We start from the raw sequence: 57671 nt of genomic DNA, 5'->3' as shown, positions 1-57671 counted from the left end.
TGTCACGTGCGATATATAGCGAAATGAAAGCAGGACGGACAGTGTTCTTAGATGCTAGAATGCTAGGCGCTCGTTTTGCTGCTCGTTTTCCTAGAATTTATAAAAAATGTATGCAACATGGTATTGATCCAGAGCGAGTTTGCATCCCGGTTACACCAGCGGCTCACTTCATTATGGGGGGCGTACAAACAGATATTTACGGACAAACATCGATTGCACGCTTATTTGCATGTGGTGAGGTGGCCTGTACCGGCGTACATGGTGCGAACCGACTAGCAAGCAACTCCCTATTAGAAGGAGCTGTTTTTGCGCAACGCACAGCGATGCAACTCGCGTCACTACCTGATCAAAACTTAGAATTTGATGATGCTTTGTCTCCAAGTTTGTGCATTAATAATCAATCTACTGAAAAATGGAAGCAGCAAATTCGAAAAATCATGTGGGATTACGTGGGAATTGTCCGTTCATCCGATAATTTATCTATAGGGCTTGCAGAGTTGAAAAAATTGGATCAAGAAGTGAGCGAAGGATATTTAGAATGTCGTAATATGTTAATTACTGCACAAGTGATTATAAAAGCGGCTTTACTGCGGGAAGAGAGTCGCGGCGGACATTATCGATATGATTTTCCCGAACTATCTCCTGATTGGTCAAACAAGCACAATGTGATATAGGAGTGAAAGAAAATGAATCCTATTTATTTACAGCAGTTTATACGTGAAGTATTGAACGAAGATATTGGCATGGGAGATATTACGACAGAATCGATTGTGCCGGAAAAACATCGAAGTAGTTATGTTTTTCGAGTGAAACACCCTGGGGTTGTAGCAGGGCTCTCGATTGCGGAGCGTGTGTTTCAAGAGTTAGATGCTAGCTTAACATGGATGTCACTTGTACAAGATGGAGAAAGAGTAGAACCGGGAACGATTATTGCACGCATTACAGGTCCCACTCGCGCAATCTTAACAGGAGAACGGGTTGCCTTAAATTTAATGCAACGCTTATCTGGAATTGCAACTTTAACACGCAGTCTGGTAGATCAGATTCATGATTTACCTTGTCGCGTATTAGATACACGAAAAACAACGCCTGGACTTCGTCAATTAGAGAAGTATGCAGTGCGGATGGGCGGAGGAACCAATCATCGGATGGGATTAAGTCATGGCGTCATGATTAAAGATAATCATATTGCCATGGCAGGTAGTTTAGCTAAAGCGATTGAATTGGTTCGTGCTCGCACAGGGCATATGGTGCAGATTGAAGTGGAAGCTGATACACTTACGCAAGTAGAAGAGATATTAGCGTTTGATATTGATGTGATATTACTGGATAATATGGATCCTGATACGTTACGACGTGCCGTGAAAATGATTGATGGTAAAGTGGTAACAGAGGCATCGGGCGGTGTTACGCCAGAAACGATTCGTGCAGTTGCAGAAACGGGTGTTGACGCGGTATCACTCGGCTTTATCACCCATTCAGCAATCGCCTTAGATATTGGTTTAGACTTTGAAAAAGAGGAGCGTGGAACATAATGGCAATCGATATGTTGGCACATGCAAATCATACGCTTCCTGATGCGTATCGAAATTTTACGAGTGAAGAGCTGGATCAAAAAATAACTGCTGCTAAAAAGACGTTAGGTAAAGATCTGGTGATCTTAGGTCATCATTACCAGCGGGATGATGTGATCCAATTTGCCGATTTTCGCGGAGATTCGTTGAAATTAGCACGAATTGGAGCAGAACAAAAAGAGGCAAAGTATATTGTTTTCTGTGGCGTACATTTTATGGCAGAAACGGCAGATACATTAGCTACTGAAGAGCAAACTGTGGTACTGCCAGATTTACGTGCAGGTTGTTCGATGGCAGATATGGCAGACATTGCTGAGGTAGAAGAAGCCTGGGAAGAAATCCAGAAGCAATTTGGAGATACGGTTATTCCTGTCACTTATGTAAACTCGACAGCTGCCATCAAAGCATTTGTTGGAAAACATGGCGGAACAACATGTACTTCTTCTAATGCTGTGCAAGTATTAGAATGGGCGTTCGCACAGAAAAAACGCATCTTGTTCTTACCTGATCAGCATTTAGGACGGAATACAGCTTATCAAATGGGCATTCCGCTTGAAAATATGGTCATCTGGGCACCTAATGAAGGGGAATTCCAAGATGTAAAAGGAAACTTGGAAGACGCACAAATGATTTTATGGAAAGGTCACTGCTCGGTTCACCAAAAGTTTACGGTAGATCAAATCAAGGGTATTCGCGAACGTGATCCGGACATGAAAATCATCGTCCATCCAGAATGTAATTTTGACGTGGTGCAAGCTGCTGATCAAGCAGGTTCAACGGACTATATTATTAAAGCGATTGAAGCTGCACCGCCAGGTACACGCTGGGCGATTGGCACCGAGGTGAACCTTGTACAACGTCTAGCACAAGAGCACCCAGACCAACATATTGTCTTGCTCAGCACGACCATGTGTCCTTGTCTTACCATGAATCGAATTGATCGTCCACACCTCGCTTGGGTGCTCGATCAAATCGTAGCAGGCAACCCTATCAACCAAATTAAAGTAGATGAAGAGACGGCGCACTGGTCTAAAGTTGCACTTGACCAAATGCTAGCCATTTCATAAATGCAGAAGCAGAAAAGTGATCTACACTTTTCTGCTTTATTTAGCTAAATGGAAAAACATATCTCATAACGTTATTCTCCTACCTATCCATCATCTACAGGCGACCCAGAAGATTTTTTGGCATGGTCTACGTGTGTGGGCTAACTCAGTAAAAAAGGTATTCCCGTGATCGTATAACGGGAATACCTGTCAGGATTGACTAGCGCACGATGCTTTTATGAATATAAGCGATCTTACCACTTCTTAACCGGATTTGATAAAATTGACCAGAAGTGCCGACTTTATTTAATACCATGCCTCTAGGTACGCGCTGTAAGATCGTAGCTGAAAGGGAGGGTGCAGATCGTATATTAGCCAGTGACACGTTTACCTGAATGGTTCCATTACTAGATGTAGTGGATTTTTTCCTAGCAACAGAATGATGGAGATATGCCGTCTTACGATTGTTTAGCTTGATGCGATACCAACTGCCATTGTCCCCTGTTAAGGTGTACGTATTACCGCTACGGCCTTTTCCAATAATGGATGAAGATAAGCTGGGACCACTCCGTATGTTAGCGACGCGAACAGATATGGCCACCGTACCACTCGTGCTTCGAAATGAATCACCTCCGCTAACTACACGTGCATAGTCTCCGTGTACATATGCAGTACGTCCATTCGAAAGTTTAATGCGGTGCCAAATACCTGCTTTACCTGTACGGGTAAATTTTTGTCCTTTCTTTGCTTGCGTGATGATAAATGCCCCTAAAGAAGGGCCAGAGCGTATATTTACACGACTTCCTGTGATTTGAACGGTTCCAGAAGCGGCTTTGACACCACTTGACGTATTTCCACGCCAGCGGTTATTACTGGTGCCACTGTGTATCCAGACCGGCGTGCCTTCTTTTACACGTTTACGCAATTCGTTTACATGACTATTATGCATCCGTACACAACCACTTGAAGCGTGCTTGCCGATAGAACTGGGATTATTGGTACCATGTATACCATATGTGCGACCCTTATCGCCATTTACGCTTAATCCGAGCCACCAATCTCCGAGTGGGTTGTCTGCTCGTCCGCCTGGAATGCCTTTCCATCCTGGTTTGCTGATTTTAACAACAATTGAAAAAGTTCCTTCAGGTGTTAACGAGTTGCTCCTACCTGTAGCTACAGGATAAACTTTCTGTACTTTTCCGTTATAATAAAGGTAAAGTTTGTTTGTGTTTTTGTTGATTTCAATTTGGTAGGTAGAAGATGCAGCTTCTATTGTAGGCGGAGAAGCGAAGATCGTCATAAATGAAAGAAGGAATGCTAAGAAAGCGATAGAAATATTTCTCATCATGTAGGGAATAAAAAACGCCTCCTTTGTTAATTGTAAATTATCATACTTTTATGATAATATATATTCACTTATTTGTGAATGCCCTAATTACAATATTTTGTTTGCATGGTTGCTTGGGCTTGTATAAAATAAGCCCAAAAAGAGGAGAGAACTTGGATGTATAAGTTGATCTTATTTGATGTGGATGGTGTATTTTTGAGTGAAGAGCGGTGTTTTGATGCCTCAGCATTATCGGTATGGGAATTGTTATATGCACCAAGTAATCTAGGTTTAACTAGCGATCACTTTGAAACAAAGGTGGATGAGGAGAAGATCCAAGAAATTCGTATGACTATTTTTCAGAATGATTCGATCCTATCGTATATGAAGACACGAGGTGTAAATGCAAACTGGGACATGATTTACCTCTCTATATCCGCACAAATTTTACTATTGCTTCGTAGGATAAATAGGCATGATCCGCATTTTGTCCAAACTTTTTTAAGTCAGCCTATCGTGGAAGAATCTTTGTCTCAGCTACGGGCTCAGTTAAATAAGCATAAAATTACCCATGTTGATTTTGCGGAAACGACTACGGTTTTTGCAAACACGAAAGCCAAAACGCCTAGCGAAATGTTTCGTGATTTGAATCAGCAGGTTAAATCATGGTTCTCTATTTCTGGAACGCTCTTTGGGCGAAAAACGCCTTTATGGATGCTTGGCTATCACACCTTTCAGTCGTGGTATTTAGGAGACGATTTATATCGAGAAACAGAAGCACGCGAAGCAAAAATACCAGGCAAACGAGGTTTTTTAGCAGATGAAGTACCGATTATCTCATCAGCGGATATTTCACAACTATTAACTAGGCTAGAGCAAAATGGGATTGTAGCAGGAATTGGGACGGGAAGAAGTCGGCTAGAAACTGAGACTCCTTTTAAACAACTGGATATTTGGGATTGTTTTGATGAGAATCGCATTGTGACGGCAAGCGATGTCATACAAGCTGAACATACCTTTCCTGAGCATGCGCCTCTTGCGAAGCCAAATCCGTATTCATATGTGCGTGCTTTTTTAGGACAATCTACATCGATTTCCGATTGCTTGGAACAATCCTTACCACTAGAGAATGGTGAAGAAATACTCATAGTAGGTGATTCGGTAGCAGATTATTTGGCTGCTCGTGAAATGGGGAGTCGATTCGCTGCTACTTTAACCGGACTTACGGGAAAAGATGCTCGTACTACATTTGAAAACTTAGGTGCTGATTATATACTAGATGATGTGAGTCAGCTTGCACAGGCACTGGGCCTTCCTGAAACGAGTTGACAGACGGACAACTTTCTATACATTTATGTTGACTAAAATGACACGTTTTTAGCATAATAGAAACGGGTAGGATAAAAGTAAGCGATTTATTTCATTCGAATACATAGGGGGACTTAAGAATGACAACGAAAACATTTGAATTATCCGCACTACCATATGATTTTAAAGCACTTGAACCTCATATTGATGCACTTACCATGGAGATACATCACGATCGTCACCATGCGACATATGTAGATAAATTAAATGGTGCAATTGCAGGACTTGACATCAAGGCGAATTCAATTGAGGAGCTCATTTCCAACTTGGATGCATTGCCAGAAAACGTACGTACAGCTGTACGCAATAACGGTGGTGGTCATGCCAACCATACGTTATTCTGGGAAATTTTAAGCCCAAATGGTGGTGGATCTCCTACTGGAGAAATTGGTGAAGCAATTAATGGAGCGTTTGGTAGCTTTGAAACGTTTAAGAAATTATTTACCGATGCTGCAGTTACACGCTTCGGAAGTGGTTGGGCATGGTTGATCGTAAAGGATGGTAAATTAGAAGTAACCAGCACACCTAACCAAGATAGCCCACTTATGGAAGGTAATACTCCAGTGTTAGGCTTAGATGTGTGGGAGCATGCCTATTACCTAAACTATCAAAACAAGCGTCCAGCTTATATTGAAGCATTCTGGAACGTGGTAAATTGGGATGAAGTAAATAAGCGTTATCTAGCAGCACGCGGATAAGAGAGAGATTTAAAAAGAGTCCATCTTACCCTTTAAAAGGGAGATGGGCTCTTTTGTGTGTGGAGCAAAAAGATTAAGTTTTGCTAAGATCAGTGACAATGTGTAAAATAAAGAGACGACTAGGAGACTCAGATTATTAAATGATCCATTTATGGGGATGATAGGTAAAGTTGTATAAGCCTATTTGATGGAGAGATCTCTCATTAATTGGATAAATATAGCATATAAAATTGATGATAGGACAAGGTGGGGTGTCTGCTTCGATCATAATATGCTAGTATGGGTAAATCATGCTAATCGACACGTATGATATTAAACACCGTAAGTATTCCGGATAGAATTTCAGCTGGTTAGAATGGGAGGAGGAGTTTAAAATCGAACGAATCTTAATATTAACTATGGGATTTGGAACCGGACATAATGCTGCAGCGCATGCGATTCAATCCCATTTACACACGAGTACCCAAGTAGAGGCAGTAACACAAGATATACTTGAGTTGATACCGGGTACATTACATCCTCTTCTACAATCTGGCTATCACGGTATGCTTAGCAAATTTCCATCTATCTATCACGTTTTGTATGACTGGACGCATCAATCACGTGTGGTGCGATATGTTTCTAGTGAATTAATTGAGAAGATAGGCTGGACAGTGCGTAAAAAAATGATGGAAATCTTTACTAAAGTTAACCCTACACGCATTATTACCACGCATCCATTTGGATTAATGGTTTGCCCCAGTGCTTATCAATGTTTGCCTACGGTGGCTGTTGTGACAGATTATGAATTGCATCCGATTTGGTTGACGAAAACGCCCAATGTGCTGTGTACACCTAAAAAGTTAATTTCGCCTATGCAAACAGATCAGATACAATGGCAAACAGGCATTACACTTCATGAAACGGGAATTCCGATTCGTGCTACTTTTTATCAACCTATAGATAAAAAAAGCGCACGTGAAAAGTTGGGTCTTAAACCGAATCCACCAGTTGTTTTAATTATGGGTGGTGGGACTGGCATGGGTCCGCTAGAACAATTGGTTTCAGAATTAAGGCCACTTATAGATGTCCAATTTATCGTGCTGACAGGGAATAATATCAATTTATATCATCGTTTAAAATCAAAATATACGTATGATCATATTCAAATTGAAGGATTTCGCAGTGACATGGAATATTGGATGGCTGCTGCGGATTTATTGGTAACGAAGCCTGGTGGTATCACGGTAAGTGAGGCGATTGCAAAGCAATTGCCTATGTTTTTATTCGAAGCTTTTCCAGGTCAAGAAGAAGCCAATCAACAATATTTAATCAAAAATCGGGTCGCATTTCTGACACGTCCAGCAACCATTCGGGTTCAAATTGAAAAGTTTTTTTCTTACACCAGAAAAAATGGAAAATTTGAAGATCGCTTTCAAGCCCTACTGTCTCAAGATGCGACAACGCAAATTGTAGAACAAACTTTGCAACTCCCCATACCAAAAGAAACCACAATTCAAGTTTAATGGACTTGCGAGTTTCGCTGATAATCGAATATCTTGGAAGAAGGGAGGTGTTTCAACATGCAGTTAGTCACATATGTAGTGAAAGCTGATGAATTGAATATCCAGACTACTGGTGAGTTGGGAGGAAGGCTGGGGTGGATTAGAGGTGACTATGTGGTAGATGCTGTATTTGCACAAAAGTGGCTACAACAAGAAAAAGAAATGATTTTTTCGTATCACATGCCACATGACTTACTCGACTTTATGAAAAAAGAGTCTGTAGATATCATGCATTTACGCCAAATTGATCAATGGCTAGATGATACCACGTTTGAACGAGAATCCGTAGAAGGTGAACCGATTGCGATTCACATCGAAGAAGCCCAGTACTTATCTCCGATTCCAATTCCCAATAGTGTGCGGGATTTTTATGCGTTCGAAGACCATGTTAAAACCGCGCGCCATCGTCGTGGATTAGATATGATACCAGAGTGGTATCAGCTTCCTGTTTTTTATTTTTCAAACCATCGATCTGTGGTAGGACATGAAGTACCCATTCGAAAGCCGGCTTATACGAATTGCTTAGATTATGAATTAGAAGTAGCATGTATCATCGGAAAGCGAGGAAAGGATATCTCACGGCTGGATGCCCATCAGTATATTGCAGGTCTTTCGATCCTGAATGACTGGAGTGCACGTGATGTACAGAGAAGAGAAATGACTGTCGGATTAGGACCTGCCAAAGGAAAAGATTTTGCCACTTCAATCGGTCCGTGTATGGTGACGCTGGATGATTTAGAGGATAGGCGCTCTGGGGAACATTGGGATCTTGAGATGACGGCCAAAATAAACGGTCAAACGCTTTCTCGTGGAAATCTGAAAGATCTACACTGGAGCTTTGCACAAATGATTGAGCGTGCTTCGGAAGGCGTAGAATTATTTCCAGGTGATATTATTGGGTCAGGCACAGTAGGAACAGGGTGTATTTTAGAATTAGGAACAGAGGTGCATCGTTATCTTGAACCTGGTGATCAAGTCGAGTTAGAAGTCGAAAGATTAGGTGTATTAAAAAATGTGATTACCAAATAGTTATAGGTGTGAAAAGAGCAGAACACTTCAGGTTCTGCTCTTTTTAATTGAGCTTCCACACATAAGCCATTTCTTTAAACTGCCGATTACCGATTTGAAGCGTCTCAGTTGCTACTGCTTTTCCTCCAAGCGCTTCATAAAATGGGCGCGCAGGATTTTGCTCCAACACCCATATCAACATGGTATGGTATTGTGCAGCGACCAAATCCTGACGAACTTCTGTGATGAGCGCTCTGCCTAAGCCTTGACGCTGATAGGGTTCTAAAATATAGATCGCGTACACTTCTCCATCTGCATCATATTTTTGTGATCTTTCCTGGCCGCCACAAGCAAATCCGACAACTTCACCGTTTATATTTTCTGCTACATAAATGATATAGGGAGGATTAGCTAGCGCTGTTTCCCAAAGCAGGAGTCGCTCTTCTACTTTCATATTTTCAAGGTACGAATCCTCTACGATTCCTTGATAGGTAGATCGCCAGCTCGAGACATGAACCTGACTAATACCTCGTGCATCATGCAATGTTGCTTTTCTGATCCGCATTTTTAATGTCCCTCCCTTATCCATGATCCTATTCCGATTTGCTGGTTTGATGTACCCATGCTGGGATTTCTTGTTGATACTTCTGGGCGATTTCAATTAATTCAGAGGCTATTCTCTGTGTCAAATCGGGCCTAACCATTCGGATATAACCGGCATAACCGATAATATAACCCCAGAAATAGGGATGTTGATCTCGATTCTCTTCTACTAAACCAGAGCGCTTCACGTTATGAAGTAATGCTCTGAAGGATCTTAGTTCCTGACGGCTAATATTCAGCTTTTTGTTGACAACAATACCGGTAACTTTTTGTCTCTGAGTAGCGCGTAGAATGCGTGTTTTCTCTTCATTGATATGAAATCCTTCAAATGTGATAATGGATCGTGATTTACTTAATAGTGTGCGAATGTGATGGTTTTTGACTTTTGTTCCGGAAAAAGTAAGATCATCGGCATAGCGGGTGTATGTCATATTAAGAGAATCTGCTAACCCATTCATACGGGAATCTAAACGTCTACAAATGATATTGGTTAGAGATGGGCTTGTACAAGCTCCTTGTGGCAACTGCCGCTCTCCTAATGCAACATGATACACTTTACCAGCAAATGATACTTTTTTTCGTGGCGGCTCTGTACAGACGAGTGCGAGTAAGGTGCTAATGGCTTCACTATATCCAAAAGATTGAAATAAGCCACGTACGCGCCAAAATGTAATCGTAGGAAAAAAATCTTTTAAGTCCATTTTCGCGATCAAATCCTTCTTTACATGTGGACGTGCATTATCCATAATATTTTTTTGCGGTAAGAAACCTAATGCGTGTGGACTCACATCGATATGATCCAGAATAGCTTCTTTAATCCACGATTGTGCAATACGTAGCAGTGGCTTAGGAGATGAAATAACCCGTTTTTCTCCATTTTTTTTAGGAATCGTAAAATGATGGTAATGGGAAATAGTGGCGGTATTACGATGATAGGTGAGCCACTTTAATTCACTTAGTGATAGCCCGATTTGAGTGGCTATCTGCTTACTTGAAGTGAGCACCGGCAGACCGAGTTTGTTTAATTGTGTTTCATCGGTTTCTTGCTGTTGGAGCCCAGCAGATACACCTCGTCCAAGATGGATAATGTGATCGGCTTTATATTGCTGCCAATGAGCTTGCTGTTCTTCTTTCTCTTTCAATCGTACCGCTTTGCGTTCGACGCGCTTTTGTCTACTGGCAGCTATTCGCTTTTGGCGTGCTTCTGCAAGTAGGTCGTTGATTTTGGGGAGTTTTCCTGCTTCAAGTTGGACTTGCTGAAGTTCTTGTAATAATTGCTGGTATGCTTCGTCCTCTTGTTTCCACTGTTCTTTTTTTTGTGGGGATACCTCTGGTTCCTGATAAAATCCTAAACGGAGCATATCACTTCGAATTGTTTCATATTTTCCTTCTTGTTTAATACGTTCATACCATTCGGCACGTGTCAAAGGTTTTGAATCTTCACTCATGATGGTACCTCCTCTCCTTGATGTAATAGCAATAAGGCTAAAATGTGTTCACAAGGACCACGCATAAGGTGGTTTTGGTTATGAAAGTAGCAAGAGCAAGTCGCTTCTAGTATTCTGCCATTCTGATCACGCTTTACTTGAGGATGTAATTCATTAACGTTTCCTTGTAAAATCAGATGTCCTTGATCTGTATAGGTAGATCTATGAAGCGTAGCCTTCTGTTGTTGTATCCACTTCTCTGCTTTGGTTTCGCGTGGGTTTTTTGGAAGTGGTTCTTTAAAGGTGATCGGCTCTTGTGTAAGTTCTCGCAAGCGATACTTGCCGACCTCAATATCAAACATTACTTTTCCGGATTCGCATAATTGTCGCAAGCTACTTTGAACAACGAGCTCTGATAGCTGAGTTTGATGTGCTAACAAACTAGGGGTGGCGGTTTTTATCTTTTTTAAAGCTTTAAATACAGCCATGCGATCTGTCGAAGTGACTGGACTTGCTTTACCAATCATGAGATCAAAGTGGCCCGCATCCGCCCAATCATTACGTGTCCAACCGGATAAACCAAGCGTAAAACTTAGACTACCAAGATCTAAAACATAAAAGCTAGGCATCCCATTACCAAGCAAATGGACCGTGATGGTTTGTGTAAGCGGCAATAATTTCTCCATTAAATGAAGGCGTCTTCGGCCCCATACACGAATTTCTTTGCTTTCCGTCCCTGTATAGACAGAATCTCTAAAGGAAAGTACTTCATCCCATGGTTCAATCACAACATGTACAGGTTGTCCTGGTGATAGTACGTACTTGAGTGAGCGTGGCCCTTTTTTTTCGCGATTGCGACGTAAGAAGGTGCATAAGTTATACATATCAATCGGTTGTATCGTAAATGTATCCATGGGGAGATTCATTGCAGATTGGACTTGTAAGAAACCACGCACCCAACTTTCAGGAACATCGATTTTTTTCTCCTTATACACCTCCCGCTTTTCTGTTGCCACTTCAAATCCGCTTGGATCGATTTGAAATACAGTAGGTCGATAGCTTCGCATACGTTGTAACTCGTCAAGTAGATGATCAGAAAAATCGATGTTGGTTGTTCCATACTGAAATGCTGTAACTTCTGTAAACTGAGATTCATGTACCGCTAACCGCCCATAGGATGATTCATCAAGTGAAAAGGCTTCAAAGAAAACTTGATCAGGTGCTACTGTAATCACAGGATCTAAAACCATCCATGCGTCTGGATCGTGGTGGTATAACCAATCGAAATACCTTCTTTGTGCTTTGTAATAACCATCGTCACGCTTTCTTTTTTTCTGACGCATGATCTTAAGTTGTGCCTGTAACTTGTTGATTTGTTGTGCATAAGCTGCCTGTTTCGCATCGCGTGCGTGGAGGATATCGGCAATATCAGTCAAATATTGTTCTTGTACCCACTCTTGATAAGCGCTATGATCTTTGGGCTTGTAATTGAGATCAGATACGACCACATCTCGTAGGGCAATCATGGCGTCTCGATAACGGATAATGTCAATTATTTTTCCTTTGAAAAATGTGGGCTCACGACCTAAATCAGGCGCAAAATCAATTTGTGTTCGGTTTCCGTCATATCGAACGCCACTCGATTTGGCATACATCTGTGTAAACTGCATCTACATGTCCTCCATATCTAACGAGAATTGATCTGCTAATTCTGGAAACTGTACAGATAGCTGGATAAGTGAATGTAAGACTGTTTCAAACTCATGTTGACTGTTACTGTGGGACATTTCCATTAGTAAATGGCATACGGTTTGGGCCATCTCTTCACTTTGTTTTCCAATCTGTAGAAGCAACTGATAGGTTTTTTGCTTTGCTTTCCGTCCCTGATTTACTTTTAACAATAAGGTGCGGAAAAAGTGAAGACATCGATTTAGTTTTGCTTCATTCCAAGTGATCTGAACTGCTAACTGAAGAGCGTAAGCTTGTACATGAAGATAGGGGCTTTCACTTGTTCGTAGCATAAGTTGTTCCATGTCCAATTGATCTCGATGTTGCTCAATTAATCGAAAGGCAAAAGATTGGATATCTTGACGGGATGTATCAAGTAATCCGTATAGGATATTGTTGGAGATATGCTGGTATTGTTCAATATACGAGAGTGCCCAGTCGTGTGTATCGTCCCAATCCGTTTCTGCCAAGTTTACCCACCAACTATCTTCAAGGTCTTGGCTTCGCTTTTGAATCCAATGGTAGGATTGTTGACGTAATGCCATGATAGGATTATGTGCTATGCGTAAGAGTTCATCGGGTGTAAATGAAGTAGCATCCAGTTCAAGTTGTAGCAGGACTTTTCCTGCAAAAGTTTGATTTTCTACATCATCACTTTCCAGCAATGTAACGATTTTGCATAAAGGAATACGATTTAGTTCATGTATGAGCAGATCACCTAGGATTTGATCGCGGATAAATTGGCGTGTACTTTTTTCAATATCAGAGCGTAGCATTCGAACCCATAGGAGGGACAACAGATGTTCAGCTAAAGGAATTAGCCACAAAATTTTATCTTGTAGAAATTGAATAGCAAAAGTTTGTTCTTCGATATCACTCGTGGTTACTAGATCGGCCAAAAAGCGCTCATCCAACTGTAGTGCCGCAAATTGGGTTTGTAAGAGCTGACGCGTTGCATAGCGTAATGGATCATTTTCGGCACGTAAAAAGGGAAGTAGTTGATCTCCTGCTATGTGTTCACGTTGTGGGTTAAGATGGGGAATCAACAGTGTGACAATGTCCAAAAAATATCTCTTATCCCAATGGCGTGAGCAAGCTTGATACAGACTGAACCATTTCGTCACCAAGTCAAAGTCTACAGACAAAGGAAGTATTTCAAAGAGTGGACCTGCAAGAATTTGATGAATGATCTCTACAACATCTCGATTTGTGTTTTCAAAGGGACGATGTAGCAATTTTTGTGCGAATTGTGTACGTGTTATCGTACTCCATTGATTTGAGCGCAGTTGGAGATATAAATAAATATTGCGATGTTGATCGGGATTACCAGACAGAAAAATATAGTGCTCGATTTGATTGAAGTATATAGCAGATTCCTGTTCTAGCCGATCTAATTGTAAAAACAGGCCTAAACGATTGGGGATTTTATCATTACTTTGTACAAGCTGTGTGATTGTCTCATCCGAAAGGTCTTTTAAAAACACTTGCTGATGGTGCCACAAGTTTTTGGCTGCAAATTCTTGAATGACTGAAACATCACTTTCTGTTAATAAGCGAAATAATAAATCTGGTCTTTTCTTCCACAATGAGGGAAAAGCTTCTTCCTGTGTGAAATCTCCGAAAGGCGCTGTAAAAGGCCTTGGTTTTTGGATTCGTTTCCAAGTTTGACCTAGCTTGTAGGTAATGTGCTCACTATGATGGTAAAGGATATGATTCAGTACCCATAAATGGAGTCCAGCACAGTAACGCATGTATTCATTTGTATCTGGATCGCGATCATATACCCATCTAAAGTCATTTGATCGGTAGTGTAGAAGTAAGTCAGTGGCGTATTCGACGTATTCAGGTGACGCAGACTTCCCCAATTGACGTAGTGTTCGCCATGAACGACGTTGTAAATAATGCTTCGTTTGATGCGAATAGGTAGAAGAACTGTACTCATCATTTTTCTCACTATCAAAATGATAGGTGAGCTGTGCCCACACTGCCCGATCTTTAATCAATTCAGATCGTTTATAAATGGCCTTTATATAGCGGAAAAATTTTTGTGAGAAAGGAATGAAGAGATAGGATTGACTATCTTTTCTGAGTTTGTCTATGTGAGATTTTGTGAGCGATACATAACGGCGCCTTACCTGATCTGAATATTCGTATGTAGCCATGATTTCTTGGAACCAATCATTTATCGGTAATTCATCATGGCTGTAGCTTTTCAATAGTGCTAAGATTGCCTGTTTGGCAAGAGGGTCTTCCATGAGATATAGCGTCCATAACCATGATCCATCTTCTTTTGTATAATCAGAGTAGAATGTATATGGATCATAGGAGTTGGTTTGCTCGTTAAAAATTTCATATGTTGTGATGGACGCATAAGCGAGTTGTAAGCAATCTGTAATCGCGTCAGGATGGTATTGCTTTATTTTTTTCACAATTTGAGCGGGGAGTGCTCTTTTTGCTTTGTTTTCTTTCCACCAAGGGATGAAATGGTTCTTTTCCGTTTTTGCTTCCTCAATGTAGTGATCCGCATGATCTTGTGTCATATGATAACCTCCTTAAAAATAAAATAAAGCCTGACCGAATGGGTCAGGCAAAGAGCATCATTGATTTACTAAAACACTTTGGAGTCGTTTTCGCCACTGGACAGGATCCCCTACTAGAGGGTGCATTCTTGCCGAGGCTACGCCTCATTAGTCAGGATAGAATGCACCCTCTAGTAGGGGATCCTGACTAATCAAGCGGAGACGGGTGACGGATTGTATACGTCACATCAAGCATGGCGTATCGCCATGCAAAAAGCTAAATCAATGATGCTCAAAAGAATGATATTATTATTATAACGAATTCTCTATTCATAGTCTATCTATTTTCTTCAGTTTATTTTTAAATATAATAAAAGTGTATCGAGAATAAAAAATGAGATAAATCAATTTGGAACCTTATAAGGTGATTTAGTGAATGATCATAAATATTTGTAGCGTTACATGAATAGGAGAATTAAAATAAAGGTGTAATTCGTACAGTTTTGTCAAGCCTGTAGACTCCAAAATAAACGATAAACAAGGAGGAAGGTTAATGACCAAAGATCGTAAACAGCCTGTTTCTGGAGATTTAATGGATGAGATCTTTAAGAATCACCATGCAAAAGGTGATTTTGATCATTTGCCCGGTCATGGAAAACCGATTCCGAAGTCATATTATGAAAAAGATGTTTTTCACGAAGTTTTAAAAGAGGCTAAATATCTCCGACCATGGCTTAAACTGCAACATGAAATAAGAGATGAAATCGCACAGGTGATTAAACGGTTAAAATATCTTTCACCAGATCAGTTGCATATTCGTACAGATCGGATTAACACCAAAATTAAGCAATATAACCGAGAATGTCCAGTGCCTGCACAGAAAGGTTTAATTATAAGTGATAAAATTAAAGAACAGTATGAAAATTGGGTGTAAGTAAAGTCATCTTGATCAATTTTAGTGAAGCGGGCTATTAGACGAAGGTAGATGGTTTCAATATTACAATTAATAGATTATTCCTTTACTTTCTGCCTTCTTTTCTTCCATTCTTCCGATCTGCATCCCCAACAAAAAACCGATACTGATTCCCATTCCCGTACCTATTCCAATATGATCAATCGCCACACCAAGGCTAGTACCGATAGCAACACCCGCCCCTAGCCACATCCCATAATATTGCGTTATCAAAGCCTCTTTCTATATAACCGAGTTTTTTTTGTACTTTCTTTTTTATTTGTTTAAATTTAAGCAGATAAGCCTGAATATCTTTTTTTCAAAATGATTAGATGCATCTTGTAGTAATGTCATCCCCTCATTTAAATCATCTTGCAACGGTTCAATTTGGTGGTCTCCTATCTTATCAAGTAAACGAATCAACACTTCTATCTGTAGCCTTTTCTTTTGTTCGATGGTCAAGTGTGATGTAGTTGCTTTTACTTTTTTAATGCAATTTTCTAACAATATTTCACCTCAATTTTATATTGCTTATCTGATCGTACTTCTTGTAACTAGCATAACTGATTACGAAGCAAATTTGGGTATATTACGATCAAGTACAAATGTAAATTTTCAGATCAAAATGTCTTGAAGCTGGGACATTACATAGATGTTTTTCTCTGTTATGATAGGATAAGAAAAATGAAACGGAATAAGTAGGTTCAAGATAGGAAGAGATATGATGGGAAAACAGGCACAAAAACAGATCAAGTTAAAAAAAGGCGAAGTGGTCCCGATTCGAATTCGTTCACTTGGGATTAATGGAGAAGGGGTAGGATTTATTCAAAAACAAGTTGTATTTGTGGATGGCGCTATTCCGGGTGAAGAACTGTTAGTTCGTATCTCGGAAGTGAATCGTAAATTTGCCAAAGCAAAGACATTGAAATTAAAAAAGAAGTCGGCGTATCGGATTGAGCCAGCGTGTTCGGTATATACCACATGTGGTGGTTGCCAATTGCAACATATTGATAAGCGGATGCAAGCCCGCTTAAAACGAGAGCAAATTGAAGAAGCATTTAATCGTTATACTGGATTAGAGGAATTGCCACTCGAGAAGACCATACGTATGTCAGAGCCCTGGGGTTACCGAAATAAAGCACAACTCCCACTCGTAAAAGATAAGCATCGTGTGCGAATGGGAATTTACGCACCTCAATCCCATGATCTGGTTGAAATTGACGATTGTATGGTGCAACATCCCGTATTAAATCATGTGTTAGAGGAAGCGAGAAAGATTGTAGAGCAATTAAAAATCCCGATCTATGATGAGAAGAAGCATCGTGGTGCTTTACGTTACTTAGTGGCACGTATCTCATTTGCAACTGAAGAAGTACAATTTACTTTTGTTTCACGCGTTGCAAAACTAGAGCAGGAAGAAGCGCTCATCCATGCGATGCGGACGCAACTTCCACAAGTTAAAAGCATCTATTTAAATCATAACCCAGATGAAACCTCCTTGGTCATGGGAGAAAATAATCGGATATTGTGGGGAGAAGAGAAGTTAACAGAAAAGCTAGGTGATCTCACCTATCGTTTGTCTCCACGTGCCTTCTTTCAGCTCAATCCGCTTCAAACAAAACGCCTATATGAAGAGATTAGTCATGTGGCTGCCTTGACAGGGAAGGAAACAGTTGTAGATGCCTACTGCGGTGTAGGTACAATTGGTTTATGGTTAGCCAAAGAAGCGAAACAAGTTATCGGAATGGATACGGTTTCAGAAGCCATTACAGATGCCAAGGAAAACGCCACGTTAAACGATATTACAAATGCGACCTTTCATGCGGGGAAAGCAGAAACGTTGCTACCACAGTGGGTAAAGGATGGGCTACAGCCTGATCTGGTTATAGCTGATCCGCCACGAACGGGCTTAGCACAGGAATTTCTAGACACTTTGGTTCAACTTAAATTGCCACGCTTTATTTATGTGTCATGTAACCCCTCTACACTGGCTAAAGATAGTAAATACCTACTGGAGGCCGGTTTTGAAGTGAAGCGAATCGTACCACTTGATATGTTTCCGCAAACGGCCCATGTGGAGTGCGTGGCGTTGATAGAGTTGAAATAGCTAGGTATCAATAGGTTTGGTGTATTTAAGTTGAATATTCGAGTGTGTACTATGTTCCCTCGGACTATTGGTTCGGGGGATTTTTTGACCCCCCGGGTCTTACGTTTACGCAGGATTAAATGTTAAAAGATATGGATAAGAGTTTTACATAAGGATTGAGGTATACATTTTAGTGGGCAGATTTGATAGCATATACATCCAGACACTCGACGCATTTTCAAGTATGTTACACGTTGAGTGTGTTAGCTTGATGTCAAGGGTGGAGAAATAAGGTCTATCCAAAGCATTGATAAATAAAGGAATTCCAAGGTTGGAGGATTTTCTACCTGATTTCTGGCAGTACCTTTTAACCTTGAAAATCCTTATTTTTATTTATTGAGGAAACAGGTAGACCGCAAAAATTTGCGTAGGGTTGTAGAGATAGATTAGATGTATTTAAAATTCAAAATAACCAACCTCCACATATAGTCTGTGTTGATTGAAGGATGAAGAGTGAAAATGCTGATAGATAGAGAATTTTCTTCGGTTCATAAATTTTAGCAGGTTATTTTAATTATTTTTCTAATTATGAAAATTTTTGTTTATAGAACTTCTAAACTTCGATTCGCCCCCAAAAAGGTCCTCAAAGACCTAAAAGAACGCTATAATAAAAACATAGGAAATCTAGATAAAAGGATGAGGGAATCATGTTCAAAAAGGGAAAAACACACCAACAGAAAAATTTATTCGGTCCGTATTATGGCTACTCTGAAGCCATGAAAAAAAGATTAGAAAATAGTTGGGCAAGCTCTTTTTTTGAACATATATTCCTCGCTATTCGAGAAGAACGTTTCGCTGTTTTATACAGCGAAAAATACAGTCGCCCCAATGTTCCTGTACAGACTATGGTCAGCCTATTGATCTTGAAAGAACTCAACCAACTAACCGACGAGGCGTTAATAGACGCTTTCTACATTGATTACCGCTTTGATCACGCCTTGGGAATTGAAAATATTGATTCGGAACGAATCTGTATCAACACGCTCACGCATTTTCGTAAAAGACTCCTTACATACGAAGTTCAAACGGGACGAGATCTCCTTGGAGAAGAGATCGCTTTTTTGTCTGAACATCTTGCTGAATCGATCCAGTTGGACCGATCCTTCGGGCGAATGGACTCCATGTTAATATCCAGTAATTGCAAGAAAATGTCCCGAATTGAATTGATCTACACGGTGAACCGAAATATGGTACGGGCAATGAACACTCTGGATGGGATAGATATTCCCGAAACCTATCAAGCCTATTTAAAACCTTCTCATCAAAAAGAAATGCTTTATCGTCTACATATGGACGAAACCCAGACCCGTACCGATTTTCTCTTAGAACAATCCCTTGCACTATATCATTTAATGAAATCTAGTGATCAGGGTAAGGAGACCGAAGCTTTTACACATCTTGCTCGCTTAATAGAAGAGCAGACAGTTGAAACAGAGGAAGGGACGCGTATTCCACTTCGTGGAAACGAACTCCCTTCAGGGAATTTGAATAATCCTTCAGATCCCGATGCTACTTTCCGCAAGAAAGGAAATACAACTTCTGTCGGCTATACCCTAAATTTTCTTGAAATCCGAGACCGTGATAAAAATGTAGGTCTTCTTCTTCATTACGATGTAAAAGCAAACTGCTACATCGATCAAGCCTTCGGTGAAGATTTTGTGACTCATCATCCTTTAATGGAATCCCTCCACACTTTAGTGTGTGACGGCGCTTATGATCGTGTGGAAACGCTAAAAAAAGCCAAAGAAAAGCAAGTTGAATTTCACGTTACCAATATGACAGGAGGAACTTGTATAAAGCAACAAATCCCTGTTGATCATTTTGTGATGGATCAATAAAATCGTATTACTCAATGTCCTGGGTGGAAAGAACCTCTTTATACAGAATACCGTCCCTCCAAAGGAGTTTATATAGCAAAGTAGACCAAAGCAGACTGTAAAGGTTGCCCTCTGCAAGTCAAATGTCCGATTGTAGAAGGAAAAGAACTGATGCGTCTTCGGTTTACGGATAAGCAGCGAATCGCTGCGCTTACCCGAGCGAAACTTCAAAGCCCGCAATCTCGAGCGTTGGCTTGTTTTCGTGGTGGAGTTGAAGGAATACCTTCGGTATTACGAAGAACATGGGGAGTTGATCGCCTACCAATTCGGGGGCTTCTCCGATCCAAGATGTGGATCGGATTAAAATGTAGGCCCACAATATTCGTCAGGCACTCCAGTACCATCTTAAGGTGGCCTTACCTCGTTTTTTGGTTCTTTATATTCCTGCATTTTTCGGTTATTCGTCGAAGTGGTCCCTACATGGATGATGGGATCATAGGCTTTTTGGGAGCGAATCCTTAATAGGACCTAATAAAAAAGATTTGCGTCAGTATATAAAACAAAACGATTGTACACTATGCAAAAATAACAAATGAAAGTTTCTTCGGTACTTAAAGTGTGAAGGAAGTGCCAAATCCCAACCGTGATAGACCGTTTCATTCACTTGGTTCACTCTTTTAGATTTATTATCTGCGAAGTTTCATCTCTTTGATGGTACCCAATTAGTAAATGTGCTAAGGTTTATAATTCAGCTATTTTTGCTAGTCTTTATCTTTTTTTGCATAATATTCTTTTAAATGTAGTTAAGGATACTTAATAAGAACAAAATTAATTAACTGCCTTCCCTCCAAAGGGGAGGAAGGCACCAATTCAAATAAACTCTGAAAGAAAACCTAAGCTTACTAAAAGAATAATCACACCAAAAAAACTCGAGGCAACTGCGAAAAATAGTATCCGTTCCCTTCTCACCCAAAAACTTAGACAATAAGCGAAGGCTGGAAATGGGAATAGAATGCTTGCGATCTTCCAACCGGTAAATAGAAAGATAAAGGCAAGTAACAAGCCCAAATAACCAGATATTTTCCTAAGGTTCAGTAACCGTTTCTGTTTGGCTGTTTCCTCCACTTCCCAGATACCAAGTGCTTCTTCTGTGGACTTCAATTTGTATGGTTTTTCTGCTTGATAATAGAGGTACATCGGCTGAAAGTATGGAATTGTACCATGGAGTGAACTTTTCCCCCATGTAAACGGTTCTCCAGAAAGGGGGAACGTTTTGTAAGGATGACTCCCTCTCATCTCCCTTTTTGGATAGGCAGGTGAAGGTTCATGCTCAGTATCAATTGAAAATACGATCCTCTGTTTTTCCGTTTGGCCAAAGTATTTTCGCCAGCGTAAGGTTCTAATGGAGGAAAAAAAGAAACGCCACAGCTGTTTACGTACCGTGTAGGCCATACTCGTATCCACTGGGACCCATCCGCCTTCCAAGTACACCTCGTTCCATACGTGAGCGTGGTGCTTTCCCATGGCAAAGGCACCGACCATCACACGGCAAGGAATACCTAAGGAACGGCAAAGCGAAGCATACAGGAAAGAGTACTCGCCACAATCGCCTTTTTTGGATTTTAGGAAATGATCAACACCGCGAGCTTTGACAGGGAATTTGTACTTAAAATGATTCACCATGTATTGAAACAATAACCTTGCTTTTTCCCTATTGTCAGAGGCTTTTTCCGTGAAGCTTGCTGCCATTTTTTCTATGTCTTCATTCACAGGAATAATCGGTGTTGAGCGTGTGTATCTTTTTTCTTCTTCCTTAGTTAAAGGAGTGTTTTCAGCTACTTCCCCCTGTATTCCGACATGATAAGAGGCATATATCTCTTCTCCTGGAGCTAACTTATAGTAACTGATGCGGTTCCCAATGGTATCAACAGATTCTTGGTGAGGAACTTCCTTTTCTTCTGATATTATGGATTGTATATTTGTTTTAGGAGGATTGGCTAACCATACCTGAACATAGTCTGAAGTTTCATTTTGGTATTTAAAAGAATAATGAACCTTTTTCACCACTTCACCTACTTTTTTGCTTTGGTATTGAACAAGAGTCTCCCTTGCATCCTCCGATAGGAAGAATCGTTCTGCGTTGAGCTAACCAATCATAAATAATAGGGCCCGCTCCTGCCCAAATCGAAAGCTGTATAAAAGGGACCAATACCCAGAAAAGAGGGATCTGTTTAATAATTCTTAGAATACTAGAGATCCCTGTTTCCATTTTTCGATCTTTGAGTTGGAGGGTGTGCATCCTTTTTTCAGCTTCTTCTTTATTTATATTATACTGTTCCAAGATCATACTGTCTCTAATCGATTCAAACTGAAACTTATGTCTCCTATCAATTTTTTCAAGGACACCCATGCTTTTCGAACAAAGGGGACAAAATGAATCATAAAATATCATGACTTTCGGTCGCTTACTGGATTTGTTTAGTATCATAATTTTCCACCCTTCCGTTCTGAAATTTCTGTTTGACTTTAGTGGCTGACAAACTTATATAAGCAAAGGCCTTTTTGTATTCTCCATCACTAAGCATTAGGAACTGTATAGAGATCATGATAGCAGAAAAAGTGAACAGACCCATAATAATAGCTATGCCTGTGTGTAAAGCGATGATATTAAACATGGCTATATATTTTGTGTACCGATTGAGCAGTAAAAATGGAAAAGACAGTTGAATAAAAATAGCACTATACGCACTAATCATTAAGATAATGTCAGAGGAGGAGATTATTCTCTGGAAAAAAGGATGGGTGTACTCTCCCACTTGCAGTATATAATATAGTGCCGTACCATTTGTCCACATCTCCCCCATAACTTTGTGCAGACCGGATGATAAGTATAGAAAACATAATTGGAGAATAGTTGTCGCAACGGCAAGGTTATGTAGGGAGTTCGATAATGGTTTGGGTTTAGGTTTCGCTTTTCCGGCTTTGAGCCTGTGGTCGATTGAAAAGTAACTTGAAGTATTAGCAAATCACCAGACGTGTTATTAAACATCTCAGATAATATTATTGGGTAATTAACAGACCGGACTCAGTTACTTTAAATAGCTTGTACTGTTGTTGTTCGTGTACAGAGGTAATAATGAAGCTAAGGAATGCCTGAAAGAACTAATCACCCGTTTTAAAATTGTGGAACAACTACTTGAAGACGATTTAGTAAACAAAGAGTTATGGATTTTCTATTACCTATTTATAGTTAAGGGGAAATTATTGAATAGTATATAAATAAAAAAGAGATCGTGCCACCTTTGAATAAATATAGGGAAATTAGAGAAATAGAAATGTATTCTAGGTTTTTAGCAGAATACTATAAGGAAAAGGGGCGACATAACCAAGACCTGCAACAACTGCCGTTTTCAATGAGTAAGCCCCAACTACTGCTGGAATCGCTTCAGGATTGGTACCGCCTTCTGTTACCTGATCTATATTAATCTTAGACTGTGATTGAATATCATCTGTACTCGCCATAGCTGACGTGGTTGTTTTTGCTCCTGTAAACAAGTCCAATACTAACGTACTTAAAATCAATTGCATTTTCATTATGATTCTGCTCCTTTACTAAACTTCAATACTCTTATTACCCTACAACAACAAACATCATTCTGTTATATCCAACCGGACTCTCAAATTATTCAAATTATAATACAAATATTTTTAAATTAATGATATCATTAATTTAGAAATAATATTAGGCATGTAACTAAATTTGTTTTGATTATTCGTACTTTCATTTCTCAAACTTTGCACAATATAGTTAAGGAGGTGGATATCATGGAAATGGGAAAGGTATTAAAATACTATCGCTTGAAAAGAGGGCTGAGTCAAGAGGAGGTAGCCAAATCAATTGTTTCCCCATCCTACTTATCTAGAATTGAAAATAATAAAACGACTGTTGAAAAAGAAACACTTCTCCTGCTGTTTCAAAGAGTAGGTGTTGAATATGACAAGATTCAGTCAGATGAAGAAAAAATAAAAAACATTCTACATCTATGGGAAAAGAATCTCTTAGATAATAAAAAAGAAGAATGCATACAAATAGATTTAAAACTGCATGATTTGATTCACCCCTTCACCAATTTACAACTTCAATCTGAGTATCACATTAAGAAAGTCAGGACAGCCATCATTCTTGATGAGTATGACGATTTAGATAATTCTATAAAATTCATAAACGACTGCTATGAAACCTTATCTCCAAGAAATCGTTTCTTTTATTTTAAACATCTCGGAGAATATTATTGGGTGATGAAAAGACCAGGTAAGGCTAAGGAATATTTCGAGAAAGGTTTAGCAGAATATTCTTCTATTCATCTTAGTGAACTAGAACAAGCTGATCTTTATTTCCTTTATGCTTTAGTATTATACGTGTTTCAAAAAGAAACTTTAAGTTTTTCCTATGCTCAGTCAGCACTAACGATTTATCAAAATAACTATAAATCTAGGCAGTGTTTGAAGGTTCATATTCATATTGGAATTTGCTTTAGCAACAGGGGAGATGTCCATTCCGCCTTCACCAACTTCGCAAAAGCTAGAACATTGGCAAAGGAGATCAATGATCATGAGCATCTCGGAGTAGTATACTATAATTTTGCAAAAACATATTTACTAAAACAAGAACTATCTCTTTCAATTAAATATATAAAAGAAGCCATGAAGTATAAAGAACAGACCACACTCAGTTACTTTAGTTCTCTGGTTCTGTTGTTATTCGTGTACAAAAAGAATAATAATACTAGGGAATGCCTGAAAGAACTAAACTATCATTTGAAGATTGTGGAACAACTACCTCAAGAGGATGTAGTGACCAAAGAGTTTTGGTTTTTCTATTTACTCTTAAATGCCAATGAAAAAGAGTTAGAAATCTATGTAAAAAAAGAGTTTCTACCAACTCTAAAGAAATACCGAAAAAACAAAGAGGTAGAAATGTATTCTAGATTATTAGCAGAATACTATGAAAAAAGGGCGATATAAAAAAGCGATAAGTTTTTATAAATTAGCATTGAACTATGCAACATTCTTGGTTATTGACGAATAGGATGTTATATTTCCATGGAGTAAACCAATTAGGCGAATAATAATATCGAGAATGGAAAAGCAATAGTGAAGTAACATAAATTGAACACTTGTAAAATACGCTTCTTTTTTTTAAGATGGTGCATTAGTGAAGATACTGAATTCTAAAACAATAAAATTTAGGTGATCAAGATGTTAATAGAAGTAAAGGTTATAAATGAAGTCTTTCATATTTTATAACCTGGTATCTGTTTATTTCTTGTCCGTGCTTAAGTTTTTTATTTTCTAAAAAACATTCTAAGTGACAAACAACCATTTTATCGTGAGATCGATACCTTTGAAATACTATGATTGTAAGTTTTAAGAAAGAGTTAAATTATTTTGTATCAAATACTTAGTGCTCCAGGGGGAATACAAGTACGCAAAATAATACTTTTGCGAAAATCTATTCTAGTAAAATGAGATCACATGTGGAGGCGATTTGTGAATTTGTATTTCCAGTAAAGTAGCTGACGTGTGTTTAGTTATAAAGGGAGAGAGAGCATGTCTTCACCAGAGATCAATCCAAAAACAACTCAGATGAATCGTCGCACTTTTTTAAAACGGACGCTAGCAACAATAGGGGGCATGTTGGTATTTTCCATACCAACATATGCCTATACAGGAGAGCGGCACTGGATCGAGATTACCAACCATACGATTGCGTCGCCACGTATTCCCAAGTCGTTTAACGGTGTGCGTATGATTCATATCAGTGATTTACACTATGGGCATTACTTAGATGAAACACACTTGGCAAAGATTGTCGAACAAATGAATGCATTACAGCCAGATGTAGTATGTTTTACAGGCGACTTCATCGATCAACAGTTGTCTCTACAAGATGCGGAGAAAGTGCGATCTGTTCTTACACGATTGTCAGCTAGACTTGGGAAATATGCCATACTGGGTAACCATGACTACTGGGGAGACGAGCACTTAGTTACGAAAACATTAAAAGAATCTGGCTTTCAAGTGCTAGTAAATGCCACAACGACGGTTCAAATTCAGAATGAATTCATCCGTATATCTGGACTAGATGATTTACTAGAAGGCTCGCCAGATATGAATCAGATCAAGTCTGCGTTTAAAGAAGATCAATTCCATATTATGCTCATGCATGAACCTGACTTTGCTGACCATATTTCACAGTATGCGGTTGATCTTCAATTGTCTGGTCATAGCCATGGGGGGCAAATTCGTATTCCATTTATGGGTGCTCCTTTAACCCCGGAATACTCCAGAAAATATAAAAGTGGCTTATATCAGAATATAAATCGTAGTAAACTTACCTTGTACACCAACCGCGGGCTTGGGACTACGATTTTGCCACTTCGCTTTTCTTGTCGGCCGGAAATTGCAGTACTGCAATTGCAACAACAGTTGTAAGTGAAAAGTGCGTATGAGGTTAGTTTAGACTGCTCATTAGCTCCTTTCACATAATCCATCTGAAGGTCTCATAGGCTATCCTCAGGTGGTGAATTTATGTCCCATATTTATGTATTAAATAACGGTGCCGGTAATCCGGATGGCACTTTGTCAGTTATAGATGGTAAGACCCATACCTTGATTGCTAATATTTCGGTCGGGCCTGTTCTGCCTTACTTTGTAAAGGTTACGCCGAATGGAAAATATGTATATATAGCTGCTCTACAAACCATTACTGTCATCGATACTAAATCGCTAGCCGTAATGGCCGTGTTACCCAGTGGCAGTGGTAGTAATATTAGTTTGACAAATACAAGTATTGTGTTCACACCAGATAGTCAGTTTGCATATATCGGTACACAAGATGACTCATTTGTTGTCGTGATAGACGTCAAAACACACACACTCATAGCTAGAATATACGTTGGAAGCACACCGAATGCACTTGTGATGACACCCAATGGACAGTATGTTTATGTTGCCACTGGTGGTAGTCAGGTGTTGGTGATTGAGACACAAACCCATCAAATCATTGCTACAATTGCAATAAGTGAAAGCTCACTCGCCATAGATATTATGCCAAACGGAGAATACATCTATGTTGCCAATACCGGTAATATGGGTCATTCACCTCCCTTACAAAATGAAAAATCAGTCGCGGTCATCGATTCTAAAAAACATCAGATTATCGCAACGGTTTCGACTGGTTTTATTCCGACTGTGATCAAAGTTACACCAGATAGTCGTTATGTGTACGTAGGGAGCCGTAATAGTGGAACAATAACGGTAATAGACACCAAAAGCAATAAACCAATCTCTACGATAAGCTTTCCACCATTTGTTGAAGGAATAGGTCCCGAAACCATCATTTTCACGCCTGATTCACAGGTGGCTTATATTGGTAATATTCTTGCCAATACAATTGGTGTTATTTCTACCAAATCACATCGATTAATTGCATACATATTGGTACCACCAATTATCCAATTTACGTTCTCTCAACCATATCGTTTAGCAATCACAGCAAGTGGTAGATATGTTTACTCAGCTAACCGGCTTAACCATAATGTATCGGTTGTCCAAACCAAAAATCATACGGTCATTTCCACCATTCAAGTGGGGATACAGCCTACTTCCATTGCAGTAACACCGTAATACGAACGAGAAAAGTTAAAATATAGGGACTCTATACGTGATACTAGCCTACATTTACGAGTAAACAATAGGGAGAGGAAGCAAGAATTAACGAAAACTGCTATTTTTTTCTAGCGTCATGCATCCTTGTATGATATTATGAAACCATCATTTAAGCGGAAAGGAATCGGTGGCTCGAATCATGGATCAATAATCTGGCTACTCATAAGAAATGAATACTATTATTCTTTCTAGAGCTGGATTAGTCTGTCTATTTTCGAGCAAATGATTTTGTATTTCCCTTTGGATATACGGTATATTTGTGTTGAAAAAAAGCAGGGCCTCTCTAGAAAATTGGGAGGTTCTTTTTTGATGTCAATTGTGGAGATGAATGGAATAAAAAAGGAATTTGGAGACCGTTTGTTGCTAGACATCCCGTCCTTCAAAGTGGAAAACGCGCAAAAAATTGGGATAGTGGGTAGAAATGGAGCAGGAAAAACGACACTACTTCGCTTAATAGCGGGAGAAGAAAAGGTGGATGAAGGTCGTATAAAGGTATCTGTAATGAAACAGTGGATTCGTCAGATGGATATGGAGCCAAATCCTAAATGTGAAAGTGGAGGGGAAAGGACTAAAAAAAGGATTATAGAAGCACTGATGCATAAAAATGGACTTTTACTAGCCGATGAACCGACGAGTCATTTAGATCTGGAATCACGTAAGTGGCTAGCTAAGGAATTAAGAAACTATGCAGGTGCGATACTCCTGGTCTCTCATGACCGTTATATTTTAGATCAAGTATGTACGCATATGATCGAGATCGAGCAAGGTAAGATTTATTATTATGAAGGAAATTATACCGCTTATGTGAAACAAAAAGATGAAAAGAAAAGACGCCAGCAATATGAATATGACGAATACCAAAAAGAAAAAAGACGTCTTACACATGCCATCACGCAAGTCAAACAACAAGCGCAAAACATGAAGAAATCCCCTGCACGTATGAGCCACTCCGAAGCAAAATTAAGCAAAATGAGAGTTGAAAGTAAACGCTCAAAAGTGAGTCGCAACGCAAAAAGCATAGAAACACGTTTACATCAGCTAGAAAAAAAAGAACGACCCTATGAGCCTGCACCCGTCCAATTTGATTTTGAATTATTTAGGCCTTACCGAGGTCCATATAGTATCAGATTGGAGCGTCTTACTAAGAAAGTACCAGACAAAGTTTTATTCGAACATTTTAGTTGTGCCATTCCTACTGGGGCTAAAGTAGGTGTTAGGGGCAGGAATGGTTCGGGGAAAACGACGCTACTACAAGCGATTAAAGAAAAAGAGGCTGGTGTTATCATACCAGCAGCGGTGAAGGTAGGTTATTTTGAGCAGACATTGTCTCATTTGGATCAAACAAAAAGTGTTTTAGAGAACATTCAGATGAGTAGTCCTTATCATGAAACATTTATTCGAACGGTGTTAGCCAGATTACAATTGAAAGGAGATCATGTGGATAAGTCCATTTCTTCTCTAAGTGGTGGAGAGCAGGTTAAGGTTGCTTTGGCTAAACTGTGCTGTGGTGCCTATGATCTTCTGATTATGGATGAACCTACAAATTATCTGGATATTACAACGAAATTAGGCTTAGAAGAAGTATTAAGCGCATATCAAGGAACCTTATTATTTGTATCACATGATCGCACTTTCACGAATCACCTATCTGATCACATGATTGTACTTCATGAAGGGAAGGCATCTTTTTATAGAGGCAATGATGAAATCGACTTGAAGAAGCAAGAAGAAAAGAATGTGGATCAAGCAAATCGTCTTTTGCAGCTACAACACGAACGAAATGAAATTATTAACAAGCTTTCGTTTGCAACATCGGAACATGAGAAGAATGAGCTGGAACTACGATTTCAACAGCTCATTCTTCAACTAAAACAATTCCCCAAATAAGGGATGATTTTTGAGATGGGTAAATGGATCTAGTTCTCTTTCCATTTAATATTACAACCAAGACTCGGCTTTTGCGGACTTGGAATGGCTTTATTTGCTAATAAGCATTCCAAGGCGGTGCGAAGCGATGCACCCGTTACAGGTATGTCATTACCAGGACGGGAATCATCTAATTGACCACGATATGCGAGTTTTAGATTGTGATCAAATATATAGAAGTCAGGTGTACACGCCGCTTGATAAGCTTTAGCGATTTCTTGTGTCTCATCGTATAAGTAAGGGAAAGGATATCCCAGCTGTGTACCGACTTCACGCATTTTTTCGGGTGAATCGTCGGGATAATTTTCTACATCATTCGAACTGATTGCGATAAAAGATATGCCTTTTGGTTGATAATCTTTAGCTAATTGAATGAGTTGCTCTTGTACATGGATGACGAATGGGCAATGGTTACAAATGAAAAAAATAACCGTTGCTTGTTCCGATTTTAATTGTTCCAGTGTTTGGGTTTCACCAGATAAGGTATCTGGTAGGGAAAAGTGTGGTGCAGAACTACCTAGTGGTAGCATATTTGACTCAGTACGTGCCATTCATATCACCTCAGTATTAAATGGTCTTTCACTTTTAGTATAATATGTAAAGAGCCTGTTATGCTAGTTAACCCAGTGTGTAAATATTTAAGTTGAAAAAGAGGAGAAAAACGATGTTTCATCACGAACTAACGGATCCAGAATTGGCACAGATTTTACAAGAATTTGACAGAGAAGATCATTTGTTATACTACTCTTACTTAACCGTTCGTAAACGACTAACGAGACATTTTGGGCAATATCGATCAGATGGAGCATTACTTGGTATCATGGCCTATTGTGAGGGGTTGCCCTTTTTTGCTTGTGCTTATTTGATCAAAGAGAAGACCTGTGATTTAACAAAGTTATTTGCTTACATATGTAGTGAACTACGTTTACCTCCCACCACACGCGGAAGTACTTTGGTCTCACAACAAGATCTTGCTTGGTTTGTAAACGCATTTCAGACCAAGCTGATTCGAAATATGGTGATCATGAAGCATGCAAAGTCAGCAAATTTACCAAGCTATTATGATGAAGTCCAGCAAATTAAACGACAGGACTATGGCAAAGTGAAGACATATATGCAGGAAATGGATGCGCTGATATTTACAGAAGATAGCTTCAACCGACCTTTTTGGGGGATAATGGATGAGGGAGAATTAGTTGCGATAGGTGGATTTCATAGTTATCAAAGTGACTATGTTGAAATTGGTAATATTGGCACGGCGTCAAGAAAGCGGCGCCAAGGATTTGGCAAAAAAGTCGTATCCGAGCTTACGCGGCAAGGAAAAGCTTGTGCCGATGATATATACCTATATGTAGAAGAGCATAATCATGCTGCTATACGTATGTATGAGTCGTTGGGATATACCCGTATGCATGTCGTATTGATGATCGAGTTTGGGCTCCATAGACGAATTGAGTAGGGCAAACACGCAATCATCTTTTCACATTTATTCATATCTTATCGTAGTTTGAATGCCAATGTGAAAGGATTGATTGTATTGAATCGTGCAGATACTAGTAGAAATATTCAAGTGGTTAACGTTGCCAGTGGCGAACAAAATGTGTGTTGCGGAGGGACACCTCCACAAATTAGAGGACTTTTATCCCTTGAGAGTGGTCAATTTTATATTGTGGTCTGTCGCATTCAACCAAGTAGTGTATTGTACTATGTGGTGACAAATGGCATACCACGCCAAAATTTGGGAACCATTAATTTGCCATTAGCCAGATGTATCCTATTTAGACCGATTTAAATCACGCGAGAGATATATTATAGTAAAAGTATCTTTCATTCTGTACTAGGTTAAGGAGGTCAAATCATGCAACTTTATCCAATAGCGAAAGGTATTGTACGTAGTTTTTTATCTCTGTACCATCGCGTAGATATTATTGGAAGGAAACGAGTGCCTACTGAAGGTGGTTTAGTCATCATTGGAAACCATATTAGTAATCTTGATCCCGTATATATAGGGGGTGCATGTCCTCGCCCGGTTCACTATATGGCTAAGCAGGAGTTATTTAATCATAGCGGTTTAGCCAAATTGATTAGAGCGCTTGGCGCCTTTCCTGTCAATCGTGAAAAACCGAGTATTAAAACCATCAAAACAGCGATTCAATATTTAAAAGATGGAGAAGTGATCGGGCTTTTTCCAGAGGGAGCACGTAAAGGAAGTGCGGAGGAACTAGGTGAATTAAAGCAAGGAGCTGCTTATTTTGCAGTAAAAGCCAATTGTCCCGTACTTCCCTTTTTTATTTCGGGATCGGAAGCAGCGCTCCCGAAAGGAAAGTTATTCATTCGCCCTACAAAAGTAACGATTGAGATTGGGGAGCCGATTTACCCCCCACAAGACATGAAGACAAGTGAACAGCAAACTTATATCAGCCAAGAAATTATGAATCAACTACGTAACTTTAGAGTTAAAAATTCGTAATAAGACCTATTATTTCTTGGGAAATAAATGAGAGGGTAGATCGTAAATTTGGGAAAAGTTTGTAGCAAGGGAATATCAAGGAGCATCTGAAGAAAGCGTAATCAACACAAACCGTCGTTAGTATAATTGCAGGTGCCTGATGTGTATAAACAGAACATGGCAGAGATGTTAGGAAGCTGACTATTATCACGGGCAACACACCCGACTTTTCAGAACCTGCGGATAAAAAGAAAGCTTTAAAAGCCATTATTGTGAGTCAGAATCAAATCTCACAGTATGATGTTCTATTTTTTGATATGTGGAATCATTCCTTTTCCAAAGAACTTACATATCTATCAACAGATTGTGTGCACCCCAATTCGATGGGATACAAACGATCTAATCTGAAGTGCCCATGAGGCAACTTGCCAAGCTCGTGTTGCCTCATCATTCTAATTCGAATACTTTAAATGTGTAATCATATATATAGAAGTAGAGGCTTTTTTATCATGTCAGGAGTGGGAGGTTCATTTTCATGGCTGATCCTTTGGTAAGCGTGTTAATTCCAACTTTTAATCGTCCAAAATGGTTTCGAGAAGCATTAAATAGTGTTTTAGCACAAACCTATTCGAATATAGAGATTGTGATTTGTGATGATAGTACAAATGATGATACCGAGAGACTTATACAAAAATACTTAAGAGAATTCCCACAAATCAAATATTATCATAATGAGACTAGATTAGGGCAGTTTGATAATGACCTAAAACTATTTGAACGAGCTCAGGGAGAGTATATTAATTATCTAATGGATGATGACTTATTTGCCCCCACTAAAATTGAAAAAATGATGGCTTACTTTAAGAATGACAAAGAAGAAAAATTGGCTCTGATCACTTCTCGAAGGCATATTATTGATGGAAATGGGAAAATACAAGACGATATTCCCCAAACTAGACCGGTTTTTGATCGAGATATGGTGATCATCGGTCGATGTTTCGCTGACTATATGATGGGAGCAGGCAATTGTATGGGTGAGCCGACGACTGTCCTATTTCGCAAAAAATATTTAAAAGAGCCTTTTGGCACATTTGCAGGCCGGCGCTATCGATGTAATGTCGATATGGCAACATGGCTCAATCTTTTGCTAGAAGGGGATATGATTTACATAGCAGAAGGATTAAGTTATTTTCGTAAACACCCAGAACAACAAGCATTAAGCGATAAAATGCTGATTGGAGGTACGATTGACTATTTTCATATGGTGTTATATGGATTACAGGTTGGGTTGTTACAAGAATCGAATTATAGGCATCTTGCCATAGAACGAGCAAATCTTACGCTAAAATATTTATTTTACATGGTGCCTAGAATAGCTGCAGACTATCCGGATGATATAACGGAAATTATGCAACTCAAATTACAATTAGAAAAGAATGAACCAGTACCTATTAAAAATTATAATAATTCAGAAATGAAACAGGACTTGTAGATCCCTATGTCGAAGCTAGTCAGTTCATACTATGATGTAAGGGGCGTATAACATTGGGTGAAATCTCAAATCAGAAAATTGTACCCTATTTCATGTTTAATGGTTTAGCGGAAGAGGCCATGCAATTTTATATGGATGCATTTGGTGATGGAGAAGTGATGGGCCTCATGCGTTATCAAGATGAGGAAGCGAATTTAGATTTTCCGATTCCCCCTGGTTATGAACGAAAAGTATTGCATGCCCAATTTCGCATTCACGATCAAATCTTATATTGTTCTGACGCAGTTGGAAAAGACGGAGGGAACATATCTCTTACCATCGAGTGTCAAAGTGAAGAAGAAATTAAGCGTTTGCTAGAGCGTCTGTCTCAAGGTGGTGAAATTCAAATGCCACTCCAAGATGTATTTTGGGGGGCTCAATTTGCTGTCCTTAAAGACAAATTTAGTATTCATTGGCAACTTAATTTTCAGAATGAAAATGATCTCTAGGCTGGGTTCAGACCCCCCACTGCTATAAGTGGAGCTTTAATCAGGTAAGCTAGCGTATACACCTGATTCCCCGACGTGCGACATAGATAAATGCAAAACCGCAAATCTCTCAATGATTTTATGAGGGACTCGCGGTTATTTTTACTAGATGTTCAGAGCTCTGGTATGAGGAAGCGAGACAAACTTGCTCTGGCAGTGTATCATTGCTTTAGTGGATGGGCACTGTGAAATGAGTGGGATTTCATGAGAAGAGAGGGTGTAAAAATGCATCGATTTATACGAACATTAACCATCCCAGTGGAAATGGAAGATGCTTGGGCTTTTTTCAGTGATATAAAAAGCTTATATGAATTAACACCAGCGGAGATGCAGCTAAATTTAGAAATAGAGGGTACATCGGCAGTAAGTGAAGGGAAACGCTTTATCAGCCAAGTGAATCCATTGCCGCTATTACGGGTGAAATGGGAAAGTGAGATTGTAGAAGTGAGGGAGAGATCTTATTTTATTGATCGACAAGTAGAAGGGCCCTTTGCTAGCTGGCAACATCATCATTCATTTCGAGAAGTGAAAAATGGCATAGAAGTAACCGATGAAATTGATTACCAAGTTCCGTTTGGAAAGCTAGGTATATGGACAAATGAGATTTTAATTCGGAAAAAGATCGCGCGTTTATTCGATTATCGGACTGAACAGTTGAAAAATAAATTTGGGTTAGTCGAATAAAAAGCTACTCATAGAAAGGAGTAGCTTTTTATTCGACAATGGAAGTCTTTTTCTTAGAGATTCCTTCTGCACAAACATGGATTAAATGAGTCACTTTCTCCCATTCGGTTAGCTTTCGTTTAAGTTCTTTTCTACCATCTTCTGTGATGCGATAATACTTTCTTCGTGCACCAACTTCTCCATTATCCCAATAAGATTCAAGCCAATTTTTTTTTTCTAATCTTTTGAGAGCGGGGTACAGTGTGCCTTCACTCATATTGTATAAATCTTGGCTTTGTTCTTTCAACATACGAACGATTTCGTATCCGTATCGATCTTGTGATTGTAGAAGTGTGAGCAGGAGAATATCAATACTTCCCTTCATGATTTCTTTATCCATAAAGCGCTCTCGCTTTCTTGTATGATTTTATAGAAATTTCAATACCACGGACTAAGAAATATCCTAGCATAGCTCCAAGTGTATTTAAAAGGACGTCGTCAATATCTAATTGACCGATTTGGAGAAAAAATTGTGTGACTTCAATATAGGTGCTTAAACTCATGGCAAACAGCGTGATGATCGATAAACGAGCTACTTTTTTAAATAGAAGGGCGATAAATATACCGAGTGGGATAAAAATGAGCACATTACCAAACGTGTTATAAAGAATGATGTCAAGATTATAGCGTTCAATGCCTGTAAGGTAATTAATGGTGTTTTGTAATGGGATGAAGTTTGCATTTATCTTCCAAACTTCGATTTGCCAAATGGAATCTGTGCCGGGTGGGAAATAAAACAAGGAGTTACGACTCCAAAAACGAGATAAGATTAACTCGTACAAAATGCTAATCAAATAGATTACATACCCAATCCATAAACTTACATTTAGAATGGTGGTATAGCGAGCAAATGCGTTTTGAAAACCAACCTTTAGTGTTTGATCATCTCCAAATTCAGCTATGGATTTTTGGATAGCTTCTTCTTCAGTAAAACCTTCATTTAGATAGTCATCTATACGTTGCTGTAAATGATAGGTTAATTCCTCTGCGAGGTCTTCTTTTTCTCGTGAATCACAGTTTAATTGATCGACGATTCTGTGCACAAACTGCTCGATATTATTCGCCATATCAAACCCTCCAGCAATCTAGAATCACGAACAAGAACATCGTATCACATTATACATCGTTATACAATGTATAACTTGAGATTTCTCTTGTAGAAGATCGGTCAGCTCATTATTCAAATAGTCCCCTCCTTTTTTCATATATATAACGGACAAAACCGGTAAAGGTGAACATTTAATCTAAAAAAATGCGTGATCATTTACGTTATACTTGTAAATTTAACGAGATCATTTCAGTATAAATCCCTTGTCCACTTGTATTTATAATAAAATTTGCTATTATATTATAAATACCCACAAAGGAGTGAAAACCGTGATTACATACCCATTTTTGAAACATAATGCCACAATTGGTGTCGTAGCTCCTTCATCGGGGGTACCTACTGATTTGCATCATCTACTTCATACGGCCCAGCATAATATGGAAAAAAAAGGTTTTCAAGTGCAGATTGGTGAAACGGCTTGGACACAAAACCTGGCGAAATCAGCACCTGCAGAAAAGCGCGTGCAAGAATTAGAAGGCATGCTGACTGATCCGGGGATCGATCTGATCATTCCGCCATGGGGTGGTGAGTTATTAATCGACATCTTGGAGCGTATTGATTTTGAAAAAATAGAGCCGAAATGGATTTTAGGTTATTCAGATACAAGCCTGCTTTTGCTCGCAATAACCTTAAAAACGGGAACCGCTACAGCACATGGAACGAACCTCATCGATATGCGTGGGGAAAGCTGGGATGAGACAACAGCTAAGTGGATAAATGTGCTATCTACAGCGCAGGGAGAATGGATAGAGCAAGTATCATCCACTCACTATCAAAAAGAATGGCAGTTTGAAAATCCGACACCTCATATTTTTCATTTAGATGAACCGACGATATGGAAAACAACCGAAAAAGATCTTGTTAAAATTGAGGGAAGGCTTCTAGGGGGATGTATCGATGTGCTGCATCATCTAGTCGGGACACCATATGGAGATGTGAAAAAATTTCGTGAAACCCATGCTCAGAATGAACCACTGCTCTGGTACTTTGAGAATTGTGAATTAATTACCACCAGTCTTAGAAGGTCATTGATGCAAATGAAATTAGCAGGTTGGTTTGAAGGTTGTGCGGGTATTTTATTTGGACGTAGTGATGCCAATGCACCTGTACAAAACTATACCATTGAAGTTTTATACAAGGAACTTGCCGACGAGTTACAAATTCCCATTATTTATGATATCGATTGTGGTCACGTTCCCCCTCAAATGACCTTAATCAATGGCGCATATGCTGAAGTAGAGTATAACAATGGAAAAGGAAAAATTCGCCAACACTTTCGTTAGATGGAGATGTAAAAAGACTGTACCTGAGTCAGACCGGGTACAGTCTTTTTTATTTATTGTATTTCAACAACAAATTTTTCCCATGCGCCTATCTGGTCTCGATTAGCGCGTGCACGTCCATCACTCTCGGCTACCACATATTTACCATGCGTGCTTTTTAGTGAGACTTGATCTCCATTTGCCAAACACCCGGATGCATCGCTATGGTTTACGAGATGGAATCTTTCCCAGTTGCCTATTTGGAGTGCGCGTGCATCTAACCCGCCACTGCTCTTGGCCCGTAGATAATATCCGCCACTTGTACGGATGGAAACTTGGTCCCCATTTTTAATGCAGGTGTCTGAGTCAGAAGGTGTACGCCTAATCTCAAATTTTTCCCAATCCCCTATGCGGGTACGATTCGCATTGACTTGACTGCCTCCACTATTTTCTGCTACTACATAGGTGCTATGGGCTGAACGTAAGGCGATAGGGCTAACTTTTGCAGCTGTATGTTGGAGTTGATACTGAAAAACGGCAGCGCGTGGATCGTGATCGGATAGATCATTCCCGTTTTGATCTTTGAAATCATTTTCTGGATTAGTATGAGAGAGTGCCTGAAGCCGTACATGATCACCGCTGCGATATATGATTTTATCAATGCTTTCGCTTCCCTTATACGCGCCAATCGCTGGAAATTGTCCATTCTGCTCGATATCCACCCATGCATCTGAGAAACCGGCATCAATAAAATAGCGTGCTTGATTTTCGGCGAAGTAATGACTATTAAAATCACCGGTTACGATTACGGCATGGCCACTTGACCATTGTTCGATTTTAGCTAAGATTTGTTGGAAATTGTTGTTGCGTGCATCTTCATCTTGACTAGACGTACCTGCATCGGCATGCAGGTTGTAAATGTCCACATATAGGTGATTGGCAATCTGGTGACGGGCAAAGGAGAATCCTTTTGGCGTTAAGCAATCATTTAAGTTGTTCCATATCCCACTACATGCATTCCAGCTCTCCCTTGTGTGTGCAGTGAAGGGAAATTTGGAGAGACGATTTAAGCCATCACCAATCCCCATAATTCCAGAATGTTGTGATTGATAAGGGTGGTTTGCTTCTGCTACCAAATCTCGATGATAGTTCCAATCTTCTTGGGTGAGTACAATATCATAGTCATTTAACTTAGGGCTAATTTGACTGGTATTTTTAGCTGGGTTCGATTGTGAAATGGGATCCCATAAGCCAGCCACATTGTAGGTGAGCAAGCTAAAAGTATCTGTTTCCTCTTGTGCATGAGCTGTGAAGAATGGACCTGCAAACAAACACATGACTATTAATAGAATAGAAAGCGCTTTCATTTTTGATCGCATTCCAGTTTCCTCCATCCCTTTTTATATGTAACAAATTTATTATACCAAATATTATGTGAAAAATTGAATAAATACGAATATTAATTTTTTACACAATAACATCTTTGTGAAATAAGCCATGCGCACTTAGTAGATCGGTTAACATTTCATTTTGTTTTTGGTCATCCACATACTGATGCTGACCGATTCAATCGTATAAAGTGGAAGTTATTTACCTGGATTCATTTTTATCATAGGGTAGCGCTCTCTAAAGGATTGTAGACGAATTAACCTATTTGCACTTAGAAGTAGATGGATTTTTATAATTGATAATAAAGGGGGTTGCATACCCTTATGGGGTATATTATACTACGTATAGAAGGAGTGAATGAGAATGAATGAGAAAGATAGCTGTCACACTCATGAGCGAAAAAGCCATCATTCGGAAGAAACGAAGCGTAATCTAACATCGCGTTTAAATCGAATTGAGGGACAAATTCGGGGTGTGAAGGGATTGATTGAAAAAGATACGTACTGTGACGATGTACTCAATCAAATTTCAGCTGTGCAATCCGCGTTAAATAGTGTGAGTAAAATATTACTTGAGGGACACTTGCGTAGCTGTGTGACAGAACGCTTACAAGCTGGTGAAACCGAAGTGGTCGATGAACTTCTGATTACAATGAAGAAGATGATGAAATAAAGGGTAAACTGGGTGATGGGGAATATGGTTAAGATAAACGATTAGAGAGGGGTTTGACGATGAAAAAGGAAACGTTACAAGTAGAAGGTATGTCTTGTAATCATTGTGTAAATGCCATTAAAGGCGCACTGGAAAAAATAGAGGTAGAGGCACAGATTGATCTGGCTACTAAGAAGGTATCAGTCTCTTATGATGAAAGGCAAGTTGAATTAGCGCAAATTAAAGAAACGATAACCGATCAAGGATACGATATAAAAGAGTAGATTTGTGAACTGCGCACCACTAAAAGTGATTGAGCTTCCTCCATCCATCTACGAAGTGTCCATTCGCTACACAGGAATCATTTTACGGTCGGACTGTTTCTTCCAACCGACCCAATAGGATTCATTTTTTTAGTGTTTTCGCACTATGGGACTTAGTATAGAAAAGCTTGTTGCTCTAAGCACCCCCAAAAAGCAGGGGGTACCGAGCAACGCTCACTTTCATGGGAGAGATGCTCGTTCGCAAATCCTAATTAGGGTGCATTTTTTTAAATGGAATATACCCCATATGGGTATAAAGAAAGGTGATATAGATGCCAACGCAACAAATAAAGCTACAGATCATGGGGATGAGCTGTGCCGCATGTGCCACTCGCATTGAGAAAGGTTTAGCAAAATTGGATGGGGTAGTGGAAGTGGGTGTCAACTTCTCACTTGAGTCTGCGCAGATTAAATATGATGCCGATCAGGTGAGTCTAAGGCAATTAGAAGAAAAGATCGAAGCGCTTGGATATGCGACAGTTAAAGAAGTTGTTAACTTACAAATTGAAGGGATGACCTGTTCGGCATGTGCCAATCGGATTGAAAAAGGATTAAATCAACTCGAAGGTGTAACAAAAGCGACTGTTAATTTCACTTTAGAAACCGCACAGGTCGTATTTACCCCAAGTGAAATCAATTCAGATGACCTAATCAAACGAGTAGAAGCATTAGGTTATCATGCAAAGGTGAAAACAGATCGTGAGGAAAAAACAGATGTTCGTCAAACAGAGATTGAAAAACAGACGCGTAAATTTGTGATTTCTGCGATTTTATCTTTCCCGCTCCTATGGGCAATGGTCAGTCATTTTTCATTCACTGCGTTCATCTGGGTACCGGATATATTCTTAAATCCATGGTTTCAACTTGTATTGGCTACACCCGTACAGTTTGTGATCGGGCGTCATTTTTATGTGGGTGCTTACAAAGCTTTGCGGAACAAAAGTGCCAATATGGATGTGTTGGTGGCACTGGGAACCTCTGCTGCTTACTTTTATAGCTTCTACTTAACGATTACGACGATCAACCACGGCAGTGATCATGGTGTTCCATTATACTACGAAACCAGTGCGGTTTTAATTACATTAATCATTCTCGGAAAGCAATTTGAGGCACGGGCGAAGGGGCGTTCATCTGAAGCCATCAAAAAGTTAATCGGCCTTCAAGCGAAAACAGCAAGGGTTATACGGGAAGGAAAAGAGATTGATGTACCTATCGCTGAAGTGATCGTTGGCGACAAACTAATCGTGAAACCGGGAGAGAAAATTCCTGTAGACGGTAAGGTTGTAGAAGGGATATCTGCGGTGGATGAATCAATGTTGACAGGTGAAAGTATTCCCGTAGATAAAGGTGAAGGCGAGGAAGTGATTGGGGCTACTCTCAACAAGAATGGTCGCCTCATCATCCAGGCCACCAAAGTAGGAAAAGAGACAGCGCTATCGCAAATCATTCAAGTAGTTGAACAAGCACAAGGCTCCAAAGCACCGATTCAGCGTATTGCAGATCAAATATCCGGGGTATTTGTTCCAATCGTGGTTGGGATTTCAATTATTACTTTTTTATTATGGTTTTTCGTTTTCGAACCGGGTGAGATAGGAGAAGCACTAGAAAATGCGATTGCGGTGTTAGTTATCGCGTGTCCGTGTGCCCTAGGGCTCGCTACCCCAACTTCCATTATGGCAGGTTCTGGACGAGCTGCAGAATGGGGCATCTTATTTAAAGGTGGGGAGCATCTGGAAACGACCCAACAAATCGATACGGTTGTTTTGGATAAAACCGGAACCGTTACGAAAGGAAAACCAGAATTAACCGATGTTCGAGTTTTCAATGCTATGGAAAAAAGCCAATTCTTAACGTTAGTGGGGAGTGTAGAGAAAAATTCAGAGCATCCATTAGCTGAGGCGATTGTAAAAGGTGTAGAAGCAAAAGGGATCACACTCACTGCTACAGAAACATTTGAAGCGATTCCTGGTTACGGAGTACGCAGTGTAGTAGAGGGGAAAGAAATTTTCATTGGAACGCGCAAGTTCATGGCGAAATTTCAAGTGGATATGCGATCTGTCACTTTAAACATGGAGGAGTTAGAAGTAGCCGGAAAAACGGTTATGTTAGTAGCGATTGATCAGCAATTGGCTGGCATGATCGCAGTAGCCGATACAATAAAAGAAACCTCTAAAAATGCCATCTATCGCTTAAAAGAGCTCGGTATGGAAGTAATCATGCTGACAGGTGATAACCAGCGTACCGCCACAGCGATCGGCAAAACAGTCGGTGTTGATCAAGTACTGGCAGAAGTACTCCCTGAAGATAAAGCGAATGAAGTAAAAAAACTACAACAGATGGGCAAAAAAGTGGCTATGGTAGGCGATGGAATCAATGATGCACCCGCCCTCGCCACCGCTGATATTGGTATGGCAATCGGTACAGGAACAGATGTCGCCATCGAAGCGGCAGATATCACCTTAATACGTGGGGATTTAAACAGTATAGCCGATGCGATACACATGAGTCGCAAAACCATGCGTAATATCAAACAAAATCTGTTTTGGGCACTTGCTTATAATGTCACCGGCATCCCGATCGCTGCCCTTGGCTTCCTCGCCCCGTGGCTTGCCGGTGCAGCGATGGCGTTTAGCTCCGTCTCTGTCGTGCTAAATGCCCTGCGTTTACAGCGGGTCAAGGTGGGATCATAGCGGATGAAAAAAGGGAAACCGACGAATACGGTTTCCCTTTTTTGTACTGAAATGATTGATATTTAGTTCGTGCTCAATTTTTCACCGGTATCCGTCTCAATGATAAATTTTTTGCCTTTAAGTTTATCTTTTTCAACTGCGATAAAGACGCGGGCGGGCTCTTTTTTGCTAGCTTCGCAAGGATCAGTACTCCACGAACCACAATCTCCTGCATTTTTTTGGAGTGAAAGAACGATACGTGCGTTTTTTTCATTTATGATTTCAATAGCTAAGGGAGTTGCTTTATATCCATAATACTCTTTGTCCGAAATCTGAATATGAACAACGTCCCCAAGCCATTCTTTTTGATGATGTTCTTCTGTTTGATAATGCTCTAAATAACCGGGTTTGCTACTCTCGGTATAGTACCATAATCCGCCTCCCATTGCTCGTGGGATTTTATGAGCTTTATCAGAGTATCCCCTGTTCTCTGCTGATGTAATATTTAATTTAGCAAACTTCGGCTGCTCTTTATACTCCGTGGCCTCTTGTGCACCTTCAATCTCTTCGCTATTCGCTGCTTCTGTGCCCTCACTAGCAGATGTTGCGTCTTTCTCTTTTTTGGCACTTAGGTCTGGTGCGAAACTACAGCCACTTACGATAAGGCTAAGCAGCAAAACAAGGGTTGATGCCCTTAAAGTGTTTAACATGTATGAACCTCCATTATCGGTGTGTCATAATAAGCGGTATGTAAAAAATAGAAACACTTATTCATAGTACATCAAACAACTGAATTGTTAACAAAATAAAATTTATGATTACTAATTTGTTTAATTTTACACACCGCCATATTTTCTATATTATAGCAAGAGGATAATCATAATTCTATATAAATGATAGATTTGTTATATAAAAGGCTAGTATAAATAATTCTTACATTTATAATAAGGGGTAGATATTCTTATAAATTTATATATAAAGGGGTGATCGGCTTCGTGTGGCAGAGAGGAATCGCCATAGCAGTGGCAATCACAATGCTTACAGGATGTAGCGTTTTATTAGGCAGTGATGCCACAAATGATGGTGGGACTAAAGAAATCGTTATTGGTAAAGATGCGAAAGGGATGCTACAAGAAGGGCCAGGGCAATTTGCGGGTGATCAGTATGATAAGGAGAAAGTGGAGCAGGCATTGAAGCAATTGCCGAAAGACTTATCGACAGAGGAAGCATATGCCAAACTAATTCCATTATTAGCGGAAGATTATGGACCGGTTGAGAAAAAAATTGACGCTTTTGATCCCAAAATTCAAGTGAATACGTCGAAACCGGGTGGTGTAGAAGCGCCGCAAGCAACAGCTGTAAGTGCGCAATCGCTTAAAGTGGAGATTTTACTGGATGCGAGTGGCAGTATGCGGAAAAAGTTAAACGGAAAGACCAAAATGGAATGGGCGAAAGAGTCGATAGAAAAGTTCGTAGCTTCTCTTCCTAAAGAAACACAAGTTGGATTACGTGTATATGGTCATAAAGGAGGTAACCAAGAAAGTCAAAAAGAAGCGTCTTGTAAAAGTAATGAATTAATCTATGGAATGGAAGTTTTACAGCAAGATGCGTTTAAGCAAGCGTTAGCACCGGTTCAGCCGACTGGATTTACACCACTTGCAGCTGCGATTGAGTCTGCTCAAGCGGACTTTGTAGGTGGTGAGAGTAAAAATGTCGTTTACATTGTGAGTGATGGAGAAGAGACTTGTGATGGTGATCCAGTAGCGATGGCGAAAGCGCTACACGAATCTAATATTGAAGCAGTGGTCAATATTATTGGATTCAATGTAGATGATGCCGGCCAAGCAGAACTACGCGAAGTAGCAGCATCTGGCGGTGGCGAGTATATCGAAGCCAACAGTGAAGCAGACCTTAAAAAATATTTTGCCGATGAGTATATTCGCTTGAAAAAAGAATGGTTGGAGTGGCGGAAAAAGAGTGAAAAAAGCGTTGACCAACAAGACACAAACAACGAGTTGGGTTTACATGAGCTGATTCAAGAGGAAGCGATCGGCTTGGTAGAGGCGGAATATACCCACCTGAAAAAAGCAGCTCAGTTTCTACGTGAAGCAGGAATTATGAAAGATGATACGGGCGTGTATGGAAAGATCGCAGATCGGAAGAAAAAGCTTAAGAACTATTTCATCGATCGAGACAACCAAATCGAAGAAGCAATAAGTAAGGAAGAAAAAGAAAAAATCAAACAAATTCGAGAGACCGAACAGCAGAAGCAAGACGATTTGGACAAAGAAATAGATGGGAATTAAGAGAAGAAGAGGATGATCCTCTTCTTCCAGTTGCGTATGTTGTATCCAGGATCAATAGAAATATATGTATGGATCTTTTGGTTCGGTTGTGTCTTCACTGCTTGTAAGTTGTATGGCAGGCATATCATAACCTTCCTGCTTGGTTGTAGTAAGCGTGCCAGTCACTTCGATCCATTTTTTATTCTTTAATTGAATAGCATGAGGATCTTTTACAACAACTCCAATCACCATTGCGTCTGCAGTACAACAGGTTACTGTAAACCTACCGATAACGAACTCATCTTTTTTTAGTGTTTGATCATGGTAAACAAACCCCAAGATCTTAATTTTTTTACCGACAAATTCAGTAGGATAGAAGCTAAGGGCATTATAATAATCAGCATAATTTTCTTCAGTAAATTGAATGAGATCCTTCTTTAACATTTCTTCTTTAATTTTCTGATAGGGGTTGGTAAAATCGTCGTTGGAACTATCTGTTGTAGCCTCGTTAATTTGCGTGTCCACTTCCTGGTCTACAGGATAATTATCATTTACAGAATCGGTGTTTTTTTGTTGATTGCCTTGTGGCAAATAAAAGGTCCCTTTTTTGGAAGCCATACTGGGATCTAAAGCTTGTGGTGGAAAAATAATGACCATGACTAGCGGGAGGGTCATCATTACATAACCCCATTTTCCGATGAAGTGAATATCTGGTTTCTTTAAAGTGTATAATTGAACAATGGATAGAATGATTAATATTAAAACACAACAAAAAATGAGCCAGTTATACTTAGGATTAATAAAGAGTGATAGTTCATCTGACACAATCAGTTGAATAAATAGAGTGGATAACCCTAAGCATATGAGTAACCGAGCAATGGAAGCCATTACACTTTTCCTCCTAAAGTAGTATAAAAATAGAGAGTGCTGTGAGTAGGGTGGTACCTATGAAGAAAGTTAAAACTACTGATTTTTTGAAACTATCAAACATCATCAGTATGTTCTTCATATCCATCATTGGGCCATATACTAGAAATGCCAGAATAGGTGCTGTACCTAATACGGATCGAAATGAAGCTGCAATAAAAGCATCAGCAGAGGAACATATTGATAACCCAAAAGCGAGTCCCATCATGATAATGATCGCTAAACCACTATACTCCGCATATTGTTTAATGACAGATACACCGATATAGGTTTGAAATGTAGCTGCAATCAAAGCACCTAAAACAAAATACTTACCCATATTGAACATTTCGAAAATAGAATGCTCTAAGGCGTGATGTAATCTTCCTTTACTTTGGGGGGGCGAACAATTTCCTTGATGTTCTGTGCAATGATCTGTTTGAGGGATTACTTTGCTTACTCTAAGAACTTTATTGTCGTGATAAAGCCATAAAAAAATAATTCCCATTGCCATGGCAATACCTGCCCCTATCGATGACCGTAAAAACACCATTTCAACACTTTCACCAAATGCGATGTAAGTAGAAGCGATTGTGACGGGGTTAATAATGGGTGCAGCTAACAGAAAGGTAAAAGCAGAATATACAGGAAATCCTTTTTGAATGAGCTTCTTGGCTACTGGGACAATTCCGCATTCACAAATGGGCAAAAACAATCCCAATAGAGTAGACAGCGGAATCGAGATAAAAGGGTTTTTAGGGAGCCATTTCCATACTGTTTCTTCTTTTATGTAAACTTGAATAAAACTGGATATGAGGACGCCCAGCAAAATAAACGGCAATCCTTCAATAAAGATACTAAGGAATATCGTAGATAAGTTTCCCAATGAAAATAGATTGCCTAAATTTAAGTTAATCATCCAACTTAAGATAGGGTCTAAAAAAGTATATTCAATTGATAACGATACTAGCAAATAGATTAAAATGACTAGACTTATGCTTTCTATAGCATAAGTCTTCATTATTTTTATCATAATTTTTAAAATCCTCTCTATATAGATGTAACCTTCATGGTTTTACACCTAGCCCTTGTGCCAATTGCGCTTTATTCTTACGCATAATCGTGAAGTAGTCATCACCATTGGAAATTTCTGAATCGGTTAGACCTTCTAATGGGTTAAGCACCAGTGCTGATAATCCTAATTCTTTTTGAACCACTTCTGCAAACTTTCCATTTACCAATGTTTCAAAATAAATCACCTTTACCTTTTCATTACGACTCTGCTCCATAATCGATTTTAAAGCCTGTGGGCTTGGCTCATCTGAAGGTGATAAACCTGAAATCGGAATTTGCTTCAATTGATAGCGATCAGCTAAATGACCGAAAGCATCATGAGAAACGAGAAATGATTTTTGACTCGCTTTTTCCGTCATCAATTGATATTCCTGATCTAATTGATCCAATTCTTTACTCAACTTTTCGAAGTTTTCGATATAGAGCGACTTATGAGCGGGATCGCGCACAATAAAAGCATCTTTTATGGCTGCTGCTTGTTGTTTAGCAAATAGAGGATTAAGCCAAACATGCGGATCATTTAAATCTGTGTAATCGGTTATACTTTCACTTGTGTTTACAACACGAACGTCATCTTTTAGTGATCGAAGGTTCTTTTCGAGCCAAGGTTCTAAACCTCCGCCATTGTAAAGTAAAATATCAGCCTCATTTAAATTAGTAATATTTTTAATGGTCAATTCAAAATCATGAGGTTCTACACCGGGTGGAACAATCGTATGTACATTTACTTGATGAGAACCGATACGCTCAGCAAAGAACTGAAGTGGATAAATGCTACTATACACCTGTATCTTATTGTTATTCGATTGTTCGGTTTTCATGCAACCTACGATGGACAATAAAAATATGACAGTGATTGCGACAGTGAAAAAGCGATTCTGATTCACTTTAATACCCCTCCTTTTTAACTAACGATCTAAGTATACCTTGTGAACCCCAATTTGTAAATCGTAAATATTACGATTTACAAATTGGGGTTCATGACGTTTTTCTCTCTTCTTCACATTCGCTCTACCCGATAAATCGTATCTAATGCCACTTTGGTTGTCGTGCCTCCATTTACGAGAAGTAGCCAGCGGTGTTGGAGGTTGATTTGCTGTACAAAGCCAGACTGCTGTCTAGAGCGATCGCGCTTCACATCATAGATGATGAGTGGAAAGCCTTCGGCTAAAGCTTCGGAAAGTGTCCAATTCATTTCTGCTAATTGATCTTCGTTGAGGATGGGTGGCGTAAATTTTTGTGCAGCTTGTCGTTGTTGCTGAAGGGCAGCGCGATGTTCGGGTAGGAACATACGGCTTCCTTCCCACAACTTATTTTTTCGATTTAGGATATGCGTCATCGATAATGTCCTCCGATTTTCTGTGCGCGCTCTCTCGCTTGACCAGCTTGTAAGAGAGAAGAAGCACGCAAAATAGCGGATGAGCCATAGCGTTGTTTAATTTCATCCATGACATAACCAAGCCGGTGTGTGCGCTCATCCGTGAAGAGGTTAAGCTGTACGTGTGCATCTGATACCAACTGGCTCATTTGCACACCAATGGAACGGATGGGCTCTCGATCCCAAAAGCGTTGAAAAACCGCCCATGCATACTGAAACAACATCATGGTTTGATTGGTTGCTTCAGTCATTTTGAGTTGGCGTTGGAAACCGGTAGGCGCACTGAAATCAATGCCCCGGCAACCGACATGAACCGTTTGCCCCATTTGATGATGTGTCCGTGCTCGTCTGCATACTTCTTCACATAGCTCTAATAAGACAACCTGGATTTCTTCTGCATCTCGATAATCACGGGGGAGTGTCATATGATGACCAATCCCTTTTTGCAGGTCGAAAGAGTTTGTGCGAACAGGAGAAGGGTCGATTCCATTGGCGCTTAGCCATAATACATGGCCGTTTATACCCCATCTTCTTTGTAAACGCTCCAGTGGAAATTGAGCTAATCCACCAATTGTGCGAATCCCCATCTGGCGTAAATGCTTTGCCATTCGCTTCCCTACACCGAACAAAGACTCGATCGGGAGTGGCCATAAGCGGTTTGGGATATCCTGTGTGTGAAGATAAAAAATACCTGTTTTATTTTTTTTGGCAAAGTGATCACATGCCATCTTGCTCAGTACTTTATTGGAGCCAATGCCAATTCGGGCGTTCAAACCTAGCTTTGAAGTAATCGCTTGCTGGATTTTTTGTGCAATTTGTAGTGGCGTGCCAAAAAGCTTTTCGCTTCCATGGATGGAAATAAACTGCTCGTCAATGGAGTAAGGCTCGACTAAATCGCTAAATTTTTCTAGAATAGCGGTGATTTGAAGTGAAATATCGAGATATAGAGACATGCGTGGTCGAACAATGACCAAATTTGGACAAGCTTGCTGTGCTTCCCATAAGGGTTGAGCTGTCTTAACTCCGCATGCTTTGGCGAGTGGGCAAGCGGCTAAAATAATACCGCTACGACGTTCGGGATCCCCTGCAACTACAAGGGGTTGGTTTTGTGTCTCAGGTCGTAAGGATTGCTCAATACTGGCATAAAACGATTGCATATCGACAAGGAAAATAACCGGGTTCATGATTTATACACCTCAATTACGAACATATGATCTGATATGTATATTATATGCAAATATACGTTCCCTTAACACTTAAAAAATTTTCCAATACACTAGCATCATACAGGTGACAGGAGGAGAGTATATGCAACGTATGATTTTTCACAATGGTCATATCACAACATTGGAAGCGTCCCATCCACAAGTAGAAGCGGTCGTAGTAGAAAATGGAAAAGTGATGGCAATGGGAAGTAGTAAGGAAATGCGTTTGGAATATGGACGGTATGATACGGAGTGTGTTGATTTAGAAGGCGGATATGCATATCCAGGGCTTGTGGATAGTCATTTGCATTTATCTAGCTTAGGTGAAAAATTACAGTGGTTGGATTTGACGCATTGTCGTACGAAGAAAGAGATTATGAGTCTGATTCAAGCTCGCGTAGCGGATATCACTCCGAATGAGTGGGTGATTGGTCATGGATGGGATGAACATCGCCTAGGAGGTGGCATGCCTACATTGACTGAGTTGGACGCAATTAGTCCTCATCATCCTGTTTTTTTGGGGCGTATTTGTTATCATGCTTATTTGGTAAATAGCTGCGCTTATAAGCGAGCTGGTGTATACACAAGCATAGCAGATCCACCAAACGGAAGTTACGGTCGTGATGAATCGGGTCATCTAAATGGATGGATTTATGATCATGCTTCGGCTCCTTTTTATGCAGTGCAACCTGAACCTTCCTACCAGACTAAAAAAGAAGCACTGCGTGAAGCCATGCAAATGGCTCTTGCCTGTGGATTGACGGCCGTACATACGGATGATTTACGCTTTGTAAAAAATGTACCCGATTTGGTTCGTATCTTTCGTGAACTGAGAGAAGAAGGGTTATACCTGCGTACGCATCATCTGCTATATCATCCCTATTTGTCGGCATATGCACAGATGAAACTGACAGAAGATCCAGACTGGTTTCGCATTGGAGCAGTGAAGCTATTTGCTGACGGTGCAATTGGCGGGAGAACGGCATTATTGTCACAACCTTACGCCGACGATCGACTTAATTATGGCCTTTCGATTCATACACCACAAGAAATGGTAGCGATTGCAAACCAAGCGAATCAACATGGATTACCTATCGCTGTACATGCAATTGGAGATGAAGCAACAGCGCGCGTCTTACAGGTTATGGAAGAAGTACCTTTTCGTCATAGTGGATTGCGTCACCGTCTAATTCATGGACAGTTTTTGCGCCCTGACCTGATTGCTAAAATGAAACAGTTGAATCTGGTTGTAGATATTCAACCCCGGTTTGTAGTTAGTGATTTTCCGTGGGTAACTGAGCGGGTGGGTGAAGCGCGTATCCGTTATGCTTATGCGTGGAAATCCTTACTAGAAGCAAAAATTCCTTGTGCAGGTGGGAGTGATGCTCCGATCGAACCTTTACACCCTTTGTGGGGGATGCACGCTGCTATCACACGAAGGCGTATAGAGGAGCGGCGTACGCATCCGGGTTATTTACCAGAGCAAAAACTGACAACATATGAGGCGCTTACCTTATTCACAAAAGGAAGTAGCTATGCGGAAGGAGAGGAAATGCGTCGTGGTAGTTTAGCGATAGGTAAAATGGCAGATATGAGCGTGTATGATCGTAATTTGTTAGGTATAGAAGTAGATGAATTACTGTGCGCGGAAACCCGTTTTACCATTGCGAATGGGAAAGTGGCTTATCGGATCACTTAAAAAGTAAAACAACAACGTAGCTACCCTGTTATAATAGAGAATGTCTTCTTCATACATATCATATAGAGGTGGAACCACAATATGACAAAACGAATGCTCATGACAGGCGGAGGGTCAGCTGGACATGTAACGGTTAACTTAGCCCTGATCCCAGAACTACAAAAAGAAGGATGGGAAATTTCCTATATCGGATCGGAAGATGGAATCGAGAAGCAATTGCTACAATCTGTTCCGGGTGTGGCTTATCATTCTATTTCTACAGGTAAACTACGTCGTTATTTTGATTGGAATAACTTTAAAGATCCCTTTAAAGTACTCAAAGGGGTAGCGCAAGCGTATCGTGTGATTCGCAAACAAAAACCAAAACTGATTTTTTCCAAAGGTGGATTTGTGTCCGTTCCGGTTATTATAGGGGGGTGGTTCAATCGCGTGCCGATTATCATCCATGAATCTGATTTGACACCAGGGCTTGCCAACAAAATTGCCACACCCTTTGCCACGAAAGTATGTGTGACATTTCCTGAAACGAAGGCGCATATTAAAGGGAATAAAGCAGAGTATGTGGGGGCTATTATTCGGGATGAACTCAAACAAGGTGATGGTGAGACAGGGAAAAAGCTATGCGGGTTTACAAATGATAAGCCTGTCTTGTTGATGATGGGCGGAAGTCTCGGATCACAGAAGTTAAATGGTGTGCTTCGTCACAATCTGATAGAACTTACCAAACAATTTCAGGTGGTGCATATTTGTGGTAAAGGGCAAGTAGACGATTCCTTCGATCAAGTTGGATACAAACAATTCGAATATATTAAAGAAGAGCTACCGCATATTATGGCTATGGCAGATATCGTGGTTTCCCGAGCGGGCTCCAATTCAATTTTTGAATTCTTAGCCCTCAAGAAGCCGATGTTATTAATTCCTTTGTCGCGCAATGCCAGTCGTGGAGATCAAATTCTCAATGCAAAGTCCTTTCAAAAGATGGGCTATTGTGAAATGGTAGAGGAAGAAGAATTGACGGATGCGCTATTTTTGCAAAAGATAGAGAAGTTGTTGGTAGAGCATGAGCAATATATTGAAAACATGCAAAAAAGTGAGGGTCAAAATTCACTTCAACAAGTGATGGCTTTCATTACGCAAATGGCCAAATAGTTCCCCTGCAAAGAGTTGTTCGATGTGAACAACTCTTTTGGTTTCATCGAGATTAATCCATACTCCTCGATTGGCGTATCTGCTCTACTGGAATGTCTTCCTTTTCTTTCGCAAACTTCACATTGACTAGAATGACACCGATAAGTGAGATGGCTCCGCCGATCAGTGAAAGTAGGGTGGGGACTTCTCCTAGCCAAATCCAGGCGATGATAAAGGATAAGACAGGTGTTAAAAATAAGGCACTGGTCGCTTCGGAGCTTCCTACTTTTGAAACGACATAGGCCAATGTAAAATAGGGAATAACGGTTGGGAAAATACCTAAATAAATCACACTGAGTGTAGCTTCCGTTGTAGAGGTTATGACAGCTTCGTATAATCCAGGCAGGAAAAAAAGCATGGGAATGGTTCCTGCTAATATGGTATACGTGGTGAAGGATAGGAAACCGTATTTTTCAAGGTATCTATTTTGAAACACAAAGTAAATACTTTCCGCTAATGAGGCGATCAGGATAAAAAGAACACCCATATTAAAGGATAAAACGCCGCCTTTTTCAAATGAAATCAGAGAAACACCGAAAAAACTGATTAACGTACCGACCCAAGCTATAAGACGCAGACGTTCCTTCATGAAAGCGGCAGCGAGCAAGATGGAAAAGACCGGAGTCATCGAAACGATGAGGCTAGCGGGACCGGCCGCTACCGTTTTTTCACCCATATTAAGCCCGACGTGGTATACGGTAAATCCCAAGAAACCCAAAAGCAAGATTACAGGAACATCTCTCAGATCAGGTAATTTCATGCGTGTTACAAGTGCAAATAAAAGCAGAAGAACGGAACCGATTAGTAATCGAAACAGAGATAAATGACCGGGGGTGTAATGTTCGAGACCTGCTCGAATGCCAGGGAAAGCTGAAGCCCATATGACGATCGTAATCAAATGGGCAGATAGCACTTTATAGTCGATTTGTTGTTTGTGCATAGAATCACGTCCGAATCCCTTATTTTTCGTCGTAGTCACCACAAACACACTGAGTAGAGTCATCTGAATCAGTGTGTTTGTGGTTTTGTTTTAGTATGGAAGTTTAGACAATAGGAGATACAACGGTGGGCAGAAAATCGATTAAGATTACAGAGCGTTCGCCCGGTTTATCTTCTGATCCTTTTGCTACACCACTCACATAATGGCTTACTTTATCATCGCATACACCATAAGATTGTAGTGTTTCAGTCAAATCGAATGATTCAAGGATCAGATCGTCTGAAATCTCTTCAGGCAACTTTCCAGCTGCTCGGGGGTCCGCAATTACGTTATTTCCGCCTATCACGTTGCTACGTGTAATCAGATGAGCAAAAGTGAAGGATTCTCCATCTTGATGTAAATGATTAGGGGAAGCAACTGCGTACTCATCAGGTTGATTGACAAGTAGTTTGACAAAATGAATGCCTGCATGAACAGGTAAGATCAGATCGCGATCGTTCCAGAAGGTTTGCTGGAAGTCAAAGCGAATAATTTCGTTTAACAGTGGATTTAATTTGATCGAATCGCTCAGTGGATGAAATGAACGATAATCACCCGTATATTCGGAATTAAAAGCTCCTTGATAGTATTCTGATTTTTGCTCTCCATCTACTTGGTAATTGGGGAGCCATTCGATATGTAAAGAATTTGGGAAAATAACAGCTCGTGAGTATTTTCTATATCGATTACAATTTTTTGCATAATCATCAATCGGAAGAGTATGAAATTCAGATTTTAGTTCAGCTATGTTGTTTTCAGTGTTTACATGACTTAACTCTTTAAAAAGATCATATGTTGCATACCCATTTGCTTGTAAACTATTGTTTGAAAGTGCGATCGTTTTCACTATTGTAACTCCTCCATTAATATCAGATAAAAACAACAAATAGAATATAACATAAGAATAAGAAAAATTGCAATATAGATTATATATTTATTTTCAATATAAAAGGTACATGATTTTATTTCTTATACTATAGGTATTATCATTAATAGGACTGAATGTAGAATGTTAATCGGTAATAAAATAGCTAAAGCACCTTAAATGATTATAAATTAGCATAAATATATTTGGAATTATATATATATCTAATCAAAATATATTCCCCATTTATAGGGTTGTTATGAATCGTAAATTTAATGGATCCTTCATCTGGTTAATGGATGAGACAACATCCAACGAACAGGCAAAACAGTCAACTGTTATTTATGTAAACCACTTTATTCTTCGTATTTGTATTTTTAATTTTTTTATTATTATGATATTATTGACTTAAAAGGAGGCGTGATTTGAAAATGTTGATAGAAAAACTGAAAAGATCAGCGTGGGTATATTTATTTGTAGCGCTATTCTTGGTGTTAGGTGCTTGTTCGAATACGGAAGATGTAGAACGTACAGAAAAGATGGAAGGAATGGATCATAGTAATATGGACATGTCTAGTTCTGGAGAAGTTCCAGAAGGTTTGAAGGCAGCTAAAAATCCAACCTATCCAGTTGGCAGTAAAGCGATCATCCAAGAGGCTCACATGGAAGGAATGAAAGATGCTGAAGCGACCATTGTAGGTGCGTATGATACAACGGTTTACACGATTACATATACCCCAACAATGGGTGGAGAGAAAGTTGAAAATCATAAATGGGTCGTCCATGAGGAGTTGATCGATGTAGGTGATGCTCCTTTAGAACCTGGAGCAGAGGTTAAAACAGACGCTTCTCATATGAAAGGCATGGAGGGTGCAACGGTTGAAATTAATTCAGCTGAACAAACAATCGTGTATATGGTTGATTTCACTATGACTACCAATGGAGAAGAAGTAAAAAATCATAAGTGGGTAACCGAGCGTGAATTGTCACCTGTTAAATAGTTTCGAAGTCATCTAAATGCGTCTTTCTTGTTTAAGCTATTCGTTATGGGGTGGGTTTGGGAAGGATCAGATGTTTTAAGTGTCTGATCCTTTTTAAGTGGTGGGTAGCATAAAAGGGTTCAACGGACCGTACAGTAAATCATCCTATTCATTTCGAATAGTGCTTAGCTACTAAGGGGTTTAAGCAAGAACATCCTCCTCAGATGCTTTATTGAATGGCGGTAAATATGATATTCCTTTTAGGCTTAGTAGCATCATTTTGAAAAACAATGGGGGGTCATTCATGCCTTTTGTTTATGTGTCCAATTTTAGTTCTAATTCTGTTTCGGTAATAGACATTAAAACGAATGATGTCATTGCGAATATATCAGTTGGGAATCAACCTGCACAGATGATAGTAACACCTAATGGTCAGTATGTATATGTATGGAGTAACGCTACCGGTGCATCTGGTGTCATATTTGTCATTGATACGAAAACCCATGCGATTATCTCTAGTATTTTTATAGATGAGACAGTAAGTGTGGATATTTTTAAGAAGTTTGCTGTATCACCAGATGGTCAATTTGTTTATGTGACACGTGTAAGTAACAACCTTGCGGAAATGGCATTAGTTGTAATCGATACAAAAACCAATTTTATCACTGCAAAAGTGCGTGTTGGTGATACACCACTAAGCCCGGTGGTCTTGCCAAACGGAAAATTTATCTATGTGATTAATAACGGAGTACTTAACCTTAGTAAAAGTTCAATATCTGTTATTGAGACTAAAACATACACCATAACCTCCACTATCGATTTTAGTCTGGGGATCATTCCAAGTGTTTTTTTGGGGGTTGATCTTATAGTAGCTCCGAATGGTAAACTTGTTTATGCCCTAAATGCAGTAAGTACGGATGTTTTTGGAAGTGTATCTGTTATTGAAACAAAAACCAATACCATCGTTGCAACAATTGAAGTTGGATTAATCCCCCATACACTTGCGGTCTCGCCGGATGGGAAGTTTATCTATGTTGTGAATTCTTTTGATGGTAACCTGAATGGAAGTGTATCTGTTATTGAAACAAAAACCCATACAATAGTTGCGACGATTGATGTGGGGCTTTTGCCTGTAGGGATAGCCATTAACCCAAATGGTCAGTATATTTATGTAGTCAATAATATTTCAATTGAAAATAAGGGTAGCGTTTCTGTCATTGACACAAATCATTTTACAGTGATAAGTACAATAACAGTAGATTTTTCTCCAACGGCAATATCCATAACTCCAGATGGTCAATATATATATGTGGTAAATACAGGAAATTTTATTGGTTCGCCCAATAATAAAATATCCGTTATTGAAACAAAAACGAATACAGTAATAGCTACAGTAGCTGTTGGAGATCATCCAAGTGCTGTTGCTATTGTATCAGGGTAATTTTTTAGGAAAATAAGTTTAATATATTTTACAATGTTAGATTGTTAATTTAAATGATAAATAGTATGTTGAAAGATGCTATGAATGCTATTTCAATTCTATAATTTGAGGTATCGTACATGTAACTTTTACATTCATATAAGAATATATTGTTTCTATGGTACACTAATCTTTTTATCTTATAAGGGTAGGTGGAGTCATCTGAGATTTAAACCCAGACTAAATTGAATAAAATTAGATATAATAAGAACTTTTAAAACATTCAATTTAATAACTTTACATCCAATATGAAGTGTTATAAAATCTATTTTAGATCGAGTAGTTAAAAATAAATCTAAGGAGATGTTCTGATGAAAAATTTACACTTAGGTAAATTTATTTTTTCTAGTTTCGTTATTGGGTTTGTTATGTTATTTGCAGCATCTACCACGTTTGCGGCATATACAAGAAGCTTTTCTTGCTGGGGGGCGATCACTTATTTTCAGAATATAGACTCTTCAAAGTACAGCTCTGTTACATTCAACTTTGACCATGAACCGGAAGAACTTGAGGGTTTGGAAGTTTGCACATTTGTACCCTTCACTCCCAATAAAACATGTGTTTACCTGGATGGTACACAAGATTCAATTACAATGGACTTAGACGATCCTAGTAAGACCTATACACTAAAGATTGGAAAGTCAGATGTTGAATTACCCCTTGTTTTGGGAACTTACACCGTGAATGACAGAGAGTAAAACTTTTGGAGATTGACGATTCCGCTAGTCTGAGGGTCTCATTGTTGCAGACAATGTAGACTTCAATAGATGGGAAAAGGGATATAGTAAAAATGTTTTATCTTTATTCCTCTAAATGTTGAAGGAGCAGATCATTCAGATCTAGCGTCTAAACTTCACGGTAGAGGTTAAGTGGAGCGGGGGTGTATGAACTTCAGGAAGCTTTTACGCACAGAATAATTATGGGGTACCTGTAGGTCCAGTTTATGGATTGAGGGTACAATAAGAAATTTTAAAAGTAGGGCTGACTGTCAAAAGTTAGCCCTATTTTTTTGTTAGACAAAAAAAGGATGTAGATTGAGTCCTTGACTTTCCTTTGCTACCATCCGTGATAGCGGCTTGCTAATATTTTATGTAGCTCCATTGTACGTTGATTTAAAGAAATCTGACTTTCACTTTTGAAGGATTACAAAGGGAGAGGGGCATTAAAGTTGATTCATTCATCGGATTAACGCGTCATTCATGTTGTAATGATTTCAACTACGAATGATCCGTTTAATACCTTGGTATTGATGACCCTTTTGTTTGTCGATATCAATCTCATCTCTACTTGATTTATACGCATATGCTTTCGGTTGGTCAGACTGATAATATTCATGGGAACGGATGATTAAGGTTTATCTTTGTAAGGTGTTGAAAAGAAAACTTCCATATATGTAACAGAAAAAAGTGGGGCCTCTGGATGGAAGCGCATAGCGAGCAAAATATACGATGCTTCACCAGGTGTGTTATTAAGAATAAATTCAGTGAACTACTCACCGCCTACGCTAACGCTAAGAGGTGGGAGCTTCTCGTTTCATTGGGCGGCTACTGCCGTCTCCTCCACGAAGGCTCGAACCGAGCCTAAAGCTTTTTGTAAGATGTTCCGAGCCGCGTTCACATCACGAT

Annotated in this window: 52 protein-coding genes and 2 pseudogenes (1 of these 54 running past the window's edge); 31 read left to right on the top strand and 23 right to left on the bottom strand. The window is 39.6% G+C overall.

Features of this window, described 5'->3' with window-relative positions; translation table 11 throughout:
• The 3 genes in view from IC619_RS14615 to nadA are tightly spaced (at most 12 nt apart) and all read left to right on the top strand, a layout consistent with a single transcriptional unit that may run on beyond the window.
• Positions 1 to 674: the 3' portion of an L-aspartate oxidase gene (locus tag IC619_RS14615; protein ID WP_191140852.1), read on the top strand. 835 nt of this gene lie to the left of the window's left edge; 674 of the gene's 1509 nt are visible here — the last part of the coding sequence; its start codon lies beyond the left edge, outside the window; the stop codon is at positions 672 to 674.
• A gap of 12 nt (positions 675 to 686) precedes the next feature.
• A complete protein-coding gene (gene nadC / locus IC619_RS14610; protein WP_191140853.1) occupies positions 687 to 1535 on the top strand; it encodes a carboxylating nicotinate-nucleotide diphosphorylase in 849 nt (282 codons plus the stop codon).
• The gene (nadA, locus tag IC619_RS14605; protein WP_191140854.1) at positions 1535 to 2641 is read left to right on the top strand and encodes a quinolinate synthase NadA; all 1107 of its coding nucleotides are present in this window, start codon (positions 1535 to 1537) and stop codon (positions 2639 to 2641) included. The genes nadC and nadA overlap by 1 nt, the downstream gene beginning before the upstream one ends.
• Positions 2642 to 2840: 199 nt before the next feature.
• Here nadA and IC619_RS14600 read toward each other — a convergent pair whose 3' ends face one another.
• Complete coding sequence (locus IC619_RS14600) at positions 2841 to 3968, bottom strand: SH3 domain-containing protein (RefSeq protein WP_191140855.1); 1128 nt, start codon at positions 3966 to 3968, stop codon at positions 2841 to 2843.
• Positions 3969 to 4124: 156 nt separating this feature from the next.
• Between IC619_RS14600 and IC619_RS14595 the strand changes: the two genes are divergently transcribed.
• The 4 genes from IC619_RS14595 to IC619_RS14580 all read left to right on the top strand — a co-directional run bounded on the left by IC619_RS14595 (position 4125) and on the right by IC619_RS14580 (position 8586).
• Entirely contained in the window at positions 4125 to 5276 is a 1152-nt protein-coding gene (locus IC619_RS14595) for an HAD family hydrolase (RefSeq protein ID WP_191140856.1), read from the top strand.
• A gap of 119 nt (positions 5277 to 5395) precedes the next feature.
• Positions 5396 to 6013, top strand: coding sequence for a superoxide dismutase (locus IC619_RS14590; protein ID WP_191140857.1), 618 nt, complete (start codon positions 5396 to 5398; stop codon positions 6011 to 6013).
• A 398-nt stretch (positions 6014 to 6411) separates the two neighbouring features.
• A complete protein-coding gene (locus tag IC619_RS14585; protein WP_191140858.1) occupies positions 6412 to 7518 on the top strand; it encodes an MGDG synthase family glycosyltransferase in 1107 nt (368 codons plus the stop codon).
• 57 nt (positions 7519 to 7575) lie between these two features.
• A complete protein-coding gene (locus IC619_RS14580; RefSeq protein WP_191140859.1) occupies positions 7576 to 8586 on the top strand; it encodes a fumarylacetoacetate hydrolase family protein in 1011 nt (336 codons plus the stop codon).
• A 43-nt stretch (positions 8587 to 8629) separates the two neighbouring features.
• Here IC619_RS14580 and IC619_RS14575 read toward each other — a convergent pair whose 3' ends face one another.
• The 4 genes from IC619_RS14575 to IC619_RS14560 are packed head-to-tail and all read right to left on the bottom strand — an operon-like array spanning position 8630 to position 14863.
• Positions 8630 to 9130 carry a GNAT family N-acetyltransferase gene (locus IC619_RS14575; protein ID WP_191140860.1) on the bottom strand — a complete coding sequence of 167 codons (501 nt, stop codon included), beginning with the start codon at positions 9128 to 9130 and terminating at the stop codon, positions 8630 to 8632.
• Positions 9131 to 9158: 28 nt separating this feature from the next.
• Complete coding sequence (locus IC619_RS14570) at positions 9159 to 10616, bottom strand: reverse transcriptase family protein (RefSeq protein WP_191140861.1); 1458 nt, start codon at positions 10614 to 10616, stop codon at positions 9159 to 9161.
• Entirely contained in the window at positions 10613 to 12265 is a 1653-nt protein-coding gene (locus tag IC619_RS14565; RefSeq protein ID WP_191140862.1) for an SWIM zinc finger family protein, read from the bottom strand. The genes IC619_RS14570 and IC619_RS14565 overlap by 4 nt, the downstream gene beginning before the upstream one ends.
• Positions 12266 to 14863 carry a hypothetical protein gene (locus IC619_RS14560; protein ID WP_191140863.1) on the bottom strand — a complete coding sequence of 866 codons (2598 nt, stop codon included), beginning with the start codon at positions 14861 to 14863 and terminating at the stop codon, positions 12266 to 12268.
• A 532-nt stretch (positions 14864 to 15395) separates the two neighbouring features.
• Here IC619_RS14560 and IC619_RS14555 point away from each other — a divergent pair.
• Positions 15396 to 15776, top strand: a complete 381-nt coding sequence (locus tag IC619_RS14555; RefSeq protein WP_191140864.1) for a DnaJ family domain-containing protein — start codon at positions 15396 to 15398, stop codon at positions 15774 to 15776.
• A gap of 69 nt (positions 15777 to 15845) precedes the next feature.
• On the opposite strand, the gene IC619_RS14550 is transcribed toward IC619_RS14555, so the two are convergent.
• Together IC619_RS14550 and IC619_RS14545 are read right to left on the bottom strand one after the other, a co-directional pair.
• Positions 15846 to 16028, bottom strand: a complete 183-nt coding sequence (locus IC619_RS14550) for a glycine zipper domain-containing protein (RefSeq protein ID WP_191140906.1) — start codon at positions 16026 to 16028, stop codon at positions 15846 to 15848.
• Between the two features lie 42 nt (positions 16029 to 16070).
• A complete protein-coding gene (locus IC619_RS14545; protein WP_191140865.1) occupies positions 16071 to 16301 on the bottom strand; it encodes a hypothetical protein in 231 nt (76 codons plus the stop codon).
• Positions 16302 to 16518: 217 nt separating this feature from the next.
• Here IC619_RS14545 and rlmD point away from each other — a divergent pair, with 217 nt between their 5' ends.
• The 3 genes and pseudogenes from rlmD to IC619_RS17415 form a co-directional block, all read left to right on the top strand.
• Positions 16519 to 17901, top strand: a complete 1383-nt coding sequence (rlmD, locus tag IC619_RS14540) for a 23S rRNA (uracil(1939)-C(5))-methyltransferase RlmD (protein ID WP_191140866.1) — start codon at positions 16519 to 16521, stop codon at positions 17899 to 17901.
• Positions 17902 to 18587: 686 nt separating this feature from the next.
• Positions 18588 to 19778 carry a transposase gene (locus IC619_RS14535; protein WP_191140867.1) on the top strand — a complete coding sequence of 397 codons (1191 nt, stop codon included), beginning with the start codon at positions 18588 to 18590 and terminating at the stop codon, positions 19776 to 19778.
• Between the two features lie 102 nt (positions 19779 to 19880).
• Positions 19881 to 20279 (top strand): annotated as a pseudogene (locus IC619_RS17415) (transposase); the annotation flags it as partial.
• Positions 20280 to 20627: 348 nt separating this feature from the next.
• Here IC619_RS17415 and IC619_RS14525 read toward each other — a convergent pair.
• The 4 genes and pseudogenes from IC619_RS14525 to IC619_RS14510 all read right to left on the bottom strand — a co-directional run bounded on the left by IC619_RS14525 (position 20628) and on the right by IC619_RS14510 (position 23351).
• Positions 20628 to 21821: a transglutaminase domain-containing protein gene (locus IC619_RS14525; RefSeq protein ID WP_191140868.1), complete on the bottom strand. Its 1194-nt coding sequence runs from the start codon at positions 21819 to 21821 to the stop codon at positions 20628 to 20630.
• A gap of 4 nt (positions 21822 to 21825) precedes the next feature.
• Complete coding sequence (locus IC619_RS17410; protein ID WP_224749742.1) at positions 21826 to 22209, bottom strand: thiol-disulfide oxidoreductase DCC family protein; 384 nt, start codon at positions 22207 to 22209, stop codon at positions 21826 to 21828.
• A 13-nt stretch (positions 22210 to 22222) separates the two neighbouring features.
• A pseudogene (locus IC619_RS17405) lies at positions 22223 to 22765 on the bottom strand (HTTM domain-containing protein); the annotation flags it as partial.
• Between the two features lie 334 nt (positions 22766 to 23099).
• A complete protein-coding gene (locus tag IC619_RS14510; RefSeq protein WP_191140870.1) occupies positions 23100 to 23351 on the bottom strand; it encodes a hypothetical protein in 252 nt (83 codons plus the stop codon).
• A 231-nt stretch (positions 23352 to 23582) separates the two neighbouring features.
• Between IC619_RS14510 and IC619_RS14505 the strand changes: the two genes are divergently transcribed.
• The 4 genes from IC619_RS14505 (at position 23583) to abc-f (ending at position 29375) form a co-directional block, all read left to right on the top strand.
• Positions 23583 to 24782, top strand: a complete 1200-nt coding sequence (locus tag IC619_RS14505; protein WP_191140871.1) for a helix-turn-helix transcriptional regulator — start codon at positions 23583 to 23585, stop codon at positions 24780 to 24782.
• Between the two features lie 585 nt (positions 24783 to 25367).
• Complete coding sequence (locus IC619_RS14500; protein WP_191140872.1) at positions 25368 to 26252, top strand: metallophosphoesterase; 885 nt, start codon at positions 25368 to 25370, stop codon at positions 26250 to 26252.
• Positions 26253 to 26348: 96 nt separating this feature from the next.
• Positions 26349 to 27446 (top strand): beta-propeller fold lactonase family protein, encoded by a 1098-nt coding sequence (locus IC619_RS14495; protein WP_191140873.1) that lies wholly within the window; start codon positions 26349 to 26351, stop codon positions 27444 to 27446.
• A 351-nt stretch (positions 27447 to 27797) separates the two neighbouring features.
• Positions 27798 to 29375, top strand: coding sequence for a ribosomal protection-like ABC-F family protein (abc-f, locus tag IC619_RS14490; protein WP_191140874.1), 1578 nt, complete (start codon positions 27798 to 27800; stop codon positions 29373 to 29375).
• A 29-nt stretch (positions 29376 to 29404) separates the two neighbouring features.
• Here abc-f and IC619_RS14485 read toward each other — a convergent pair whose 3' ends face one another.
• Entirely contained in the window at positions 29405 to 29965 is a 561-nt protein-coding gene (locus tag IC619_RS14485) for a thioredoxin family protein (protein WP_191140875.1), read from the bottom strand.
• Positions 29966 to 30078: 113 nt separating this feature from the next.
• Between IC619_RS14485 and IC619_RS14480 the strand changes: the two genes are divergently transcribed.
• From IC619_RS14480 to IC619_RS14455, 6 genes are all read left to right on the top strand, one after another.
• A complete protein-coding gene (locus tag IC619_RS14480) occupies positions 30079 to 30873 on the top strand; it encodes a GNAT family N-acetyltransferase (protein WP_191140876.1) in 795 nt (264 codons plus the stop codon).
• 78 nt (positions 30874 to 30951) lie between these two features.
• On the top strand, positions 30952 to 31206 hold the full coding sequence (locus tag IC619_RS14475; protein WP_191140877.1) for a hypothetical protein: 255 nt from the start codon (positions 30952 to 30954) through the stop codon (positions 31204 to 31206).
• A gap of 66 nt (positions 31207 to 31272) precedes the next feature.
• Positions 31273 to 31884: a lysophospholipid acyltransferase family protein gene (locus tag IC619_RS14470; RefSeq protein WP_191140878.1), complete on the top strand. Its 612-nt coding sequence runs from the start codon at positions 31273 to 31275 to the stop codon at positions 31882 to 31884.
• 514 nt (positions 31885 to 32398) lie between these two features.
• Positions 32399 to 33355 carry a glycosyltransferase family 2 protein gene (locus IC619_RS14465; protein ID WP_191140879.1) on the top strand — a complete coding sequence of 319 codons (957 nt, stop codon included), beginning with the start codon at positions 32399 to 32401 and terminating at the stop codon, positions 33353 to 33355.
• A 53-nt stretch (positions 33356 to 33408) separates the two neighbouring features.
• On the top strand, positions 33409 to 33843 hold the full coding sequence (locus IC619_RS14460) for a VOC family protein (protein ID WP_224749734.1): 435 nt from the start codon (positions 33409 to 33411) through the stop codon (positions 33841 to 33843).
• Between the two features lie 264 nt (positions 33844 to 34107).
• Entirely contained in the window at positions 34108 to 34566 is a 459-nt protein-coding gene (locus IC619_RS14455; protein WP_191140880.1) for an SRPBCC family protein, read from the top strand.
• Positions 34567 to 34594: 28 nt separating this feature from the next.
• Here the strand turns inward: IC619_RS14455 and IC619_RS14450 are convergent, their stop codons facing one another.
• Complete coding sequence (locus tag IC619_RS14450; RefSeq protein WP_191140881.1) at positions 34595 to 34945, bottom strand: PadR family transcriptional regulator; 351 nt, start codon at positions 34943 to 34945, stop codon at positions 34595 to 34597.
• Entirely contained in the window at positions 34938 to 35672 is a 735-nt protein-coding gene (locus IC619_RS14445) for a VanZ family protein (RefSeq protein WP_191140882.1), read from the bottom strand. Before IC619_RS14445 ends, IC619_RS14450 begins: the two co-directional genes overlap by 8 nt.
• Positions 35673 to 35982: 310 nt before the next feature.
• On the opposite strand from IC619_RS14445, the gene IC619_RS14440 reads away from it, so the two are divergent.
• Positions 35983 to 36996: an LD-carboxypeptidase gene (locus tag IC619_RS14440; protein WP_191140883.1), complete on the top strand. Its 1014-nt coding sequence runs from the start codon at positions 35983 to 35985 to the stop codon at positions 36994 to 36996.
• A gap of 53 nt (positions 36997 to 37049) precedes the next feature.
• Here IC619_RS14440 and IC619_RS14435 read toward each other — a convergent pair whose 3' ends face one another.
• Complete coding sequence (locus IC619_RS14435; RefSeq protein WP_191140884.1) at positions 37050 to 38354, bottom strand: endonuclease/exonuclease/phosphatase family protein; 1305 nt, start codon at positions 38352 to 38354, stop codon at positions 37050 to 37052.
• Positions 38355 to 38721: 367 nt separating this feature from the next.
• On the opposite strand from IC619_RS14435, the gene IC619_RS14430 reads away from it, so the two are divergent.
• The 3 genes from IC619_RS14430 to IC619_RS14420 all read left to right on the top strand — a co-directional run bounded on the left by IC619_RS14430 (position 38722) and on the right by IC619_RS14420 (position 42028).
• A complete protein-coding gene (locus tag IC619_RS14430) occupies positions 38722 to 39036 on the top strand; it encodes a metal-sensitive transcriptional regulator (protein ID WP_191140885.1) in 315 nt (104 codons plus the stop codon).
• Between the two features lie 59 nt (positions 39037 to 39095).
• The gene (locus tag IC619_RS14425) at positions 39096 to 39299 is read left to right on the top strand and encodes a copper ion binding protein (protein ID WP_191140886.1); all 204 of its coding nucleotides are present in this window, start codon (positions 39096 to 39098) and stop codon (positions 39297 to 39299) included.
• Positions 39300 to 39610: 311 nt separating this feature from the next.
• On the top strand, positions 39611 to 42028 hold the full coding sequence (locus tag IC619_RS14420; RefSeq protein WP_191140887.1) for a heavy metal translocating P-type ATPase: 2418 nt from the start codon (positions 39611 to 39613) through the stop codon (positions 42026 to 42028).
• Positions 42029 to 42090: 62 nt separating this feature from the next.
• On the opposite strand, the gene IC619_RS14415 is transcribed toward IC619_RS14420, so the two are convergent.
• Entirely contained in the window at positions 42091 to 42717 is a 627-nt protein-coding gene (locus IC619_RS14415; RefSeq protein ID WP_191140888.1) for a hypothetical protein, read from the bottom strand.
• Between the two features lie 285 nt (positions 42718 to 43002).
• Between IC619_RS14415 and IC619_RS14410 the strand changes: the two genes are divergently transcribed.
• On the top strand, positions 43003 to 44313 hold the full coding sequence (locus IC619_RS14410; protein ID WP_191140889.1) for a VWA domain-containing protein: 1311 nt from the start codon (positions 43003 to 43005) through the stop codon (positions 44311 to 44313).
• A gap of 51 nt (positions 44314 to 44364) precedes the next feature.
• On the opposite strand, the gene IC619_RS14405 is transcribed toward IC619_RS14410, so the two are convergent.
• From IC619_RS14405 to IC619_RS14385, 5 genes are all read right to left on the bottom strand, one after another.
• The gene (locus IC619_RS14405) at positions 44365 to 45180 is read right to left on the bottom strand and encodes a TIGR03943 family putative permease subunit (RefSeq protein WP_191140890.1); all 816 of its coding nucleotides are present in this window, start codon (positions 45178 to 45180) and stop codon (positions 44365 to 44367) included.
• A 13-nt stretch (positions 45181 to 45193) separates the two neighbouring features.
• Positions 45194 to 46231, bottom strand: a complete 1038-nt coding sequence (locus IC619_RS14400) for a permease (RefSeq protein WP_191140891.1) — start codon at positions 46229 to 46231, stop codon at positions 45194 to 45196.
• A gap of 34 nt (positions 46232 to 46265) precedes the next feature.
• Entirely contained in the window at positions 46266 to 47159 is an 894-nt protein-coding gene (locus IC619_RS14395; RefSeq protein WP_191140892.1) for a metal ABC transporter solute-binding protein, Zn/Mn family, read from the bottom strand.
• Between the two features lie 113 nt (positions 47160 to 47272).
• A complete protein-coding gene (locus IC619_RS14390; protein ID WP_191140893.1) occupies positions 47273 to 47611 on the bottom strand; it encodes a YolD-like family protein in 339 nt (112 codons plus the stop codon).
• On the bottom strand, positions 47608 to 48837 hold the full coding sequence (locus IC619_RS14385) for a DNA polymerase IV (RefSeq protein WP_347239809.1): 1230 nt from the start codon (positions 48835 to 48837) through the stop codon (positions 47608 to 47610). Before IC619_RS14385 ends, IC619_RS14390 begins: the two co-directional genes overlap by 4 nt.
• Positions 48838 to 48958: 121 nt before the next feature.
• On the opposite strand from IC619_RS14385, the gene IC619_RS14380 reads away from it, so the two are divergent.
• Positions 48959 to 50554, top strand: coding sequence for an amidohydrolase (locus tag IC619_RS14380; protein ID WP_191140895.1), 1596 nt, complete (start codon positions 48959 to 48961; stop codon positions 50552 to 50554).
• 81 nt (positions 50555 to 50635) lie between these two features.
• Positions 50636 to 51703, top strand: a complete 1068-nt coding sequence (gene murG, locus IC619_RS14375; RefSeq protein ID WP_191140896.1) for an undecaprenyldiphospho-muramoylpentapeptide beta-N-acetylglucosaminyltransferase — start codon at positions 50636 to 50638, stop codon at positions 51701 to 51703.
• A gap of 52 nt (positions 51704 to 51755) precedes the next feature.
• Here murG and IC619_RS14370 read toward each other — a convergent pair whose 3' ends face one another.
• Complete coding sequence (locus tag IC619_RS14370) at positions 51756 to 52682, bottom strand: DMT family transporter (RefSeq protein ID WP_191140897.1); 927 nt, start codon at positions 52680 to 52682, stop codon at positions 51756 to 51758.
• A 103-nt stretch (positions 52683 to 52785) separates the two neighbouring features.
• Positions 52786 to 53568 (bottom strand): 2OG-Fe dioxygenase family protein, encoded by a 783-nt coding sequence (locus IC619_RS14365; RefSeq protein WP_347239808.1) that lies wholly within the window; start codon positions 53566 to 53568, stop codon positions 52786 to 52788.
• Positions 53569 to 54017: 449 nt separating this feature from the next.
• On the opposite strand from IC619_RS14365, the gene IC619_RS14360 reads away from it, so the two are divergent.
• The 3 genes from IC619_RS14360 to IC619_RS14350 all read left to right on the top strand — a co-directional run bounded on the left by IC619_RS14360 (position 54018) and on the right by IC619_RS14350 (position 56744).
• The gene (locus tag IC619_RS14360; protein ID WP_191140905.1) at positions 54018 to 54587 is read left to right on the top strand and encodes a YdhK family protein; all 570 of its coding nucleotides are present in this window, start codon (positions 54018 to 54020) and stop codon (positions 54585 to 54587) included.
• A gap of 283 nt (positions 54588 to 54870) precedes the next feature.
• The gene (locus IC619_RS14355) at positions 54871 to 56007 is read left to right on the top strand and encodes a YncE family protein (protein ID WP_191140898.1); all 1137 of its coding nucleotides are present in this window, start codon (positions 54871 to 54873) and stop codon (positions 56005 to 56007) included.
• Between the two features lie 350 nt (positions 56008 to 56357).
• Positions 56358 to 56744 carry a hypothetical protein gene (locus tag IC619_RS14350; RefSeq protein ID WP_191140899.1) on the top strand — a complete coding sequence of 129 codons (387 nt, stop codon included), beginning with the start codon at positions 56358 to 56360 and terminating at the stop codon, positions 56742 to 56744.
• The last annotated feature ends 927 nt before the right edge of the window (positions 56745 to 57671 follow it).

It is taken from the genome of Polycladospora coralii (assembly GCF_014773435.2).
Taxonomy (GTDB): Bacteria; Bacillota; Bacilli; order Thermoactinomycetales; family Thermoactinomycetaceae; genus Polycladospora; species Polycladospora coralii.
This window is presented reverse-complemented; position numbering and strand designations above follow the sequence as displayed.

Coding starts and splice junctions, on each gene's coding strand:
- nadC (WP_191140853.1), top strand. CDS start 687: ATGAATCCTATTTATTTACAGCAGTTTATACGTGAAGTATTGAACGAA.
- nadA (WP_191140854.1), top strand. CDS start 1,535: ATGGCAATCGATATGTTGGCACATGCAAATCATACGCTTCCTGATGCG.
- IC619_RS14600 (WP_191140855.1), bottom strand. CDS start 3,968: ATGATGAGAAATATTTCTATCGCTTTCTTAGCATTCCTTCTTTCATTT.
- IC619_RS14595 (WP_191140856.1), top strand. CDS start 4,125: ATGTATAAGTTGATCTTATTTGATGTGGATGGTGTATTTTTGAGTGAA.
- IC619_RS14590 (WP_191140857.1), top strand. CDS start 5,396: ATGACAACGAAAACATTTGAATTATCCGCACTACCATATGATTTTAAA.
- IC619_RS14585 (WP_191140858.1), top strand. CDS start 6,412: ATGGGATTTGGAACCGGACATAATGCTGCAGCGCATGCGATTCAATCC.
- IC619_RS14580 (WP_191140859.1), top strand. CDS start 7,576: ATGCAGTTAGTCACATATGTAGTGAAAGCTGATGAATTGAATATCCAG.
- IC619_RS14575 (WP_191140860.1), bottom strand. CDS start 9,130: ATGCGGATCAGAAAAGCAACATTGCATGATGCACGAGGTATTAGTCAG.
- IC619_RS14570 (WP_191140861.1), bottom strand. CDS start 10,616: ATGAGTGAAGATTCAAAACCTTTGACACGTGCCGAATGGTATGAACGT.
- IC619_RS14565 (WP_191140862.1), bottom strand. CDS start 12,265: ATGCAGTTTACACAGATGTATGCCAAATCGAGTGGCGTTCGATATGAC.
- IC619_RS14560 (WP_191140863.1), bottom strand. CDS start 14,863: ATGACACAAGATCATGCGGATCACTACATTGAGGAAGCAAAAACGGAA.
- IC619_RS14555 (WP_191140864.1), top strand. CDS start 15,396: ATGACCAAAGATCGTAAACAGCCTGTTTCTGGAGATTTAATGGATGAG.
- rlmD (WP_191140866.1), top strand. CDS start 16,519: ATGGGAAAACAGGCACAAAAACAGATCAAGTTAAAAAAAGGCGAAGTG.
- IC619_RS14535 (WP_191140867.1), top strand. CDS start 18,588: ATGTTCAAAAAGGGAAAAACACACCAACAGAAAAATTTATTCGGTCCG.
- IC619_RS17410 (WP_224749742.1), bottom strand. CDS start 22,209: ATGATATTTTATGATTCATTTTGTCCCCTTTGTTCGAAAAGCATGGGT.
- IC619_RS14510 (WP_191140870.1), bottom strand. CDS start 23,351: ATGAAAATGCAATTGATTTTAAGTACGTTAGTATTGGACTTGTTTACA.
- IC619_RS14505 (WP_191140871.1), top strand. CDS start 23,583: ATGGAAATGGGAAAGGTATTAAAATACTATCGCTTGAAAAGAGGGCTG.
- IC619_RS14500 (WP_191140872.1), top strand. CDS start 25,368: ATGTCTTCACCAGAGATCAATCCAAAAACAACTCAGATGAATCGTCGC.
- IC619_RS14495 (WP_191140873.1), top strand. CDS start 26,349: ATGTCCCATATTTATGTATTAAATAACGGTGCCGGTAATCCGGATGGC.
- abc-f (WP_191140874.1), top strand. CDS start 27,798: ATGTCAATTGTGGAGATGAATGGAATAAAAAAGGAATTTGGAGACCGT.
- IC619_RS14485 (WP_191140875.1), bottom strand. CDS start 29,965: ATGGCACGTACTGAGTCAAATATGCTACCACTAGGTAGTTCTGCACCA.
- IC619_RS14480 (WP_191140876.1), top strand. CDS start 30,079: ATGTTTCATCACGAACTAACGGATCCAGAATTGGCACAGATTTTACAA.
- IC619_RS14470 (WP_191140878.1), top strand. CDS start 31,273: ATGCAACTTTATCCAATAGCGAAAGGTATTGTACGTAGTTTTTTATCT.
- IC619_RS14465 (WP_191140879.1), top strand. CDS start 32,399: ATGGCTGATCCTTTGGTAAGCGTGTTAATTCCAACTTTTAATCGTCCA.
- IC619_RS14455 (WP_191140880.1), top strand. CDS start 34,108: ATGCATCGATTTATACGAACATTAACCATCCCAGTGGAAATGGAAGAT.
- IC619_RS14450 (WP_191140881.1), bottom strand. CDS start 34,945: ATGGATAAAGAAATCATGAAGGGAAGTATTGATATTCTCCTGCTCACA.
- IC619_RS14445 (WP_191140882.1), bottom strand. CDS start 35,672: ATGGCGAATAATATCGAGCAGTTTGTGCACAGAATCGTCGATCAATTA.
- IC619_RS14435 (WP_191140884.1), bottom strand. CDS start 38,354: ATGCGATCAAAAATGAAAGCGCTTTCTATTCTATTAATAGTCATGTGT.
- IC619_RS14430 (WP_191140885.1), top strand. CDS start 38,722: ATGAGAATGAATGAGAAAGATAGCTGTCACACTCATGAGCGAAAAAGC.
- IC619_RS14425 (WP_191140886.1), top strand. CDS start 39,096: ATGAAAAAGGAAACGTTACAAGTAGAAGGTATGTCTTGTAATCATTGT.
- IC619_RS14420 (WP_191140887.1), top strand. CDS start 39,611: ATGCCAACGCAACAAATAAAGCTACAGATCATGGGGATGAGCTGTGCC.
- IC619_RS14415 (WP_191140888.1), bottom strand. CDS start 42,717: ATGTTAAACACTTTAAGGGCATCAACCCTTGTTTTGCTGCTTAGCCTT.
- IC619_RS14405 (WP_191140890.1), bottom strand. CDS start 45,180: ATGGCTTCCATTGCTCGGTTACTCATATGCTTAGGGTTATCCACTCTA.
- IC619_RS14400 (WP_191140891.1), bottom strand. CDS start 46,231: ATGATAAAAATAATGAAGACTTATGCTATAGAAAGCATAAGTCTAGTC.
- IC619_RS14390 (WP_191140893.1), bottom strand. CDS start 47,611: ATGACGCATATCCTAAATCGAAAAAATAAGTTGTGGGAAGGAAGCCGT.
- IC619_RS14380 (WP_191140895.1), top strand. CDS start 48,959: ATGCAACGTATGATTTTTCACAATGGTCATATCACAACATTGGAAGCG.
- murG (WP_191140896.1), top strand. CDS start 50,636: ATGACAAAACGAATGCTCATGACAGGCGGAGGGTCAGCTGGACATGTA.
- IC619_RS14370 (WP_191140897.1), bottom strand. CDS start 52,682: ATGCACAAACAACAAATCGACTATAAAGTGCTATCTGCCCATTTGATT.
- IC619_RS14360 (WP_191140905.1), top strand. CDS start 54,018: ATGTTGATAGAAAAACTGAAAAGATCAGCGTGGGTATATTTATTTGTA.
- IC619_RS14355 (WP_191140898.1), top strand. CDS start 54,871: ATGCCTTTTGTTTATGTGTCCAATTTTAGTTCTAATTCTGTTTCGGTA.
- IC619_RS14350 (WP_191140899.1), top strand. CDS start 56,358: ATGAAAAATTTACACTTAGGTAAATTTATTTTTTCTAGTTTCGTTATT.